We start from the raw sequence: 56,834 nt of genomic DNA, 5'->3' as shown, positions 1-56,834 counted from the left end.
ACGCGCGAGATCCATGCGCAGGCATCCGCGGACGGTGAAGGCTGGGACTGGCGCCTGTCGATCGCAGAGATCGAGCAGGATGCCGCGTTCTCCGCCTTTCCGGGCGTGGACCGCGAACTGGTGCTGCTCGCCGGCAACGGCCTGCGCCTGCGCTTCGACGAGGGCGAACTGCATGCGCTGTCGCCGCCGCACGGCCGGCTGCGCTTCGCCGGCGAGCGTGGCGTGGTCGGCGAACTCGTCGACGGGCCGACCCGGGACTTCAACCTGATGTGGCGACGCGCCGCCTGCGCGGCGGACCTGCACCACCGCCCGCTGGTCGGGCCGATGGTCTTCTTCGCCGAGCCGGAGACGACGTGGGCGCTGCACCTGCTCGCGGGCGAGGCCCGCTTCGAGTCCGCGCCGGCGCTGCCGCCGCTGCGCGCCGGCGACACTGCCCTGCTTGCCGAATCCTCGCGCACGCGATTCCTGCTCGAAGGCGGCGGCGAACTGCTGGCGATCCGGATCGTCCGGGGCGAGGCCTTGCCGTCCGCGTGAGGCGGCGCGGTCGATCCGCGACGTCCCGCGTCAGTACACGTCGCGGCGGTAGCGGCCGTCGATCAGCATCGCGTCGACCGTGGCCTCGCCCAGCGCCTCGCGCATGACCTCGTCCACGCCGGGCGCCATGCCTTCGAGGCTTCCGCAGACATAGACCGCGGCACCCTCGTCGATCCAGGCGCGCAGGCGTTCGCCGGCCTCGCGCAGATGGTGCTGCACGTAGCGCTTGTGCGGCGGCGCGTCCGCGTCCCGCGAGAAGGCCAGGTCGAGGGCGGCGAGGAATCCTCCGGCCTGCCAGGCGCGGATCTCCTCGCCGTAGAAGAAGTCGCGCCCGGCGTTGCGCTCGCCGAACAGCAGCCAGTTGCGCCGCGCCCCGGCGGCCACGCGCGCCTTCAGGTGCGCGCGCAGCCCGGCGATGCCGGTGCCGTTGCCGACCAGGATCAGCGGGCGTTCCGGGGCCGGCGGATGGAAGTTGCGGTTGGCGCGTATGCGCAGCGCGATCTCGCCGCCGAGCGGCGCGTGATCGCACAGCCAGCCGCTGCCGAGTCCCGGGCGCCCGTCCTCGCGCAGCATCCTGCGCACCAGCAGGTGCACGCCGCCGTCCTGCGGCAGGGAGGCGATCGAGTATTCGCGATGCGGCAGCGGAGCCAGGGTGTCGGCCAGCGCCTGCGCGTCCAGGGGCGGGGCCGGCGCAGCTGTCGGCGCCGGCAGGTGCGAGCGCGCCAGCAGTTCGCCGAGCGCGAGGCGTTCGCCCGCGTGCGTCACGACGTCGCCGGTCCGCAGTCCGAAGGCCGTCAGGCAGGCATCGACCGCAGCCGGCGCGTTGCGCGGACCGATCTCGGCGATGTCGCCGGCCTGCCAGTCCGCCGCCGCGTTGGCCGGCGGCTGGAGCACCAGGTGGTAGGCCGCGCCGCCGGCGCTCCCCGGATTGGCTTCCCGCCGTTCGCGCAGCCGCCAGCTCGCATAGCCGGCCGGCGACCAGTCCGGAAGCTCCGGCGCGCCGGCGAGCAGGCCCAGATGGTGCTGCCAATGGCGCAGGGCGCCAGGATCGCCGTTGTCGACCTCGATCAGGTCGAACAGCGGCGCGGCGCCGGCATGGCGCAGCCAGCGCTCGATGCGATGGCCGAAGCCGCAGAAGTGCGCGTATTCGCGGTCGCCCAGCGCGAGCACGGCATAGCGCAGCCCGGACAGGTCGGCGTCGCCGTCGAGCGTGTCGCGCACGAAGGCCAGCGCCGGATCGGGCGGATCGCCTTCGCCGGTCGTGCTGGCCACGAACAGGGCGCGGCCGTGCGCGCGCAGCATCGCCGCGTCGACCTCGGCCAGTTCGCGCAGCTGCACGGCGACGCCGGCCTCGGCCAGGGCGTCGGCGGTGCGCTGCGCGATCTGCTGCGCGAAGCCGGTCTGGCTGGCCCAGGCGACCAGAAGTTCCGCGCCGGAGGCGGTGGCGGCCCCGCGCGTGCGCGTGCGCCGCCACAGCCAGAGACAGAGGACGGCGTAGCCGGCGACGGCGAATGCCGCCGCCGTCCAGCGCGGCCCGCGCGGCGGGCCGGTCCACCAGGCATCGTCGTGCAGCGGCAGCAGCGCCAGCGCCGCGAGCACGAGCGCCAGCAGCACGGCCGCGTTCCCGAGCAGCGGCAGCGCGGCCGCCTTGTGCCGGCTTGCGGGTCTCATGCCGCGATCGATGCGGGGAAGGCCGGCGTGGCGCGGACGACGATCCCCTGCGCGTGGCGGGCAAGGAAGCGCGCCGCCAGCCCGCGCTCGGCCGCGAAGGCGTATCCGGCCTCGGCGCCCATCACCGTCAGCGCGGTCGCCCAGGCGTCGGCGCGCATCGCGCTGTCGGCGACGACGGTGACGGCGGCTGCGGCATGCTCGACGGCGCGCCCGCTGCGCGGGTCGATGGTGTGCGTGTAGCGGCGGCCGTCGCGTTCGAAGCGGTGCCAGCGGTCGCCGGAGGTCGCCACCGCGCGCCCGTCTTCCAGCGCGAGGATGCAGGGTTCGTCGTCGTCCTGGTCTTCCGCCGATTCCACCAGCACATGCCACGCGCTACCGTCCGGCTTGCGGCCGTAGCCGCGCAGTTCGCCGCCTACCTCCACCAGCGCCGCCTCGATGCCGCGCTCGCGCAGCCGCGCGCCCACCGCATCGACCGCGTAGCCCTTGGCGATCGCCGAAAGATCCAGCCAGGCATCGCCCGGCTGCAGCGCGCAGGCGTCCTGCTCGCGCAGCGCGATGCGCCGCCAGCCGGTGCGCGCGCGGGCATCGTCGATCTCATGCGCATGCGGAACGCGCTGGCCGGCGGCGTTCGCGCCGAACCCCCACAGCCCCACCAGCGGACCGATGGTCGGATCGTAGGCGCCGTCGCTGGCGGCGGCGATCTCCAGCGCGCAGCGCAGCACCGCGAAGAAGGCGGGCGGCAGCACCTGCCAGGTCCCGGCCGGCGCGCGGTTGAAGCGGCAGATGTCGGAACCGGCTTCCCAGGTGCTCATCTGCGCCACCAGCCGGTCCAGCTCGGCCTGGATCTCGCCGTGCAGCGCATGCAGGTCGCTGCGCGCCGGCGCCACCGCGTTCACGCGCCAGCGCGTGCCCATGGTTTCGCCGTAGAGCGCGTGCACGGCGGCCTGGTCGGGGGTTGCGGGAGCGTTCAATGCCGCCGTGCCGTTGCAGCGAACCGGAAACCGCGCCTTACTGCGGCAGCACTTCCAGCGTCGCGACATAGCCGAGGCGACGCTGCTTGGCCTGCGGCACGGTCACCTTGGCGTCCTCGCTGCTGGCGTTGAGCCAGTACATGCCGGGCTCGGGCCACTTCACGGTGAACTCGCCGTTGCCGTCGGTGACCAGCTTGATCTCGTCCTGCGCGTTGCGATAGCGCGTGCCGCCGCGGATCACCTCGACCTCCAGCCCGGCGGCGGGCTTGCCGTCGATCTGGAAGCGGAACTTCGCCTCTTCCCCGGCGAACAGGTCGTTGGGATGGGTGACCGGCACCAATTCCAGGCCGTCGCCGCTGGGCTTGAGCGCGGTCTCGCTCGGCGAGCCGTTGGTGACGAAGGTTTCCACACGGCTGAGCGACTGGCCGATCTCCAGCTGCTTGGCGTCCTTCGGCACTTCGGCGGCCAGCGCCTGTGGCGTGCCGCGCCAGCGCTTGCGCTGGCCGTTCTCGTCCCAGCTGGCGATGGCGTAGTCGTTGACCACGCCGATCTTGTAGGTACCGGCCTGGGTGAGCTGCACGTCGAACACGCTGCGGTACTTGCCGGTGGCGGGATTCTGCGCCTGGACGCGGCTGCCGTCCGGTGCGCTGATGACGATGCTGTCCAGGCGCAGCGGCACGTGGTTGAAATAGAACAGATCGTTGGATACCGCGGCATCGACCGTGATCCACGGATCCTGGCCGGCGATGACCGTCTGCGAGGGCATCAGCCAGGCCTTGTGGGCGAAGGCGGACAGCGGCAGGGCGGCAACCGCGACCGCGAGCATCGGGACGAGAAGGGAGGAACGTTTCATGTTGTGCTCCGCTGGATGGCGCGTGAGGCCGGAAAAGGATCGGATCGAATGGGGAATCAGGGCGAGATCGACAGCGCGACCGCGCCCAGTTCGCTCGTGCCCTGCGCCTTGCCGGACTGCGGCGCCGCGGCCGGCCAGCGGAACGGGATCTTCAGCAGCTCGCGGCCGCCGACCTCGCGCACCGCCTCCACCACCAGCGTGTACTCGCCGGCGGGCAGCCGCGCCAACTGCGGGCTCTTGCCGTCGAAACCCAGCGCATGCTTGCCGGCCGGGCGCGTCGGTCCGGTGACGCCGTCCACCGGCACCTTGAGCGTGCGCCCGCTCTTGCGCCACCACTGGCGCAGGTCGGGCAGCCACTTCGTGCCGTGGCCTTCCTTGCTGTCCTTGCTCATGTACCAGACCGCGAGGTTCGCGGCCGCCTTCTGGTCGGCGCCCTCGATCCAGACCGCGACGTAGGGGCGGTGGTATTCGGCCACCTTGAGCTGCGGGATCTCGATGTTGAGATCGAATTCGGCCGAGTAGGCCGGCATCGCCAGCAGGCCGCTCAGGGCAATGGTGAGTTGGACGCGCATGGAAACCTCTTTTATGGAAAGTCCGGCCACGGACGGCCGAGCTCTTGATCAGGGACGATCGTCTCTAATGGACAGTCCGGCCACGGACGGCCGAGCTCTTGTTCAGGGACGCTCGTCTCTAATGGAAAGTCCGGCCACGGCCGGCCGAGCTCTTGATCAGGGACGATCGTCTCTCATGGAAAGTCCGGCCACGGACGGCCGAGCTCTTGATCAGGGACGATCGTCTCTAATGGAAAGTCCGGCCACGGACGGCCGAGCTCTTGATCAGGGACGATCGTCTCTAAGGGAAAGTCCGGCCACGGACGGCCGAGCTCTGGATCAGGGACGATCGTCTCTAAGGGAAAGTCCGGCCACGGACGGCCGAGCTCTGGATCAGGGACGATCGTCTCTAAGGGAAAGTCCGGCCACGGACGGCCGAGCTCTTGATCAGGGACGATCATCTAATGAATGAAGATCAGCGCCAGCAGCACCGGCACCAGCAGGCCGAGGCCGACGTAGGGCCAGGTCATGCGGCGCTGGCGCGCGTGCAGCTGCAGCAGCCAGAGCCCGGTGACCGTGAACACCACGCAGGCGATGGCGAAGACGTCGATGAACCAGCCCCAGGCCGGCCCGGCATTGCGGCCCTTGTGCAGGTCGTTGAGATAGGAGATCCAGCCGCGGTCGGTGCGCTCGTATTCCACGGCACCGTCGCCGCGCTGGATGCTGAGCCAGGCGTCGGCGCCGGGGCCGGGCATCGACAGATAGACTTCGTCCTCCGACCACTCGGCTTCGCGCCCGCCGATGGACACGGCCAGGCGCTCGTCCAGCCAGTCGGCGACGGCCGCAGGCAGCGGCGCGTTGCCGGAAGCGCGCTGGCCCAGCCCCGCGCGCAGGGGCGCCGGCAGCACCAGCTTCTGGTTGCTGACGCGCGGACTGCCCTCGATCTTCGCGGCATGGTTGAGGGTGATGCCGGTGACGGCGAACAGCAGCATGCCGACCAGGCACACCGCCGAGCTGATCCAGTGCCACTGATGCAGCGTGCGCAGCCAGAAACCGCGGCGCTGCTGCGCGGCGATGTCTGCGGTCGCGTGCCGGCTCCCGCTCACGGCTCGGCCCAGCGCCGCAGCAGGTTGTGGTAGACGCCGGTCAGCTGCACCAGCGCCGGGTGCTCGGGCACCGACTGCGTGAGGCGCCGGATCGACACGTCCAGCTCGAACATCAGCCGTCGCTGCGCGTCCTCGCGCAGCATGCTCTGGATCCAGAAGAACGAGGCCAGGCGCGCGCCGCGCGTCACCGGCAGCACCTTGTGCAGGCTGGTGCCCGGATACAGCACCAGGTCGCCGGCCGCGAGCTTCACCTGCTGGGTGCCGAAGGTGTCCTCGATCACCAGCTCGCCGCCGTCGTAGTCCTGCGGCTCGCTGAGGAACAGCGTCGCCGACAGGTCGGTGCGCACCGCCTCGGCGCGGCCGCCGCTGCGGTCGTAGCGGATCGCGTTGTCGACGTGGTAGCCGAACGATTGGCCGCCGGCGTAGCGGTTGAACAGCGGCGGATAGATGCGCTTGGGCAGGGCCGCCGAAAAGAAGGTGCTGTTGCGCGAGAGCGCCTCCAGCACCAGCGCCCCGAGCTCGCGCGCCACCGGCGAATCCTCCGGCAGCTGCGCGTTGTCCTTGGCCCTGGCCGACTGGTGGCCGGCCGTGGCGCGGCCGTCGGCCCAGTCGGCCGCGTCCAGGCGGGCGCGGAAATGCGCCAGCTGTTCCTTGCTCAGGAGCTCGGGGATGGGCAGTAGCATGGTGTGTCCTCGGTGCGCTCGCCGCCACTATGGCCTATCCGGCGCCGCACCGCCGCATCAGAACCGGTACGTCGCCGTCAGCGTCGCCGAGCGGCCCTCGCCGGGCGTGGCCCAGCCGTTGCCGCTGGCGACCGCGCCGTTGGCGAGGGTGACGTTGTTGCGGATGCGCAGGTAGTACTCCTTGTCGAAGATGTTGTTCACGTTCAACTGCAGGGCGAAGTTGTCGTTGAACTGGTAGGCGACCATGGCGCGGTGCACCCAGTAGTCCGGGGTCTTGTACGGTTCCAGGCTGCCGAGCATGCCGTTGTTCTGGGTGTAGAAGCCGCCCTGGTAGTTGGCGCCGTAGCCGAAGGTCCAGTCGTTCAGCGCATAGGTGGTCCACAGGTTGGCCGAATGCTTGGGCGTATTGGTGAGCGGATTGCCCTTGAACGGATCCGGATGCGCCGCATCGTTGCTGGTGCAGCCGCCCTTGCCGGGGTTGCGCACGCAGTAGTCGGAAACGCCGTGCACGACCTCGCTGTCGAGGTAGGTGTAGTTGGCGAAGACCGACCACTGCTCGTTGATCCGCCCGGCCGCGCCGAGCGCGATGCCGTCCACGCGGGCGCGCCCGTCCAGGACCTGGTCCGGCAGGATGGGGTCGCCGCTGGCGACCTTGTAGTTCTTACGCTCGTTGCGGAACAGCGCGGCGGTGAGGGAGAGCTTGTTGTCCAGCACCTCCCACTTGGTGCCGAGCTCGATGCTGACCGCGGTCTCCGGGTCGACGTTGCAGTTGGGCGCGGCCGTGGCGCTGCCGGTGCCCGTCGGCGTGCAGGAGCCGTTGACCGAGGCCTTGGACGGCGTCTTGCTGTTGGCGTAGGCCAGGTAGACGCTGCCGTTCTCGGTGGGCTTGTAGGTCAGGCCCGCGCGATACGAGAACAGATCCTCTTCGTTCCTGGCCGGATAGCCCGCGGCCTTCCCGGTGACGCGGCCGCCGGCGACGGTGTAGTTGGTCGAATCGCCCTCGTTGTGTTCGTAGCGCGCACCGAGGTTCAGCAGCCAGCGTTCGCCGAACTTCATCGTGTCGAAGACGTAGACCGCCTGATTGCTCAAGCTGCCGGTGGTCCGGCCGGTGCGGAAGTAATTGATCGGGCCCGTCCAGATGTTGTACGGGTGGCGGAGGTCCTGCAGCGGATAGGCGGTGTTGTCGTTGGGCAACGCGCTGCCGTCGGCGTTGAGGAAGATGCTGCCGGTGTCGAGCTCGAAATCCTCCTTGCTGAACGCCACGCCGGCGACCAGGTGGTGTTCCACGGCGCCGGTCTGGAAGCTGGCGGTCAGGTCGGTCTGGCTGTAGGCGAGGAAGTTCTTGGTGTCGCGCACGTAGCCGCGCGGCCCGCCGGTCGGCGACCAGGTGCCGGCCGGCATGCGGTTGCCGGCGATCTGGGCGCAGGCGCCGCCGGTGAACGGGTCGGTGCCATCGAAGCGGCACCAGTTGCCCTGCAGCGCGCTGACGTTGGAATGCTGGTCCACCTTCTGCAGGCGGGCGAGGCTGCGCAGGCTCACGTTGTCGTTGAAATCGGTCTCGAACACGCCGGTCAGGACGTCGAGGTCGATCTCCTGGCGCGAGGTGTTGCGATAGCCGAAGTAGGTCTCCGGGTCGACGCCCGGCAACGGACCGTTGTTGAACTGGCCGAGCGCGTAGGGAACGCCGTACTGCGGCATGTTGCTCTCGCGCTGGTGCAGGTAGCTCAACGTGAAGCGCGTGTCGGAGCCCAGCCCGAAGGTGATCGACGGCGCGAAGCCCCAGCGATGATTGAATTCCTCGTCGCGGCCCGGAACGTCGGCGCTGTGGCCCATCGCGTTCAAGCGGATGGCCACGCCGTTGTCCAGGTCGAAGTTGCTGTCGGCGGTGACGCGGCCGTAGCCGTCGGTGCCCGCGCCGGCGGTGAAGCTGTGCTCGTCGCCTTGGTGCGGCGTCTTGCTGACCAGGTTGATCGTGCCGCCCACCGAGCCCGCGCCGGAATACACCGAGTTGGCGCCGTTGATCAGTTCCAGGGAGGTGACGTTGAAGGTGTCGCTGCGCGTGTACTGCGCGCTGTCGCGCACGCCGTCCAGGGTGATGTCGGTGTTGGCGCTGAAGCCGCGCAGGTTGATGCTGTCGCCGTAGCCGCCGCCGCCTTCGCCGGCGCCGAAGGTGATGCCGGGCAGGTTGCTGAGCACGTCGCGCAGCGACAGCAGGCCCTGCTGGTCCATGGTGTCCTTGGTGACCACGGTGACGGTCTGCGGTGTGTCGAGCAGCGGCTCGGTGTACTTGGGCGAGGCCGCCTTGCGCACCATGCGGCCCTCGACCTGGATGGTGTCGAGCTCGGTGGCGTCGCGCTGGTTCTGGTCGGCCTCGGCGGACGCGGCGGGGCCGGCGGCGGCTTCGGAGGCGTGGGCAGGGCAGGCGAGCGCGGTCGCCAGGGCCGCCGCGAGCGGCGCGGCGGCGAGGAGGGGGCGGTTCATTGCGGGCGGTTTCCCAAGGTCATGCCGGCGACGGCCGGCTCCCCGCCATTGTAATGATAATGATTCGCAGTTACAAAGGATTCGCAATCTCGGACGGTCCGCCGGGTGCCGCCGTCAGCGGTCGTCGCGCGTCCAGACCGCCCCGTCCTCGACCTTGACCGGGAATTTCGGCACCGGCGCGTAGGCCGGCGCGCACAGGGCGCGGCCGTCGCGCACGTCGAACCTGGCGCCGTGCAGCGTGCACTCGATGGTGGCCTCGTCGGCGTCGAAGCTGCCGGCCGACAGCTCGAAGTCCTCGTGGCTGCAGCGGTCCTCGAGGGCGTAGTAGTCGCCGTCGTAGTTGAAGACCAGGATCGGCGTGTCGCCGTCCCAGGCCACGGCGGTCTCGCCGGGGAGCAGTTCGTCGGTGGCGCAGACGCGGATCCAGTCGGACATGGCTTGCTTCCTCGGGCGTGCTCGTCCAGGCGGCGCGGGCGGCGGCCTGACAGCTAGAGCGCCTTCTCCAGCACCTCGAAGCGCAGGTCGTCGCGCTTGGGCATGCCGAAGCGCGCGTCGCCGTGCGGGAAGGGCTTGTAGACGCCGGTGCGGCGGTAGCCGCGCCGCTCGTAGAAGGCGATCAGCTCCTCGCGGATGTCGATCACCGTCATGTGCATGGCCGGCAGCGTCCATTCGTCGCGGGCGATGCGCTCGCACTCGGCCAGCACGGTCTTGCCGATGCCGCCGTTCTGCAGTCCGGGCACCACCGAGAACATGCCGAAATAGCCGTGGCCGTCCTCCTCGGCGACGTGCGCGCAGGCCAGCAGCGCCCCGTCGCGCTCGGCCAGCACGACGCGGCTGCGCGGGCGCTCCAGGTCGTGGCGCAGCACCGCTTCGTCGATGCGGTTGCCGTCGAGGAAGTCGGCCTCGGTGGTCCAGCCGACGCGGCTGGCATCGCCCCGGTAGGCGGAGGTGACGAGCGCGACGATGGCCGGGACGTCGGCGGCGGTGGCGGCGCGGAAGGCGAGCGTGGACATGGCGGAATTCTATACCGCTTCCCGGCGCGGCCGGACGGTACGTCAGCCCAGCAGCTTGCGTACCTTGCGCAGCGCCGCCACGAAACGCTCCACTTCCTCGTGCGTGTTGTAGAACGCCAGCGACGCGCGGCAGGTGGCGGCGACGCCGAGCCATTGCAGCAGCGGGTGCGCGCAATGCTGGCCCGAGCGGATGGCCACGCCTTCCAGGTCGAGCAGGGTGGCCAGGTCGTGCGCGTGCGCGCCCTCGACCAGGAACGACACCACCGCCGCCTTTTCCGGCGCGGTGCCGAAGATGCGCAGGCCCTCGACGCCGGACAGTTCCTCCGTCAGGTGCGCGAGCAGGGCCTGTTCGCGGGCCTCGATGTCGGCCATGCCCAGCGTTTCCAGGTAGTCCACGGCGGCCGCGAGCCCGGCGAAGCCGGCGATGTTGGGCGTGCCGGCCTCGAACTTGTAGGGGGCGTCGTTGTAGACGGTGCCCTGGAAGCTGACTTCCTTGATCATCTCGCCGCCGCCGATGAACGGCGGCATCGCCGCCAGCAGTTCCTTGCGCGCCCACAGCGCGCCGGTGCCGGTGGGGCCGCACATCTTGTGCCCGGTGAAGGCGTAGAAGTCGCAGCCGATCGCCTTGACGTCGACCGGGCGGTGCGGCACGGCCTGCGAGCCGTCGACCAGGGTGACGATGCCGCGGCGCCTCGCCTCGCGGCAGATCTCGCGGACCGGGTTGACCGTGCCGAGCACATTGCTGACATGGGCGAGGGCGAGCAGCCTGACCTCGGGCGTCATCAGCGCGTGCAGCATCTCCAGGTCGAGCGTGCCGTCGGGCTTCAGCTCGACCACCTTGATCGCCGCGCCCGTGCGCTCGGCCACCAGCTGCCACGGCACGATGTTGGCGTGGTGCTCCATGCGCGTGAGCAGGATGGCGTCGCCCGGCTTGAGCTGCGGCAGCGCCCAGGAATAGGCGACCAGGTTGATCGCGAAGGTGGTGCCGCTGCACAGCACCAGTTCGTCGGCGCGCACGTTGAGGAAGCGGGCCAGCTTGCGGCGCGCGTTCTCGTAGGCCTCGGTCGCCTCGCTGCCGAGCTGGTGCACGGCGCGGCTGACGTTGGCGTTGTGGCGGCGATAGAAGGCGTCGACCGTCTCGATCACCGCCGCCGGCTTCTGCCCGGTGTTGGCGGAGTCGAAGTAGATCAGCGGCTTGCCGTGGACGCGGCGGTCCAGCAGCGGGAAGTCGGCGCGCACGCGCGCCCAGTCGGTCCCGCGCGCGCCGTCTTCGCCGCGGACGGCGGTGGAGGGATCGGGGGCGTGCGGTGCGTTCATTCGCCCACCAGGCCCTGCAGGGCGGCGTCGAGCTGCGCCTGCGCCGCCTCGCGCAGTTCCGCCGGTGCGATGACCGCGGACAGCGGCTCGCGCGCGAACGCGGCGGTCAGCAGGCGCCGTGCGGCGTCGGCGGGAAGCCCGCGCGAGCGCAGGTAGAACATCGCGGTCGGGTCGAGCTGGCCGACCGTGGCGCCGTGCGCGGCCTTCACCTCGTCGGCGTGGATCACCAGCACCGGTTGGGTGTCGATCTCGGCGCTCTCGCTCAGCAGCAGGTTCTTGTTGGAAAGGCTGGCGTCGCTGCCGTCGGCCCCCTCGAGGATGGTGATGCCGCCGTGGAACACGGCATGGCCGCGTCCGGCGCCGATGCCGCGCCACAGCAGCGAGCAGGCGGTGTCGCGGGCGGCGTGCTCGATGGCCAGGCGCGTGTCGAGGTGGCGCCTGCCGGCGGCGAGCAGTACGCCGTTGGCGTGCAGGCGCGCGCCGGCGCCTTCGAGGCGGACGTGGAGCTCGTGGCGGGACAGCGCGGTGCCGAGCTCGAGATCGAGCCGGTGGTACGCCGCCTCGCGTGCGAGTGTCGCGTCGGTGCGCAGTACGGCGGTCGCGCCCTCGGCCTCGGCCTGGATGCGTACGTGCTGCACCCAGGCTTCGGTGCCGATGCGCAGGCGTACGCGGGCGTTGGCCAGGTGGCGGTGCGCTCCGCTGTGGAGGTGGTGCTCGACCAGCGCCAGCGCGGCGTTGTCGCCGATCTCGATGTCATGGCGCAGATGCCAGGCGAGGTCCTGCTGCGGGCCGTCCGCGGGCGCGGCGCCGACGAAGACCAGATGCAGGGGCGTCTCGACCACCGCGCCGTCGCCCACGCGCAGCCGTACGCCGGTTTCGGCCAGGGCGTCGTTGAGCCTGGCGAAGATCGCATCGCCGCCCGAAGCGTCCTGGGGAGCCTCGTCCTGGGCAGGCGCGGCGATGGCCTGCGCGCGCAGGTCGACGCCGGCCGGCAGGCCGGACGCGTCCGAACGCGCGGCGTCGAAGCGGCCGTTGACGAAGACCAGGCGCGGCGCGGGTATCGCGGCGAGCACGGCCTCGTCGTAGGCCGGCAGGTCTATGGACGGGGCGAACGCGCGGCGCTCCAGGGCGCGCAGCGGGGTGTACTTCCAGGCCTCACTGCGCGGGCCGGGCAAGCCGTCGCGCAGCACGGCTTCCACGGCGGCCTGGCGCGCGGCATCGCCCTCGGCCGCTCCGCTCGAGGCGCGGACGGCGGGGATCGACTCGCGCAGCGACTGCAGCAGCGCGCTCATCACGCGGCATCCCGGCCGGTCGGCGCGGCGGCCGACGGCGCGATGCGGTCCTTGACCCAGGCGTAGCCCTGGCGCTCCAGTTCCAGCGCCAGTTCCGGGCCGCCGCTCTCGACGATCCGGCCGTCGGCGAGCACGTGCACGACGTCGGGGCGGATGTAGTCGAGCAGCCGCTGGTAGTGGGTGATGACCAGGAAGGCGCGGTCGGGCGAGCGCAGCGCGTTGACGCCGTCGGCGACGTGCTTGAGCGCGTCGATGTCGAGGCCGGAGTCGGTCTCGTCGAGGATCGCCAGCTTCGGCTCGAGCACCGCGAGCTGGAAGATCTCGTTGCGCTTCTTCTCGCCGCCGGAGAAGCCCTCGTTGACGCCGCGGTGCAGCAGCTTGTCGTCCAGGTGCAGGATCGCGAGCTTCTCGCGCACCAGCTTGAGGAACTGCATCGAATCCAGTTCGGACTCGCCGCGCGCCTTGCGCTGGGCGTTGAGCGCGCTGCGCAGGAAATAGGTGTTGTTCACGCCGGGGATTTCCACCGGGTACTGGAAGGCGAGGAACACGCCGGCGGCGGCGCGCGCGTCCGGTTCCAGCTCCAGCAGGTCGCGGCCGTCGAACTCGACGGTGCCGGCGCCGATCTCGTAGCCGTCGCGGCCGGCGAGGATGTTGCCCAGCGTGGACTTGCCGGCGCCGTTGGGGCCCATGATGGCGTGCACCTGGCCCGGCTTCACTTCCAGGCTGAGGCCCTTGAGGATGTCCTTGCCGGCGACGCTGGCGTGGAGGTTGTCGATCTTGAGCATGATGTCGGAATGCGGAGGCGGTAGGGAGATCAGTCGGCGCGTGCTGGAGGTTGGCCGCGGAAACCGATCGAGATGCGGTTCATCGAGTTCATCTGGCTGATGACGACGGTCAGGTCGACGGCGGCGCGTTCGTCGAACTGCGCGCGCATCGCTTCATAGACGTCGTCCGGCGCCTGGGTCCGTTCGACGCGCGTGAGCGCCTCCGCCCAGGCCAGGGCGGTACGCTCGCGCTCGTCGTAGAAACCCACCTCGCGCCAGACCGTCAGGCAGTCGATGCGCTGCGCCTTCTCGCCGAGCTTGCGCAGCTCCCGGATGTGCAGGTCGACGCAGTAGGCGCAGCCATTGATCTGCGAGACGCGCAGTTCGATAAGCGCGCGCAGTTTCGGGTCGATCGACGCGGCGTTGAGCTGCGTCGAAACGCCGATGACTGCGTTCCAGGTGTCCGGGGAGGCTTTCTTGTAGTTCAGTCGTGGGGTCATGGTCTGGATTGGGGCGATGTGGCGAAAGGCCGGCGCGCACGCCTGGCACTCAGTCCTGCTTCCGGCGGACCGATCCCGCGGACAGGTCGCCTTCCGGCAGGCCGTCGAGCCAGAGATGCAGCTGACGCGTTCTTTGCCGGGTGAGTCCGGCCCGATATGCATCCACGCTCATCGGATAGGACGAACCCCAAACGTCGGTGCCTCGCTCGGATTTGCCGATGGGAAATCTCGCCTCGACCTCGGCATCGCGCAATCGCACCCAGAGTCGCTGGGCGGCCTTTAGCTTCTCCAGGAACAGCGGATTGTCCTTGTACTCCGAGAGGATCTGCTGGTAGACGCCGTTGAGCGCCTTGTCGGCTTTGGCGAAATCCTCCGATGCGCAGGAATTCAACTGCAGTTGATTGCCGTCGGGATTGCATTGAATGTTCTCTTTGTCCCCGGCAAAAGCGTTTTGTGACAGCGCGGTGAGCACGAGCAGGAGTACGGTTTTCATCCGACCGACCCTTCCAGGCTCACTTCCAGCAGCTTCTTCGCCTCGACCGCGAACTCCATCGGCAGCTCGCGGAACACCTGCTTGCAGAAACCGTCGACGATCAGGCTGACCGCGTCCTCCTGCGAGATGCCGCGGCTGCGGCAGTAGAATAGCTGGTCGTCGGAGATCTTCGAGGTGGTGGCCTCGTGCTCGACGGTCGCGCCGGGGTGCTTGACCTCGATGTAGGGGAAGGTATGGGCGCCGCACCGCTTGCCGATCAGCAGCGAGTCGCACTGGGTGTAGTTGCGCGCGCCCTCGGCGCTGCGCTCGACCTTGACCAGGCCGCGGTAGGTGTTCTGCCCGCGGCCGGCGCTGATGCCCTTGCTGACGATCTTCGACTTGGTGCGCTTGCCGATGTGGATCATCTTGGTGCCGGTGTCGGCCTGCTGGCGGTGGTGGGTGAGGGCGACGGAGTGGAACTCGCCGGTGGAGTCGTCGCCCAGCAGCACGCAGGACGGATACTTCCAGGTGATCGCCGAGCCGGTCTCGACCTGGGTCCAGGAGATCTTGCTGCGCGCGCCGCGGCATTCGCCGCGCTTGGTGACGAAATTGTAGATGCCGCCGCGGCCTTCCTCGTCGCCCGGGTACCAGTTCTGCACGGTGGAGTACTTGATCTCGGCGTCTTCCAGCGCCACCAGTTCGACCACGGCCGCATGCAGCTGGTTGTCGTCGCGCATCGGCGCGGTGCAGCCTTCCAGGTAGCTGACGTAGCTCTTGTCCTCGGCGACGATCAGGGTGCGCTCGAACTGTCCGGTGTTCATGGCATTGATGCGGAAGTAGGTCGACAGCTCCATCGGGCAGCGCACGCCCTTGGGGATGTAGACGAAGCTGCCGTCGGAGAACACCGCGGAGTTGAGCGCGGCGAAATAGTTGTCGCCGGTGGGCACCACGCTGCCCAGGTACCGGCGCACCAGCTCGGGGTGCTCGCGGATGGCCTCGGACATCGAGCAGAAGACGATGCCCTGCCTGGCCAGGTCGGCGCGGAAGGTGGTGCCGACGCTGACCGAGTCGAACACCGCGTCCACCGCCACGCCGGCCAGCTTGGCGCGCTCGTGCAGCGGCACGCCGAGCTTCTCGTAGGTGTCGAGCAGCTCCTGCGGCACCTCGTCGAGCGAGGCGTACTTGGCCTTGGGCGCGGAGTAGTAGCTCACGGCCTGGAAATCGATCGGCGCGATCTTCAGCTTGGCCCAGTGCGGCATCGGCATGGTCAGCCAATGGCGGTAGGCGGCCACGCGCCACTCGGTCATCCACTCCGGCTCCTGCTTCTTCGCCGACAGGGCGCGCACCACGTCCTCGTCCAGGCCGGGCGGGAAGCTGTCGGACTCGATCTCGGTGACGAAGCCGGCGCTGTAGCGGCGCCCGAGCTGTTCGAGGATTTCGGCGTTTTCTGCTTGCACGTTGGTTCTGTTCTCAGCTGGCGGCCAGGCGCGCGGGGATGCCGCGGGAGGCGGCGCGCGTGCCGGCTGGCTTGCGGGGTGAGGGGGCGCGTTTAGCCGATGCCCCATCGGCATCGGCTGCGGTCCCGAACGCCCGGTCAGGATGACCAGGCCGGTCCGTCTGGCGGCTGTCGGGTTTCGCCATGGATGGCGACGGGATCGCGTCGAATGAGATGTCGCTGAGCATCTGCGCCAGCGAGATGCCGCGCAGGGCGTCGGCGACCACGTCGTTGATGCGGCGCCAGTTGGCGCGCACGCCGCAGGAGCGTTCCAGGCCGCAGGCGCCGGCGTGCAGGCTGCATTCGGTCATGCCGAGCGGGCCTTCCATGGCTTCGACGACCTGGATCAGGCTGATCTCGGCCGGCGCGCGCGCCAGGCGGTAGCCGCCGTTGGCGCCGCGGAAGGCTTCGACCAGGCCGGCCTGGGCCAGGGGCTTGAGCACCTTGGCGACGGTCGGGACTTCCAGGCCGGCGCGCTCGGCCAGCCCGGCGGCGCTGGCGACGGCTTCGGGATCGCTCGCCAGCACGGTAAGCACCACGGTGGCGTAGTCGGTCAGCTTGGTGATTCTGAGCATGGCGGTTGGCTCGAAGCCGGCCGTGCGGCCCTCGGCTTCTGGCTGGGGGGGTAAATTCGTACCGAAATTGTACGCTTTTGGCCGGGCGGGCTCAATGGCCTCGGTCCGCGCGAACGTGGGGATTCGGCGGCTGGGCCCGCAACGCAGCGTTGCGTCAGCTTGGCAGGGGCGGGTTTCGTGAAGCCGGACGGCTCGGGACTCTTGCTGACATGATGCGGTCCGTGGCGCGACATTGTCGGCTGCGGATAGACCGGCCCGGCCATCCAGGGCCGGGCGTTCGGACCCGCAGCAGACGCCGAGCGGGCATTCGCGACTCTTGGTAACAGGATGCCGTCCGTGGCGCGACGGTGTCGGCTGCGGATAGACCGGCCCGGCCTTCCATGGCCGGGCGTTCGGAACCGCAGCAGACGCCGATAGGGCATTCGCGACTCTTGGTAACATGATGCCGTCCGTGGCGCGACGTTGTCGGCTGCGGATAGACCGGCCCGGCCATCCATGGCCGGGCGTTCGGACCCGCAGCAGACGCCGAGCGGGCATTCGCGACTCTTGGTAACAGGATGCCGTCCGTGGCGCGACGTTATCGGCTGCGGATAGACCGGCCCGGCCTTCCATGGCCGGGCGTTCGGAACCGCAGCAGACGCCTTGTGGGCGTCCGCTGATGCGCGGTTCCTCACCCCCCCGGACCTGCCATGCCCAAGAAGAAGATCGCTGCCCGCCTGTCCCCCATCCACGGCAATGGCGTGTTCGCCACCGAGGCCATCAAGAAGGGCGAGCGCATCGTCCGCTACAAGGGCAAGTTGCGCACGCACGAGGAAGTCGACGAGGTCTACGGCGACGAGGACGAGAACGGACACACCTTCCTGTTCACCCTCAACGACGACTACGTGATCGACGCCAACGTCGACGGCAACATCGCCCGCTGGATCAACCACAGCTGCAAGCCCAACTGCGAGTCGACCGTCGAGGAGAACGCCAAGGGCAAGCGCCACAAGGACAAGGTCTTCATCGAGGCGATGCGCAACATCAAGGCGGGCGAGGAGCTGACCTACAACTACGGGATCGTCCTCGACGAGCCGCACACCGCCAAGGTGAAGAAGGTCTGGGCCTGCAAGTGCGGCGCCAAGAACTGCACCGGGACCATGCTCCAGCCCAAGGACTGAGGGCGCCGGCGCCGCTTCGGGGGGGGCAGGCCGGGCCGCGCGATGCGCCAGCCCGGCAAAAGGTTGCCATGACTCATGCCAGTCGGTCGCCGCCGGCGCGGCGGCTACCTTGCGCGCCAGTGGGCCTCGGGCCCGATGGGAAGAGAATCGCCGGATGCGCACCGCACGCTTGGCCCTGGCCGTCCTGACGGCGCTGTCCGCGCCGGCCTTCGCCGTGGAGATCGATGGCCGCATCGATCCGGACGAGTGGCGCGAGGCGCGGCACGTCACCGATTTCCGCCAGGTGCAGCCGCTCAGCGGCGCGCCGGCCTCGTTGCCGACCGAAGCCTGGGTGCTGGCCACCCCGGACGGGCTGGCGATCGCCTTCCGCAACCTCCAGCCGGCGTCGGTGCCGCGCACCCGGCAGCGGGTGCAGCGCGACTTCGAGGACCAGGTCGACCGCGTCAACCTGATGATCGACTTCGACGGCGACGGCCGCACCGGCTACAACTTCACGGTCGCCTCCACCGGCGACGTCGCCGACGCGGTGATCACCAACGAGAACCAGTTCAACGACGACTGGGACGGCAACTGGCGGCGCGCGGTCGGCGAGGACGCCGACGGCTGGACGGTGGAGATGCTGATCCCCTGGTACATCGCGCCGATGCACAAGGCCGAAGGCGACCTGCGCACGGTGCGGCTCTACCTGGACCGGGTGATCGGCTCCACCGGCGAGCGCGCGGCCTGGCCGGGCGCCAGCTTCGAGCGGCCGCGCTTCCTCTCCGACTTCAGTCCGGTGCAGATGCCGCAGTACAGCCAGTCGCTGCTGGCGGTCACGCCCTACGTCTCCGGCCTGTACGACAACGTTCGCCGTGACAGCGACTTCGACGGCGGCGTCGACGTCTTCTGGAAGCCCAACGGCCAGTTCCAGGCCACGGCCACCATCAACCCGGATTTCGGGCAGGTGGAAAGCGACGACCTGGTGGTGAACTTCAGCGCCACCGAGACCTTCATCAGCGACAAGCGGCCGTTCTTCACCGAGAACCAGGGGCTGTTCGAGTACACCACGCCCTCGGACTTCAGCCAGCTGCTGTACACGCGCCGCATCGGCGGTCCGGCCGACGACGGCGACGGCTCCGGCGACATCACCGCCGCGCTCAAGGTCAACGGCAGCCTAGGCGCGACCAAGTACGGCGTGTTCGCCGCCGACGAGTCGGGCGAGGCGGGGCGCTCGTTCCGTGCCCTGCGCCTGGTGCGCGACTTCAGCACCCAGAACCTCGGCCTGATGCTGACCCGCGTCGAGCGGCCCTACCTCGACCGCGAAGCGACCGTGCTCGGCATCGACCACAACTGGCGCCCCACGCCGCGCTGGAACATCCGCACCCGCGTGTTCGGCAGCCGCATCGACGAGGCCGGCGGCCGCGTCGGCGACACCGGCGCCACGGTCTGGGCCGACTACGAGATGGACCATGGCTGGCGCCAGCAGTGGATCGCCATGCATTTCGGCAACGACCTGCAGATCAACGATGCCGGCTACCTCTCGCGCAACAGCACCAACTACCTGCACTGGGAGGTCAAGCGCCGCTTCGCCGACCTGCCGGCCGACTCCCGCTACGCCTCCAAGGACTGGCGCGCCCGCCTCACCACCAACCGCAACGACCGCGGCGACAAGCTCAACGACCAGTTCCGGCTCAGCCGCGAGAGCCGGCTGCGCAACGGCAGCTACGAATACGCGCAGATCAACCTCAACAGCGCCGGCTACGACGACCTGCTCACCCGCGGCCACGGCGCGCTGTGGCGGCCGAGCAATCTCAACGCCTACCTGGAGTACGAGCGCCCGCGCAAGGGATCGTGGTTGCACAAGCTCGAGGCCGAGCTGGTCACCGGCGGGCTGGCCGGCAATTCGGAGGTCGGCTGGAGCCTGGAGTACACGCCCACCTATTTCGTCAACGACGATTTCAGCGTCTATGCCGGCATCTACGCCGACGCCACGCCCGACTGGCTGGTCTGGAGCCGCGACAACCTGATCGGCAGCTTCCGCGGCCGCGAGTGGCATTTCAACGCCGGCCTGAACTGGAACATCGGCCAGCGCCAGGAGCTGCGCGTGAAGCTGCAGGCGCTGGCGGTCGACGCCCGGTTGCGCCAGGCCTATCGGGTCGACGCCGCCGGGCGGGCGATCGCGGTCGACGATCCGGTGGACGCGTTCAGCGTGCGCAACCTGGGGTTCCAGATCCGCTACCGCTACGAACTGGCGCCGCTGTCGTACCTGTACGTGGTCTATGGCCGCGGCGGATTCGAGCGCAACGACCGCTCGGACGACATCGGCGGCCTGCTCGGCGACAGCTTCTCGCTGCGCAACGACGAACAGCTGCTGGTGAAGTTCAGCTACCGCTTCGAGCTGTAGGGCGGCGTCACCGGGCGCGCGGCGCCCGGCTCAGGGCTTGAGTTCGCGCAGGTCGGCCGACTGGATGCGCCAAGCGCGCTGCTCGGCGCTGGCGCCGTCGACGACGGTGCGGTGCAGGGTGTAGGTGCCGTCGTAGCGGCGCACGCTGCCGTCGCTCTGCGTTGCGGTGATCGCCACCGGGACCTGGATGTAGCGCTGGCCGGCGCCCGCGTCCTCGTTGCCGGGCGTGCCGATCTCGACGCCGACCTTGGCGGTGCCGGCGAAACCGTCGGCGAACTGCTGCGGCGTCTGTCCGCTGGCCTGGCCGGCGTTGGCCCACAGCGCGTAGGCGCGGGCATAGCTGCGGCCGTCGATCGAAGCGTAGTAGTCGCGGATGACCGCGACCGCGTCCTGCGCCGAGGGTTCGGCCGCGGGCGCGCCGGGGCCGGCCGAAGCGTCGCCGGGCAGCATGCCGGATTCAGGATTGGGATTGAGCAGGTCCACCGGTGTTTCGGGAGCCGCCGCCGGCGGCGGTTTGCCCGACAGCGGAACCTCGCCCGGCCCGGGCTTGGCGGGCATGCCGGTGATCGAGCCGCCGTCCTGCTCCGGCTTCGGCAACCCGTCCTGCCGTCCGTCTTGCGATTGCGCATCCGAGCCCTGCCGGCCGCCGCAGGCGGCGAGCAAGGCAAAGGTACAGGCGAGAAGCAGGGGGCGGGTGTTGCGAGCGGCCATTGCCACGCGATCCGGTCGATGGGAGGAGTCTTTCCGCACCCTACGCATGGCGGGTGAACGCGGCATGAGGAGCCTGTGCGATGGAAGGCATGCGGCGCGGCATCAGTCGCGCTCGGCCAGCGCCGTGCGTTGCGGCTGCAGATAGGCCAGCAGCAGCCCGAGCAGCACGAAGCGCAGGCCGTCGAAGGCGATCTGCTTGACCGCGAGCGCGCCCGGCGTCGGCTGCACCGCGTAGTAGATCAGGTAGTTCGGAACGGCCACCAGCAGGGCGGCGGCGATGCCGAAGCGCAGACCCTGGCCGAGGACGTTGCGCTCGGCGGCCGAGCCCTTGGCGTAGATCCAGGTCATCGCGTAGCCGACCAGCAGGTGGGCGACGATCATCCACGGGAAGTAGTGCTGGGAATCCTGCGGCGTGCGCAGCAGGGTGCCGACCAGCGCCTGGTAGTCGCGGCCGAGCAGCAGGCCGTGCACGAGGTAGCCCAGCAGCAGCGAGGCCAGCGACATCACCAGTCCGCAAATCGCGATGCGCTTGTTCATGCAGCTTCTCCGGCCTCGGGCGACGGCGGCATCCTACTGCGCGCGCCGTCGCCGCGTCGATGGCGCAATCGCCCCGGGTGCGCGCAACGGGGGCCCTTGAAAGCAAGGCGCGCCCAAGAAAAAAGCCGGGCTTTCCCGAGGAAAAGCGCCGGCTTGTCGGCATCGGCGGGAGCGGATCGGCCGCGAACCCGCCGACGCGCGCGCACCAGGATCGTCCGGATGGATCAGGCGATCGCGGCGGCCTTGAGCTTGGCCAGCGTGCGCACCTTGACCTTGCGGGTCGCGGGCTTCGCGGCGAACCACTGCTCTTCCTTGGTGAACGGGTTGATGCCCTTGCGCTTCGGCTTGGCCGGAACGTCCTGGACATTGATCTTCAGCAGGCCCGGCAGCGTGAACGTACCCGCGCCCTTCTTGCCGACCGATGCGTGGACCGCACCTTCGAGCGACGCCAGTACGGCGCGGACGTCCTTCGGCGCGACAGAGGTGGCATCGGCGATGTAGGCCACCAGGCCTGCCTTGCCAAGCGCCTCTTTGATCGGCTTCGGCGCCGCGGGCTTCGCTGCTTTCTTCGGGGCAGCCTTCTTAGCCGCAGTTTTTGCTTTCTTCGCCATGTTGTTCCTGTTCCGTAATGGATGGTTGGAATTGTCTGGCCGATCATGTCGGCAGTGGAAATGTAGGGCAACTGTGCGTCGCCGCCAATAGGAAAACGCAAAAAAACCCTGTTTTTTTACTGCCGGGGCAGGGCGGTCGTGGCGAGCGAGCGCCGCGCCGGGGCGGCCAGCGCAGCCAGCAGAGCGCGGCCAGCGCGGCGAACGCGCTGTAGCCGGCGACGAAGAACCACCAGGGCGCGTCGAAAAAGATCAGCCGCGACAGCCAGTGCTGGATGAAGGATTCGCTGTAAGTGGCTTGTCCGGCACGGGTTCGCAGCGCCTGCTCCCAGACCGTCAGCGGGCATAGCGCCCCCAACCAGGCCTGCGCCGCGATCAGGAGCATCAGCGCCAGATGCGCGATCCGGAAGACCGGCCGGCGCACCCACGCCCAGCCGAGCGGGCCGCCGGCCAGGATCGCCAGCATGCCCAGCACGACGAAGGCGACCACGCCCACGTGCAGCGCCAGGATCGCATCGGCCAGCCCGCCGGCGGCGGCGGGCGAGAGCGCACCGGTCACGGCGGCCCCGGCTGCGTCAGTCTTCTTCCGCCCTGGGCTTGTAGGCATCCACCAGCCGCTGCTGGACCTGCGAGGGCACCGGCTCGTAGTGGCTGAAGTCCAGCGAGTAGCGGCCGCGTCCGGCGGTGATGGATTTCAGTTCCGCGGCATAGCCTTCCAGTTCCGAGAGCGGCACCTGCGCCTTGATCACGATCTCGCCGCCCTTGGCCGCGTCGGTGCCGTTGATGCGCGCGCGCTTGCCGGCCAGGCCGCCGCTGATGTCGCCCATGTTCTGCTCGGGCGCGGCGACGTCGAGGTCGACGATCGGCTCCAGCACCTGCGGCCTGGCCTTGGCGACGGCTTCCAGGAAGGCCTTCTTGCCGGCGGCGACGAAGGCGACCTCCTTGCTGTCGACCGGGTGATGCTTGCCATCGTAGACGATCACCCGCACGTCCTGCATCGGGTAGCCGGCGATGGCGCCGCCGTGCAGCACCTGGCGCACGCCCTTCTCCACGGCGGGCAGGAACTGTCCCGGGATGGTGCCGCCCTTGACCTCGTCCACGAACTCGAAGCCCTGGCCGCGCGGCAGCGGCTCGATGCGCAGGAACACCTCGCCGAACTGGCCGGCGCCGCCGGTCTGCTTCTTGTGGCGGTGATGGCCCTCGGCCTTGGCGCTGACCGTCTCGCGGTAGGCGATGCGCGGCGGGCGCGTGGCCACCTCGACGCCGTGGCGGTCCTTGAGGCGGTCGAGATTGATGCGCAGGTGCAGGTCGGACAGGCCGCGCACCACCACCTCGTTGGTCTCGGCCTCGTGCTCCACCCGGAAACACGGGTCTTCCTCGGCCAGCTTGTGCAGCGCGGTGGACAGCTTCTGCTCCTGGCCCTTGCTGGCGGCCTCCACGGCCAGGCCGAACATCGGCCTGGGGAAGTCCAGCGGCGCCAGGTGGATCTGGTCCTCGTCGTGGGAATCGTGCAGCACCGCGTCGAAGTGCAGGTCCTCGACCTTGGCCACCGCGGCGATGTCGCCGGGCACCGCCTGCGCGACCTCGACGTGCTCCTTGCCCTTGAGCTTGAACAGGTGCGCCACCTTGAACGGCTTGCGGCCGTCGTCGACGAACAGCTGCGAGTCCTTCCTCACCGTGCCCTGGTAGACGCGGAAGATGCCCAGCTTGCCGACGAAGGGGTCGTTGACGATGCGGAACACGTCGGCGATCACGTGCGCGTCGGGATCGGGGCGCGCCTCGACCGGCTGCGCCTGCGCGCCGGCTCCCCGGACGAAAGCGGGCGCATTGGCCTCTCCCGGATGCGGGAACAGCCGCTCGGCGATGCCCAGCAATTCCTTCACGCCGACGCCGCCGCGCGCGGACACGAAGCACACCGGCAGCAGGTGGCCCTCGCGCAGGCACTGCTCGAAGGCGTCGTGCAGCTCCTGGCCGGACAGACCGCCCTCGCCGAGGTCGAGGTAATGGTCCATCACGGTCTCGTTGATCTCCACCACCTGGTCGATGATCTTCTGGTGCCAGTCGGCGACCGGGCCCAGATCGCTCTCGCCCTGCGACTGGCCGAAGCAGTCGACCACGCGCTTGCCGCCGTCGGCGGGCAGGTTGAGCGGCAGCACCTCGGGGCCGAACTGCTCGCGCAGTTCCTCGAGCACGCGCGCGCAGTCCACGCCCTCGTGGTCGATCTTGTTGACCACGACCACGCGGCACAGATTGCGCTCGCGCGCCCGCTCCATCATGCGCCGGGTGCCGTACTCCACGCCCGACGCGGCGTCGACCACGATCGCGACGGTTTCCACCGCCGCCAGCGCCGACAGCGTGGGGCCGCGGAAATCGGGGTAGCCCGGGGTGTCGATCAGGTTGACGTGAACGAGCTGTTGGCCGGCCGCGGCGTGATCGATGCTGGCGATGGCGGCGTCGATGGAATGGCCGCGCTGCTTCTCGATCGGGTCGAAGTCGGAGACGGTGTTGCCGCGCTCGACGGTGCCCGCCGTCTGGATCGCGCCGCCGGCATGCAGCAGGGCTTCGAAGAGGGTGGTCTTGCCGGCGCCGGGGTGGCCGACGAGGGCCACGTTGCGGATTTGCGCTGTGCTGTAGGACATGAGTCCGTATCTCCCTGAGAGCTTTCTTGTGGAAAGTCCGGCCAGGGATGGCCGGGCTCTTGCGGAGGGACACGCATGACGCGCTTGGCGGGCGGCCATGGCGGACAGGCACCATACCGCGCCCGCAAACGCAGCGTCCCGTTGCGCCGCAGCAATCGGCGTCGGCGAGGATGGCGGACGCTTCCGTAACGCGCCCGGCGATATGCTGGGCGCTCCGTTCCCCCACACTCACGGAGCATCCACATGGGCATCTCGCGCAAGGCCGCCGCACACTGGGAAGGCGATCTCAAATCGGGCCAGGGCAGTCTCAGCACGCCGCAGAGCGGCCTGCTCGACAACACCCTTTACGGCTTCAACAGCCGCTTCGGCGACGCGAAGGGCACCAATCCCGAGGAATTGATCGCCGCCGCGCACGCGGGCTGTTTCACCATGGCGCTGTCGGCCAAGCTCACCGAGGCCGGCCATCCGCCGCAGGCGCTGGACACCCAGGCCGAGGTCGACCTGTCGATGGAAGGCGGTCCCACGCTGAGCGCGATCCGCCTCAAGACCCAGGCCAAGGTGCCGGGCATCGACGAGGCCAGGTTCCGCGCCATCGCCGACGACGCCAAGCAGAACTGTCCGGTCTCCAAGGCGCTGTCGGCGGTACCGATCACGCTGGAAGCCGAGCTGCTTGCCTGAGGGCGAGATTCCCGCTCCCGGCATGTCCGCGCTGTGCGTGCACGGCGCGGGCGGAGGGGGCTGGGAGTGGAACGTCTGGCGCGGGGCGCTGGAGGCAGCCGGCGTGTGCGCGCACGACTTCGACCTGCTGCCGCATCCGCGCGGCCTGGCCGCCACCGGCCTGGAGGACTACCTCGCGCAGGTGCGCGAGCGGCTGCTGGCGCTGCCGCGTCCGCGCGCGCTGATCGGCGCCAGCCTCGGCGGATTGCTGGCCTCGGCCTGCGCCGACCGGGCCGATGCGCTGGTCCTGATCAATGCGCTGCCGCCTGCGCCCTGGCATGCGCGCTTGCCGGTGCGCGACTGGCCGGAGGTGGTGCCGTGGCGGTGCGAAGCGCGGCTGGCCTCGACCCGGCGCGCGCTGCCGGACGCCGACGACACCTCGGCGCTCTACGCCTTTCGCCGCTGGCGCGACGAGAGCGGCGCTGTGCTGCGCGCCGCCTACGCCGGGATCGCGGTGGACGCGCCGTCCTGTCCGGTGCTGATCCTGGTGTCCGAGCGCGACGAGGACGTGCCGCCGGCGATCGGCGCGGCATGGGCGCAGGCCTGGGACGCGCAGTTGCGGCGCTGTCCGGTGGACGGCCACGTCGCGCCGCTGCTGGGGCGCGAGGCCGCCGCGATCGCGGCGCAGGCCGGGCGATGGCTGTCGGCGCGCTAAACGCCGTCGCCGCGCCGCGTTGGAAACGCTTTCGATTCAGCACGGCGTTACCGCCGCGCCCCTACGGTGGTCGCGCGCCGATCGGGCGTTTACCCACGCGGCTGGAGCCGACCGTCATGAAGCGTCTTGCGACCTCGTTCCTCGCCCTGGGCCTCGCCGCCGCGGTCGGGACCGCGTCCGCGCAATCCGGCGACGGCTATTACCGCGACGGCGACTACTACCCGCAGCCGACCGTGGACCGCTACGGCAACGCCGGCGACTCCCAATACGACTACGCGCGCGTGGTGCGCGTGGACCCGGTGATCGAGTCCGGCTATCCGGCCTCGCAGCGCCAGCGCTGCCGCACCCGCCAGGACGGCTACTACACCAGCAACGACGGCTACGACGACTATCGCAACGACGGTTACCGCAACGATGGCTACCGCGACGACGGCTATCGCGACGACCGCTACAGCCGCGGCTCCGAGACCGGGCGCAACGTCGCCACCGTGATCGGCGGCATCCTCGGCGCGGCGATCGGCAGCCAGGTCGGCGGCGGCTCGGCGCGCTACGCCACCGCGGCGGTCGGCTCGATGGTCGGCGGCATGGCCGGACGCGGCGTCTACGACAGCAACCAGCGCAATCGCCAGCCGCCGCGCCGCGCCGAGGTCACGGTCTGCGATCCGGTGCCCAGCGACGGCGACTACTACCGCGTCGACACCTCGCGCGTGGCCGCCTACGACGTCACCTACGAGTACGCCGGGCGCCGCTACACCACCCGCACCAACTACCACCCCGGCGACCGCATCCGCGTGCGCGTGGACGTGCGCGCCGAGTGACCGGCGCGACGTCGTCCCGGAACGAAGCAAGGGCCCGCGGGGCCCTTGCTTTTTTTGCGGCCGCGACGGCCGATCAGGTGATGCGTCGCACCAGGCCCAGCGGCAGCCGCTTGATCAGGAAGCCCAGCGGCGCCCAGGGCCACCACGGCACGTAGGCCTTCGCCGGCTCGCGTTCGATGGCCGCGGCCAGCAGGCGGCAGCCGGTGCCGGTGTCGACGATGAAGGGCGTGCGCTTGAGCTTCTCGTTGATTTCCGAACGGATATAGCCGGGGAACAGCGTGGTGACGCGGATCGGCGTGGCGTGCAGGTCGGAGCGAATGCCTTCGCTCAGCGCCGCCAGCCCGGCCTTGGTGGCCCCGTACACGGTCATCGCGCGCGGCATGCCGCGCAGGGCGCTGATCGAGGCGACGGTGACCAGATGCCCGGCGTTCTGCGCGCGGAAGATCTCCAGCGCCGCCTCGCACTGCGCCAGCGCGGCCACGAAGTTGGTTTCGGCGGTGGCGCGGTTGGCGTGGAAATAGCCGGTGCCGAGCGAGGCGCCCTTGCCCATGCCGGCGTTGACGATCACCCGGTCCAGCGCGCCGAACTCGGCGGCGAAGTCGCGGAACACGGTGAACACGTCCTCGTAGCGGCCGACGTCGAGCGCGCGCACCGAGACGCGGATATCCGGGTGCGCGGCTTCCAGTTCGGCCTTGAGCGCCTCCAGCCGCTCGACGCGGCGCGCGCACAGCGCCAGGTGGCGGCCGCGGCGGGCGAACTCGCGGGCCAGGCCGGCACCGAGGCCGGAGCTGGCGCCGGTGATCAGGATGGTCTTGCGCATCGTGGCTGCCTGCTGCGGAGGGAAGGGGATAGTACGGGGGGCGGGGCGTCGGGGGGGCGAGAACGCCGGGTGGCCTAGCGCCGCGCCGATCCGGGTTAGGATCGGCCTGGGTCGAGGGCGGCCTGGTCAAGAGCGGCGGCGTCGCCGCCACGCCGCCGGGGAGGGAGCGTGCAGGACAATCCGCTGATCAAGCTCGCGCTGCCGATCGCGATCGCCGTGATCATGTGCGGCATCGGCCTGACCTTGCGCGGCGGCGATTTCCGCCGCATCGCCGAACATCCCAAGCCGGTGTGGGTGGGCGTGCTGGGGCATTACCTGCTGCTGCCCGGGCTGGGCTTCGCCGTGGCCTCGCTGTTTCCGATGTCGCCCGAGCTGGCGGTGGGGCTGGTGCTGGTGGCCGCCTGTCCCAGCGGCAGCACCTCCAACGCGCTGACCTTCCTGGCGCGCGGCAACGTCGCGCTGGCGGTCACGCTCACGGTGATCAGCGCCCTGGTCACCTTCCTCAGTGTGCCGCTGCTGGTGAACCTGGCGCTGCAGGCGTTCGGCGGGCAGGCGCGCGAGATCCGCCTGCCGGTCGGCCAGACCGTCCTGCACCTGGCGGCGCTGGTGCTGGCGCCGGTCCTGCTGGGCATGGCGATCCGGCGTTTCGCGCCCGGCTTCGCGCAGCGCGTGGAGCCCTGGGTCAGCCGCTTCTCGCTGGGCTTCCTGCTGCTGCTGATCGTCGCCATCGCCGTTTCCGAGCGCGAGCGGCTGCCGGCCTGGCTGGCGCAGCTCGGCCCGGCCGCGCTGACGCTGTGCTGCGCCGCGGTCGGCCTCGGCTTCCTGCTCGGCCGCGCCTGCGGGCTCGCCCTGCGCGATGCGATCACCATCGGCATGGAGGTCGGCGTGCAGAACAGCACGCTGGCGATCGTGATCGCGCTGAGCCTGCTGCAATCGCCGCAGATCGCCATGCCCGGCGCCGTCTACGGACTGCTGATGTACCTGCCGGCGCTGGCGATGGTCGTGCTCGGCCGCCGCGCGGTGGCGCGCGAGGAGGCCAGGACGGCCACGGTGGCGGGCGCTTCCTGAGGTGGCGGCCGGCGCGGGCATTCGCATCTGCGTCTTCGGCGCCGGCAGCGTCGGCTGCTACGTCGGCGGGCGCCTGCTGGCCTCTGGCGCCGAGGTCGAGTTCGTGGGGCGGGCACGCCTGGCGCGCGAGATCGCCGCGCATGGCCTGCGCCTGAGCGACTACCGCGGTCTGGAGCTGCACGTTCCCGGCGCGTCGGTGGCTTTCCGCGAGACGCCGCAGGCCGCCGCGGCGGCCGATCTGGTGCTGGTCACGGTGAAGGCCGCGGCCACCGCCGAGGCCGGCCGCGCGCTGGCCGCGGCGCTGCGGCCCGGGACGACGGTGATCAGCCTGCAGAACGGCCTGGGCAACGACGAGATCCTGCGCGCGGCCCTGCCCGCGTGCACGGTGCTCACCGGCATGGTGCCGTTCAACGTGGTGCAGGGCGGAGGCGGCGCGTTCCACCAGGGCAGCGAGGGCGAACTCGCGGTGGCGCGCCATCCCGCGCTGGCGCCGGTCCTGCCGCTGTTCGCGGAAGCCGGGCTGCCGCTGCGGCAATACCGGGACATGCGCGCGGTGCAATGGGCCAAGCTGCTGCTCAATCTCAACAATGCGGTGAACGCGCTGTCGGGACGGCCGCTGCGCGAGGAGCTGTCGCAGCGCGCCTATCGGCGCTGCCTGGCGCTGGCGCAGCGCGAGGCGCTCGGTTTGCTGAGGAGGGCGGGGATTCGCCCGGCCAGGCTGACGCCGTTGCCGCCGCACTGGATTCCCGCGGTGCTCGAATGGCCGGACGCGCCGTTCCGGGTGCTGTTCGGCCGCATGCTGCGCATCGACCCGCTGGCCCGCTCGTCGATGTGGGAAGACCTGCAGGCAGGACGCGAGACCGAGGTGGCCTGGCTCAACGGCGAAGTAGTGCGCCTGGCCGATACGCTCGGCGCCGCCGCGCCGGTGAACGCGCGGCTGCTGGCGCTGGTGCGCGAAGCCGAGCGGGGCGGGGCGCGCGATTGGCGGGGAGAAGCGCTGCTGCAACGGCTGCGCGCGCCGTGAACGCAGTGCGGCGACGGGCGGGATCGAGCGCGTCGCGGACCGAATGCGCTAGTCGCGCTCGCCGCTCCAGTCCAGATGGCCGTCCACCACGGTGACCACCCGTCCCCCGGACCAGACCTCGCCCTGGCCGTCGACCAGCAGCTCGATGATGGCGTCGTGGCCGACCTCGCGGCCCTGGCTGATGCGGTAGTGGCCGCCGCTGCCGGGCAGCGCGCCCTGCGAGGCCAGCCAGGCCGCCAGCGTGGCGTTGGCGGCACCGGAGGCGGCGTCCTCGAACTGCGACGGCGCGCCGACCCAGGCGCGCACCGCCAGGTAGTAGACCGGATCGCGGCTGCGCGCGAACACGCACAGCCCCATGCTCTCGGTGTCGGCGGCGAGCCTGGCGATCGCGGCCCAGTCGGGGGCGGCGGCGCGCAGCGCGGCCTCGTCGGCCAGTTCCACCAGCCACCAGCGGCGCCCGCCGTTCATCAGCACCGGCGGCAGCGCGCCCAGCGGCAGTCCCTGCAGCGCCTGGCGCAGGCGCGGGTCGTCGGCGGAGGCGATCTCGCCCACTTGCGCGCGCGGCGTGCGCACGGCGATGGTGCGCCGTTGCCCGTCGCCGGCCACGCGCAGCGGCAGCTTGCCGGCGACCCCGTCCTGCACCAGCAGGCCCTCGCGCGGCCTCGCCAGTCCCGCCTCCAGCACCGCGTGCGCGGTGCCCACGCTCGGATGCCCGGCGAAGGGCACCTCGCGGCGCGGGCTGAAGATGCGCAGGCGGTAGTCGGCGTCGACCGAGACCGGCGGCAGCACGAAGGTGGTTTCCGGCAGCCGCGTCCAGCGCGCGATGGCCTGCATCTGCGCCTCGTCCAGGCCCTCGGCGTCGAGGACCACGGCCAGCGGATTGCCGGCGCCGGGACGGCTGGCGAAGACGTCGAGTTGAAGGTAGCGGCGGCGGGTCATCTCGGTCGTACCTTCGCTCGGAGCATCTGCTTTAGAATCGGACGATCGCGTCAGGCAAGCCGGGCGCGGGCGCGAAAGACCCGATCCTATCCAGCGCATTCTACTCAACTCCCTCCTGTCGATGCCCACCACCCCAACGCGAGCGCCTCGCACCGGTCCGCTCGCCTCCGAGCCGACGACCTCCTCCTTCGCGGACCCCGCTCCCATAGACCGCTGGGTCGTGCTGAAATTCGGCGGCACCTCGGTGTCGCGCCGCCATCGCTGGGACACCATCGGCCGCCTGGCGAAACAGCGCGCCGAGGACCACCAGGCCCGGGTGGTGGTGGTGGTGTCGGCGCTGTCGGGCGTGACCAACGAATTGACCGCGATCGCACAGGGAGCGTCCGCCGACGGCGCCGCCGACCGCGCCGCGCGCGTGGACGCGCTGATCGAGCGCCACAAGGCCTTCGCCGGCGAGCTCGGCCTCGACGCCGACGCCGCGCTGGGCGAACGGCTGGCGGGCCTGCGGGCATTGCTGCACGACCCGCGCGCGGCCGCGCGTTCGCTCGACTGGCAGGCCGAGGTGCTGGGGCAGGGCGAACTGCTGTCCTCCACGCTCGGCGCCGCCTACCTGTGCGCGCAGGGCCTGGATTTCGGCTGGTGCGACGCGCGCGACTGGCTCGACGCCGTGGCCCTGCCGAACCAGAGCGCCTGGGCCTCGCGGCTGTCGGTGAACTGCCGGCGCGAGTCCGACGCCGACTGGCGCGCGCGGTTCGGCGCGCAGCCGGCGCGATTGCTGCTCACCCAGGGCTTCATTGCCCGCCATAGTGACGGCGGCACCGCGATCCTCGGTCGCGGCGGCTCCGACACCTCGGCCGCGTACTTCGGCGCGCTGCTCGGCGCGCGGCGCGTGGAGATCTGGACCGACGTGCCCGGCATGTTCAGCGCCAACCCGCGCGAGGTGCCCGACGCGCGCCTGCTCACCCGCCTGGACTACGCCGAGGCGCAGGAAATCGCCACCACCGGCGCCAAGGTGCTGCATCCGCGCTCGATCAAGCCCTGCCGCGACGGCCAGGTGCCGATGGCGATCCTCGACACCGAGCGCCCCGACCTGCCGGGTACCAGCATCGACGGCGGCGCCGTCACGGTGCCCGGGGTGAAGGCGATCAGCCGCCGCAACGGCATCGTGCTGGTGTCGATGGAAACCGTCGGCATGTGGCAGCAGGTCGGCTTCCTCGCCGAGGTGTTCGAGCGCTTCAAGCGCCACGGGCTGTCGGTCGACCTGATCGGCTCCTCGGAAACCAACGTCACCGTCTCGCTCGATCCGAGCGAGAACCTGGTCAGCACCGACGTGCTGGCGCGCCTGTCCGACGACCTGGCCGAGATCTGCCGCGTCAAGGTGATCGCGCCGTGCGCGGCGATCACCCTGGTGGGGCGCGGCATGCGCTCGCTGCTGCACAAGCTCTCGGACATCTGGGCCACGTTCGGGCAGGAGCGCGTGCACCTGATCTCGCAGTCCTCCAACGACTTGAACCTGACCTTCGTCATCGACGAGGCCGACGCCGACGGCCTGCTGCCGGTGCTGCACGCCGAGCTGATCGAGAGCGGCGCGATGCCGGTGCAGGACGCCGGCGTGTTCGGCCCCAGCTGGCGCGAGATCGCCCACGGCAAGCCCGAACGCGCCGCGCAGTGGTGGCAGGGCGAGCGCGAGCGCCTGCTCGCCTGCGCCGAAGCCGGCACGCCGGGCTACGTCTACCACCTGCCGACCCTGCGCGCGCGCGCGGCGGCGCTCAACGGGGTGGAGGCCATCGACCGCCGCTTCTTCGCCATCAAGGCCAACGCGCGGCCGGAACTGCTGCGCGCCCTGGTCGCCGACGGCTTCGGCCTGGAATGCGTCTCGCGCGGCGAGGTCGAGCACGTGTTCTCCGTGCTGCCGGAACTGGATCCGGCGCGCGTGCTGTTCACGCCGAGCTTCGCCCCGCGCGGCGAGTACGAGGCCGCGTTCGCGCGCGGCATCACCGTCACCGTCGACAACCTCGAGGCGCTGCGCCACTGGCCGGAGCTGTTCCGCGGCCGCGACCTGTGGCTGCGCATCGACCTGGGGCGCGGCGACGGCCACCACGCCAAGGTGGTCACCGGCGGCGCCGCCTCCAAGTTCGGCCTGCCGCTGTCGGCCTTCGACGCCTTCGTCGAGGAGGCGCGCAAGCTCGATGCGCGCATCACCGGCATCCATGCCCACCTGGGCAGCGGCATCCTCGCGCCCTCGCACTGGCGCGAGGTCTATGCCGAGCTGGCCGGCTTCGCCGACGGCATCGGCACCGTCGACACCATCGACATCGGCGGCGGCCTGCCGATTCCGTACAAGCCCGACGCCGAGCCCTTCGACCTCGAGGCCTGGGCGGCGGGCCTGGCGGAGATCAAGGCGGCCTATCCGCGCTACCGCCTGGCGATCGAGCCGGGGCGCTACCTGGTGGCCGAATGCGGCGTGCTGCTGGCGCGTGTCACCCAGGTGGTCGAGAAGCAGGGCGTGCGCCGCGTCGGCCTCGACGCCGGCATGCACACCCTGATGCGCCCGGCGCTGTACGACGCCTATCACGGCGTGCACAACCTCAGCCGGCTCGGCGAACCGTCGCAGCCGCAGCAGCTGTTCGACGTGGTCGGCCCGATCTGCGAATCCAGCGACGTGCTCGGCGTGCAGCGGCCGCTGCCGGCCGACACCGGCGAGGGCGACGTGCTGCTGATCGCCGACGCCGGCGCCTACGGCTTCGTCATGGCCAACACCTACAACCTGCGCGCGCTGCCGGCAGAGGATGTTTTGGGATGATGCCGAAAGCGATTCTGGTTGGCGGCAGCGCCCTGGCCGCATTCGCGGTGTCCGGTCTCGGCATGTTGGCCTGCTTTGCATTTCTTGGGATCGAGATGCGGTTTCCTCGGGATATCGGAGTTCCCGGTGCCCTGGTGCTTGTCGCGACTGCATCTGTTTCGATCTGCGCCTGGCTGTTTTCCCGTACCGCGGCGTTCTGGCGGCAATCGCCTCTTGGGCAGTCTCTAATGATCGTTGCCGGTGCCTATCCCGTGTTTTTGATATTGATCGTTGTTGTTTTTCTGCTGAAAACTGCCCTGAGCAATGAGGCGGTCGACATAAATGCCGTTGCTGGCGCGTCCTTCGTCGGTATGCAGGTGGCGGAAGTCGGGGCAATCATCACGATCGTCCCGGCATGCCTTGCGGAATTTATCGTGATGAAAGCAGTTTCAAGGTCTATTCGTATCGGGCAGCCCCAGGGAGCGGCGTTGTGAATCAGGAATTCCAGCGGGACGCGATTCGCGCCTTCCGTTTCGTGCGCTGCGAGTTCGACGCGCACAGCGGCGTCGCGCGTCTGGTCTACGCGTTCGACGACGGCCCGGAACTGGTCGAGACCGTCACCGTCCCCGGCGCCCCGTTCGTTCTGGACGCGGCGCGCGCGCGCGCCGCGGAGCAGGCGCTGCGCCTGCTGCACCTGATCGCCGGCGTGAGCTACTACAAGGCGGCGATTCCCGGCGAGATCCGCATCGAGGGCTACGGCATCGATGCCGGTACCGCGGCGCTGATGGAGGAGATCTACGTCAACGGCCTGGGCGAGTTCGCCTACCGCAACGGGCTGAACCTGCATGGACGCATCAGGTTCCCGGCCGAGGCCGCGCTCGCGGCCGACGCGTTGGCGCCCGCGCTGGGGCTGCGCCGGCACGCCCTGGTGGCCATCGGCGGCGGCAAGGATTCGCTGGTCTCGATCGAGGCGCTGCGCGCGCTGGACATCGCGCAGACCGTCACCTGGGTCGGCGGTTCGCAGCTGATCCGGGCCTGCGCCGAGCGCACCGGGCTGCCGACGCTCAATCTCGGCCGCCAGCTGGCGCCGGAGCTGTTCGAGTACAACCGCCAGGGTGCCTGGAACGGCCATATCCCGGTGACGGCGATCAACTCGGCGATCATGGTGTTCGCCGCGGTGCTGCTCGGCCTGGACCAGGTGGTGTTCTCCAACGAACGCTCGGCCAGCTACGGCAGCCTGATCGAGGGGAGCGGCGAGGTGAACCACCAGTGGTCGAAGGGCTGGGCCTTCGAGCGCGATTTCGGCGCGCATGTGCAGCGCCGCGTCGCCGCCGACCTGCAGTACTACTCGCTGCTGCGGCCGCTGAGCGAGCTGGCGGTGGCGCGGCAGTTCGCCAGGAGCGACCGCTACGACGCGCACTTCTCCAGCTGCAACCGCAATTTCCACCTGCTCGGCGAGCGCCCGACCAGCCGCTGGTGCGGCGTATGCCCGAAATGCCATTTCGTGTTCCTGGCGCTGGCGCCGTTCATGCCCAAGCCGCGCCTGGTCGGCATCTTCGGCCGCAACCTGCTCGACGACCCGGCGCAGATCGGCGGCTACGACGCGCTGCTCGAATACCAGGACCACAAGCCCTTCGAATGCGTGGGCGAGGGACGCGAATCGCGCGCGGCGATGGCGGCGCTGGCCGAGCGCCCCGAGTGGCGGGAGGACGCCGTGATCGAGCGCTTCCGCCGCGAGATCCGCCCGCAGCTCGATGCCGCCGAACTGGCGATCGAGCCGCTGCTGGAGATCGACGCCGGGCCGCGCGACGGCGCACCCGCCGAGCATCGCATCCCGGCCGCCGCATGGAGCCAGCTGCGTGCACGATTCGCACCCTGACGGCGAGTCCCCGGCGGACGGGGACTTCGGCATCCGGCGCCTGGACGGCCGCCACGTCGCGCTCTGGGGCTGGGGGCGCGAGGGCCGCGCCGCCTACCGCGCGATCCGCGCGCGGCTGCCCGCGCTGCCGCTGACGCTGTTTTGTGGCGGCGACGAGGCGGCCGATGCGCACGCGCTCGGCGACGCGGCATTGTCGGTGGAGACCGAGGCCAGCGCCGGCCGCCTGGGCGCGTTCGACGTCGTGATCAAGTCGCCCGGCATCAGCCCGTACAGGCCGGAGGCGCTGGCCGCCGCGCACGAGGGCACGCGTTTCGTCGGCGGCACCGCGCTGTGGTTCGCCGAGCGGCCCGACGCCAACACCGTCTGCGTCACCGGCACCAAGGGCAAGAGCACCACGACGGCGCTGCTGGCGCACCTGCTGCGCGCTGGCGGCCACCGCACCGCGCTGTGCGGCAACATCGGCCTGCCGCTGCTGGAACTGCTCGACGCCGAGGCCGAGTTCTGGGCGGTGGAGCTGTCGAGCTACCAGACCCGCGACGTCGCCGCCTCGGGCGTGCGGCCGAAGGTCGCCGTGGTCACCAACATTTTCCCCGAGCACCTGGACTGGCACGGCAGCGAGGCGCGCTACGTCGAGGACAAGCTCGCGCTGGTCAGCGAAGCCAGGCCGCACGTGGCCGTGCTCAACGCCGCGGACCGCCGGCTGGCGGGGCTGGGCGCGCGCCTGCCGGGCGATTCGCAGGTGCGCTGGTTCGGGCGCGAGGACGGCTGGCACCTGCGCGGCGACCTGCTGTACCGGGGCGATGCGCGGGTGCTCGATACCGCGTCGATTCCGCTGCCGGGCCGGCACAATCGCGGCAACCTGTGCGCGGTGCTCACCGCCGTTGAGGCGCTCGGCCTGGACGCGGCGGCGCTGGCACCGCATGCGGCCTCGTTCGCGCCGCTGCCGCACCGGCTGCAGACGCTGGGCGTGCGCGAGGGCATCGTCTACGTCAACGATTCGATCAGCACCACGCCGCACGCCAGCTTGGCGGCGCTGGAGGTGTTCCGCGGCCGCCGCGTGGCGCTGCTGGTGGGCGGCCACGACCGCGGCCTGGACTGGACGGACTTCGCCGAGGCCTTGTCGAACAGGCCGCGCGAGGCGGGGCAGCCTCCCGGCCCCGCATGCGCCACGCCCGTGGCCATCGTCACCATGGGCCATGGAGTGCCGCATCAAAACGGCGGCCGCATCCATGCCTTGCTGGAGGCGCCGGCGCGCGAGGCGGGCTTCGCCCTGCATGCGGCCAGGGATCTCGAGGAGGCGCTCGCGCTCGCGCGGGGCGCCCTGGCGGGCGAGGGCGTGGTGCTGATGTCGCCGGGGGCGCCCAGCTACGGCGTGTATCGCGATTTCACCGAGCGCGGCCGCCACTTCGCGCAGCTGGCCGGGTTCTCGCCGGAGGCGATCACCGCGATCCCGGGGCTGGGCATCGCGCCCTGAGCGCGACGCCGCCTGCGTCACGACAAGCGCGCCGCCGTCGCCCTACAATCCAGGCCCGCCTTGCGGCGGCGCGGAACGCCGAGCGCTTCCGCCCCCATCCGATCACGGAGGTCCCCATGCGTCGCATCGTTACCGCTTTGCTCCTTTCCCTGCTGTCCGTCCCGGCCTTCGCCGCCATGCAGGCCAAGCCGGTGGCCTGGAAGGTCGGGAAACAGGCCTTCAGCGGCGTGCTGGTCTACGACGACGCGTCCAGGGACCCGCGCCCGGGCCTGGTGATGGTGCCCGACTGGTATGGCGTCACCCCGGCCGCGATCGACAAGGCCAAGCAGGTCGCCGACGACGACTACGTGATCCTGGTCGTGGACATGTACGGCAAGAAAGTGCGCCCGAAGGACGACAAGGCCGCGCTGGCGCAGGTGAAGAAGCTCTATGCCGACATTCCGACGCTGCGCGCGCGCATCGCCCAGGCGGTCGAAGTGCTGAAGTCGCAGGCCGGCAAGGCCCCGCTCGACGCGAACAGGATCGGCGCCTTCGGCTACTGCTTCGGCGGCGCCACGGTGCTGGAGCTGGCGCGCAGCGGCGCGCAGCTCGCCGGCATCGTCACCTTCCACGGCGGCCTGCAGGCCTACGGCCCGAAGACCGAATCGGTGAAGACGCCGCTGCTGGTCCTCAACGGCGCCGCCGACGAGAGCACCGCGCCCTACGTCGCCGATTTCGAGAAGGAGATGACCGCGGCCGGCGCCGACTGGCAGTTCGTCAACTTCAGCGGCGCCGTGCATTGCTTCGCCCTGGAAACGGCGAACAAGCCGGGCTGCATGTACGACGCGCGCGCCGCCAAGCGCGCCTACAGGATGATGGACGACTTCTTCGAGGAACGCTTCGGCGACTGAGCCGGGCGGCGGCGCGGGGGCTTCCCGCGCCGCGGTGGCCGGGCGCGGGGCTCAGTGCCCGCGTTCGACCGCGTAGCGCGCCAGCCCGCGCAGCGCGGCGGCGGCCTCGTTGCCGGGCCCTGCGCCCAGCGCGCGCTCGGCGGCCTGCGCGTACGCGCGGGCGCGCTCGAGGCTGTAGTCCAGGCTGCCCTGCGCGCGGATCGCCGCGACCACCTCCGGCAGCGCGTCGATCTCGCCGTTCTCCACGATTTCGCGCAGCCGCCCACGCGTGCCGGCGTCGGAATGCGCCATGGCGTGGATCAGCGGCAGGGTGGCCTTGCCTTCGGCCAGGTCGTCGCCCAGGTGCTTGCCCAGCGCGGACTCGTCGGCGCTGTAGTCGAGCACGTCGTCGGCGATCTGGAAGGCGTAGCCGAGGTTCAGGCCGTAGTCGTGCAGCCGCTGCTGGGCGTCGGCGTCGGCGCCGGCCAGCAGCGCTCCCAGGCGCGTGGCGGCGGCGAACAGCACGGCGGTCTTGCGCTCGATCACGCGCAGGTAGGCCGGCTCGTCGGTGTCGGGGTTGCGCACGTGCAGCAGCTGCAGCACCTCGCCCTCGGCGATGGCGTTGGTGGTGTCGGCGAGGATGCGCATCACCTCGACGCGGTCCAGTTCCACCATCAACTGGAAGCTGCGCGAATACAGGAAGTCGCCGACCAGCACGCTCGGCGCATTGCCCCACAGGGCGTTGGCGGTCTTGCGGCCACGGCGCAGGTCGGACTCGTCGACCACGTCGTCGTGCAGCAGCGTGGCGGTATGGATGAACTCGATCACCGCCGCCAGCTGGTGCGCGTCGGCGCCCTGGTGGCCGAGCGCGCGCGCGGCCAGCAACAGCAGCATCGGCCGCAGCCGTTTGCCGCCGGCGGCGACGATGTGCTCGCCGATCTGGTTGACCAGCACCACGTCCGAGGCGAGGCGGCGGCGGATCAGCGCGTCGACGGCGGCCATGTCGGCCCGGGCGAGGGCCTGGATGGCGGCGAAATCGAGCTGCTGCGGGCTGGCGGTGGCGTGCATGCGGGGTCCAGGAAGGCGAACGGCGATTATACGAAGCCCCGTCGCCGCCGGCCCATGCCGCCGGGCGCCCGGGCATGCCTTGGTGGGGGATTTCCCGACCCGCGGGCAGGGCGGGGGCCTATGCCCCGCGAGCGCTTATAATCGCAGACTGCTCGCCCGTTCAGGCGAAATCCAAGGAACTTCGATGGCCCGTGGCATCAACAAAGTCATTCTGGTCGGCAACCTCGGCAACGATCCCGACACCAAGTACACGCAGGGTGGCATGGCCGTCACCCGCATCAGCCTGGCGACCACCTCGGTCCGCAAGGATCGGGACGGGAACACCCAGGAGCGCACCGAATGGCACCGCGTGGTGTTCTTCGGCAAGCTCGGCGAGATCGCCGGCGAATACCTGCGCAAGGGCTCGCAGGTGTACGTGGAGGGCTCGATCCGCTACGACAAGTACACCGGCCAGGACGGCGTGGAGAAGTATTCCACCGACATCATCGCCGACGAGATGCAGATGCTGGGCGGCCGCGGCGAAGGCGGCGGTGGCGGCGGCGAGCGCATGTCGCGGCCGCAGCGCCAGGAGTCCGCGCCGCAGCAGCAGCGCCGTCCGGCGCCGTCGCAGCAGTCGGCGCCGCCGATGGACGATTTCTCCGACGACGACATTCCGTTCTGATCGTCGCTTCGAGCGGACATCCGCCGGCCTCGGCCGCGCGCGCATCCGCAAATGGCGGGGAGTTCGCTCCCCGCCGTTTCTTTTTGCGCCCGCGCGAGCCGTCCTAGCGTGCGCGGCCGCGCATCGCCCACATCAGCGCCGCCGACACCGCGGCCGGCACCGCCGCCGCCAGGAACAGCGAAGCCGAGGACCATTGCAGCCCGATCAGCAGGCCGCCGGCCACCGGGCCGAGGATCGAGCCGATGCGGCCGACGCCCAGGCTCCAGCCGATGCCGGTGGAGCGGATCGGCGTGGGGTAGTAGCTCGCCGCCAGGGCATTGACCGCCGGCTGGCCGCCGACGATGCAGAAGCCGGCGACGAAGATCGCCGCGAACGCCGCGCCCAGGGTGCCGGCGGCCTGGCCGATCAGCGCGATCGCCAGTGCGGCCAGCAGGAAGCAGGGCACCAGCACCGGCGCGAATCCCTTGCGGTCGATGACCCAGCCGAGGGTCAGCGTGCCGACGGCGCCGCCCACCTGCAGCATCGTGCCGGCGAGCACGGCGTAGGTCGGCGCATGGCCGGCCTCGTCGATCAGCGTCGGCAGCCAGTTGGAGAGGAAATACAGGTTGATCAGGTTCATGAAGTTGATCGCCCACAACAGCAGCGTGCCCCTGGCCCTGCCGTCCTGGAACAGCCGCAGCATCGGCGCGGCGAGATCCGATCCTTCGCCCGGCGCGAGGTAGCGCGTGCCGGGGCCGAGCGCGAGCGCCGGCGCGATGCGTCTCAGGCTGGCGGCGATGCGTTCGGGGCGCGTACCGCGCAGCGCCAGGAATTGCATCGACTCCGGCAGCAAGACCAGCATCGCCGCGGCGATCAGCAGCGGCACCGCGCCGCCGACATGGAACACCGACTGCCAGCCGAAAGCGGGAATCAGCGCCGCGGACAGCAGGCCGCCGAGGATCGCGCCGAGCGTGAAGCCGCAGGAGACGATCATCATCACCGAGGCCTTGACGCGCGCCGGACTGAATTCGCCGGCCAACGCCATGGCGTTGGGCATGATGCAGCCCAGCCCCAGCCCGGTGACGAAGCGCAGCGCCAGCAGCTGCTGCACGTTGCGGGCCAGCGGCGTGGCCAGCATGCAGATGCCGAAAAAGGCGGTGGCGCCGATCAGCACCGGGCGCCGCCCGATGCGGTCGGCCAGCATGCTGAAGGCCATCGAGCCGACCAGCATGCCGAACAGCCCAGCACCGAACACCGGGCCGAGGCTGGCCTTGTCGATGCCCCAGTCGCGAACGATCGCCGGCGCGACGTAGCCCATCGCCTGCACGTCGAAGCCGTCGACGATCAGGCACAGGCCGCAGAGCGCGAACAGGCCGAGCTGGAACGCGCCGATGCGATGGCCGTCGACCACCGCCGCGATGTCGACGGGGGCGTGCTGGGGCATCGGAGGCGTACGTTGCATGCGGGCGATCGGCGGGAAGAGGATGGGGCGAACGTGCACCGCGCCCCGACGGCGGCCAGGGAAGTGTCCGGCGCCGCGCGGCGGCCGGTCCGGACCAGGACGCGGCGGCGATTCAGCCTAGCATCGGCAGCAGGCGCCGCAGTTCCCGCAGCAGGTCGGGGATCGCCTGCGGATCGTTGGAGACATGCCGGAACAGGCACTGCTGGAACAGCCCGTCGAGCAGCGCGTACAGCGCGGCCGAACCGAGCGTCGGCTGCTGGCCGCCGAGCTCCGCATAGCGGCTGAACACGCGCCAGGTCATCGCCTCCAGGCGGCGGTCGATCTCCGCCACGTCGGCGCGGAAGGCGTTCTCGAACAGGGCCTGCGCGCGCAGGTCGTACCACAGGCAGTGCATGCGCGGTTCGGCGCGCAGGGTCTCGGCGAGCTTGTCGAGGAAGCCCTGCAGCAGTTCCTCCTGCGTCCGGGCGGTGGCGAGCAGGCCGTCGTAGCGGGTGATGCACTTGGACTTGTAGTGGCGGATACTGCAGTTGATCAGGTCGTGCTTGTCGGCGAAGTAGTAGTGGAGCACGCCGTGGGTGAATTCCGACTTCTGCGCGATCTCGCGCAGGCTGGTGCGGGCGTAGCCGAGCTCGCCCAGGGTTTCCAATGCCGCTTCCGCCAGCTCGATGCGGCGAGCCTGGAATTTGTCGACGGGCGGTCGATTCGCGCCTGGGTTGGTGTGCATCGGGATATGCGCCGCTGGCTGGTACGGGTGCGCCGTCCGGACCGTCGCGATGTCCGGATGTCTGCGCGAAAAAGGCGAAATTGTCGCCGAGCGGCGACTTGCGCATATTGCGCGTCATCCGGGCACCTGACAAGCGATGAATTTTCCTTGAAAATCAATTGGATACAGTTCGGCTGGGCGTCGAATTTCGGGGCGCGCCTGCCCGGGGCCGGGCGACGGCGGATCGGCCGGATCGGCCGGATCGGCCCGGCATCGCACGGCGGCGCAAGGCGGCACCGGCCCTTCGGGATGACCGCGGGCAGGCGCCGCCGGGCGCCATTGCGGACCGTTCGCGCGGGCGATGGCGCGACGCCCGCCGATCGCTTCGTGTCGCGATGCGAGCCGCACCGGCGAGGAGGCGGGCCTGGATGGAAACGGTTTCCGGACAGCGCGCCGTGCGCTTGCGCACACCGGGCATCCAGGTTGCGGCATGTACAATTCCGGCTTTGTCCTGGCCCGGCCTTCGTCACTGAAGCGGTTCAGGCTCTTGCGCCGGCCGCATCGGCTGGGTTCGCACCACTTCGAGGAGCTCTCCTACATGCCAACTTGGCTGGTCACCGGCGGCGCCGGGTTCATCGGCGGCAACTTCGTCCTGAAAGCGGTTGCCGAGGGCGTCGAGATCGTCAATCTCGACGCGCTCACCTATGCCGGCAATCGCGACACGCTTGCCTCGCTCGACGGCCACCCCGGCTACAGCTTCGTCCAGGGCGACATCGGCGACCGGGCCCTGGTCTCGCGGATCCTGGCCGAGCGCCGCCCGGACGCGGTGGTCAATTTCGCCGCCGAGAGCCACGTCGACCGCTCCATCGACGGCCCGGGCGCCTTCGTGCAGACCAATGTCGTCGGCACCCTGGCCCTGCTCGAGGCCGCGCGCGACTACTGGAAGTCGCTGCAGGGCGAGGCGGCCGCGGGCTTCCGCTTCCTGCACGTGTCCACCGACGAGGTGTACGGATCGCTCGGCGACGACGGCAAGTTCACCGAGACCACGGCCTATGCGCCGAACTCGCCGTATTCGGCGTCGAAGGCCGCATCCGACCACCTGGTCCGCGCCTTCCACCACACCTACGGGCTGCCCACGCTGACCACCAACTGCTCGAACAACTACGGTCCCTACCAGTTCCCGGAGAAGCTCATCCCGCTGGTCATCGCCAAGGCCATCGCCGGCGAGCCGCTGCCGATCTACGGCGACGGCAAGAACGTGCGCGACTGGCTGTACGTGGGCGACCACTGCTCGGCGATCCGCGCGGTGCTCGAGCGCGGCCGCGTCGGCGAGACCTACAACGTCGGCGGCGACGCCGAGCGGCAGAACATCGAAGTGGTGAACGCGATCTGCGCGCTGCTCGACGAGCGCCGGCCGCGCGAGGACGGCAAGCCGCGCAATTCCCAGATCACCTACGTGAAGGACCGTCCGGGCCACGACCGCCGCTACGCCATCGACGCCTCCAAGCTCAAGGGCGAGCTGGGCTGGACGCCGGCGCACAGCTTCGAGCAGGGCATCGCCGACACGGTCGACTGGTACCTGGGCAACCAGGCCTGGGTGCGCCGCGTGCTGGACGGCAGCTATCGCCTGGAGCGCATCGGCAACGCCGCGTGAGACCGCCGCGCCGCGGCGCGCGTCCGCGGCGAAAACCCACTGGACAACGTCCGATCTCAAGGGTCATCTATGACTGAACGCAAAGGCATCATTCTGGCGGGCGGCTCGGGTACGCGTCTGTATCCGATCACCCAGTCGATCAGCAAGCAGCTCTTGCCGGTCTACGACAAGCCGATGATCTACTACCCGCTGAGCGTGCTGATGCTGGCGGGCATTCGCGAAGTCCTGATCATCAACACCCCCCACGAGCAGCAGCTGTTCAAGGCGCTGCTCGGAGACGGTTCGCGCTGGGGAATGCGCATCGAGTACGCGGTGCAGCCGAGCCCGGACGGGCTGGCGCAGGCGTACCTGATCGGCCGCGAGTTCGTTGACGGCAAGCCCAGCTGCCTGGTGCTCGGCGACAACATCTTCCACGGCCCCGGACTGAGCGCGCTGCTCAAGCGCGCGGACGCGCGCGACCTGGGCGCGACCGTGTTCGGCTACTGGGTGAAGGATCCGGAGCGCTACGGCGTGGCCGAATTCGACGGCGGCGGCAAGGTCGTCGGCCTGGAGGAGAAGCCGGCCAAGCCGCGCTCCAACTACGCGGTCACCGGCCTGTACTTCTACGACGGACGCGCCAGCGATTTCGCCGCCGGCCTCAAGCCCTCGCCGCGCGGCGAGCTGGAGATCACCGACCTCAACCGCTGCTATCTCGACCAGGACCAGCTGCACCTGGAACAGCTGGGCCGCGGCTATGCCTGGCTCGATACCGGCACGCACCAGTCGCTGCTGGAAGCCTCCAACTACATCGAGACCATCGAGGCGCGGCAGGGCCTGCGCGTGTGCTGCCCGGAGGAGATCGCCTGGAACAACGGCTGGATCGACGCCGCGCAACTCGAAAAGCTGGGCGGCGCCCTGGCCAAGAACGGCTACGGCCAATACCTGCTCAGCTTGGCCGAGCGCGGGTTCGTGCCGTGAAGATCATCGAGACCGACCTGCCGGGCTGCGTGGTGATCGAACCGCAGGTGTTCGGCGACGACCGCGGCTACTTCTTCGAATCCTTCAACCGCGACAAGCTGGCCGCGCACGGCCTGACGCCCAGTTTCGTGCAGGGCAACGTCTCGCGTTCGGCGCGCGGCGTGCTGCGCGGCCTGCACTACCAATGGCCGAAGCCGCAGGGCAAGTACGTGTCGGTGCTGGAAGGCGAGGTCTGGGACGTGGCTGTCGACATCCGCCGCGGCTCGCCGCACTTCGGCAAGTGGACCGCGGTGCTGCTCAGCGGCGAGAACCGCCGCCACTTCTGGATTCCCGAGGGCTTCGCGCACGGTTTCGCCGTGCTCAGCGAGCACGCCACCTTCACCTACCTGTGCACCGAGACCTACGACCGCGAGGCCGACGCCGGCGTGCGCTGGAACGACGCACAGCTGGCGATCGATTGGCCGGTGGCCGAGCCGATCCTGTCGGAGAAGGACACGCGCGCGCCGCTGCTGGCGGACGTGCCCGAGGCGCGCCTGCCGCTCTACCAGCCCGCGCAGGCCGTGCCTTGAAGATCCTGCTGTTCGGCGCCAACGGGCAGGTCGGAACCGAGCTGCGCCGCAGCCTGGCGCCGCTCGGCGAGGTCGTGGCCACCACGCGCAGCGGCGAATTGCCCGGGGGCGGACGCTGCGAGGCGGCCGATTTCGACCGTCCCGCCGAACTTGCGGCCATCGTCGACCGCGTAGAGCCGGACGTGGTGGTCAACGCCGCCGCCTACACGGCCGTCGATCGCGCCGAGCAGGATGCCGAGGCGGCCTTCCGCGCCAACGCGCAGGCGCCCGGCGCGATCGCCGCGGCCTGCGCGCGGCGCGGCCTGCCGCTGGTGCATTACTCCACCGACTACGTTTTCGACGGCACCGCCACGCGTCCGTATCGCGAGGACGATCCGACCTCGCCGCTGGGCGTGTACGGCGCCAGCAAGCTCGCCGGCGAACAGGCGATCCAGACCAGCGGCGCGCGGCACCTGATCCTGCGCACGGCTTGGGTCTATGCCGCGCACGGCAAGAATTTCCTGCTGACCATGCTGCGCCTGGCCAAGGAGCGCGACGAGCTGCGCGTGGTCGCCGACCAGGTCGGCACGCCGACGTCCGCGGTGCTGATCGCCGACGTCACCGCCCGCGCGCTGGCGCGGCCGTCCTTCCAGGGCGTGCACCACCTCACCGCCGCCGGGGAAACGACCTGGCACGGTTTCGCCGAGGCCATCGTGGCCGGCGCGGCCGCGGCGGGCATGCTCGGCAAGGCCCCGACGGTCACGCCGATCGCCACGGCCGAGTATCCGACGCCGGCCCGGCGCCCGGCCTATTCGCGCCTGGAATGCGCGCCGCTGGAAAGCGCGCTCACCCTGCAATTGCCGCAGTGGCAGCAGGACCTGGCCCGGGTCATGGGTGACCTGGCCCCCCGCTGACATTAGAATCGCCCTGCCGGCCACGACGGCCGGTCAGGGACGTGTCAAGGGGGAAAAACGTGAAAATACGCACCAACGCGCTCGCAGCGCTCGTTTCCGTCGCCGCGCTGTCGGCGCCTGCCTTCGCTGCGGAACAGATTCCGATCAGCGATTTCGTCAAGCATCCGACCTACAGCACGGTCAAGATCTCGCCCAACGGCGAGTACCTGGCCATGACCGTCGACAAGGGCGAGCAGGACGTGCTCGCCGTGATGCGGACCAAGGACTTGAGCCTGGTCAAGATCAACCAGCTGCCCGACGAGAAGAGCGTCGGCCAGTTCTATTGGGTGAGCCCGGAGCGGCTGCTGTTCAATTCGGTGCGCAAGTTCGGCCGCTTCGCCGCGCCATTCAATACCGGCGAATGGTACGGCGTGAACGCCGACGGCTCGCAGCCGCGTCCGCTGGTGTTCTTCGGCACCCGCGACGCCACCCAGCGCGGCAAGCAGATCGGCAACGAGCGCTTCAGCCTGCTGGACACGCTCAAGGACGACGACACCAACGTGGTGATGAGCGTGACCTATCCGCGCTCCTCCGACGGCGCCGGCACCGAGGTCGTGCTCATGGATACGCTGAGCGGCCGGCGCAAGTCGCTGGCGCGGGCGCCGCGCGACAATTGCGAGATCGTGCTTGACGCGGCCAAGGCGCCGCGCTATGCGGTCTGCTACGACCAGGAGAACGCCGAGGGCGAATACGACTCGCACAACGAGCTGTACGTGCGCGAGGAAAGCGGCGCCTGGAAGAAGGTCAACAGCTCGAAGGACTCGGGCAAGATGCTGTCGGTGATCGGCGCCTCGCCCGACGGCGCGATCTACGCCACGCAGAGCGACGGCAACCGGCCCGAGGCCTTCGGCACCGTCGACAAGGCGAGCGGCGACTTCCACAGCCTGTTCCAGGACCCGGTGTCCGACCCGGCCGGCTACATCCAGGCCGCCGACGGCGGCACGATCATCGCGGCCTTCACCGAGGCCGGCGCGCCGCGCGTGACCATGATCGACGAGAAGCATCCGGACGCGGAGATCTACCAGTCCCTGGCCGCCGCGTTCCCCGGCCAGTTCGTCGATTTCGCCAGCGCGACCAAGGACGGCAAGCAGATCGTCGTCTCGGTCTACAGCGACACCAATCCCGGCGAGCTGTACCTGTACGACCGCGACACCGGCAAGGCGCGCTTCATGCTGCAGGGACGCAAATGGCTCGACCCGAAGAAGATGGCGAGCGTGAAGCCCTTCTCGCTGACCACGCGCGACGGGCTCAAGGTCTACGGCTACCTCACCATTCCCAACGGCTCCAGCGGCAAGAACCTGCCGATGATCGTCAACCCGCACGGCGGCCCGATGGGGCCGCGCGACGACTGGCGCTTCAACTGGGAGACGCAGCTGCTGGCCAGCCGCGGTTACCTCGTGCTGCAGGTCAACTACCGCGGCTCGGGCGGTTTCGGCAAGGGCTTCCAGGACAAGGCCTATGGCCAGTGGTCGCAGGGCATCATGAACGACGTCATCGACGCCACCAACTGGGCGGTGCAGCAAGGCTATGCGGACAAGGACCGCATCTGCATCTACGGCGGCAGCTTCGGCGGCTACACCTCGCTGATGGCCCCGGCGCGGGCGCCGGGCTTGTTCAAGTGCGCCTTCGGCTACGTCGGCATGTACGACGCGCAGATCCAGATGGACAAGAGCGACACCAGCAAGCGCGAGGACGGCCGGCGCTACCTGCTGCGCTCCTTCGGCAAGACCCGCGCCGAGCAGGACGCGATGTCGCCGGTGACCCATGCGGCGCAGATCAAGCTGCCGGTCTACCTGGCCGCCGGCGCCCGCGACCCGCGCTGTCCGCCCGAGCACACCGAGGCGATGAACAAGGCGCTGATCGCCGCGGGCAACCCGCCGGAAGGGATGATCATCCAGTCCGGGGAAATGCACGGCTACTACAAGGAAGAGAACAACCTCAACCTGTACACCAAGATGCTGGGGTTCTTCGACAAGCACATCGGTAAGGGCGCGCCGGAAACGGCGAGCAACTGAAACAGGCGTTCGGCCCGCCGTCGTCGCGACGGCGGCGGCAGGGGAAGGGGGCGCCACGGCCGACGGCCGCGGCGACCCGAATCGCAGGCGAGGGGGCATCATGAAACGAGCATCCAAGATGGCGACGGTCGCGTTGCTGCCGCTGGCCCTGGCATTCACTGCCGCGCCGGCGCAGGACAAGGCGCCGGTCCAGTTCGATATCGCGCCCTACATCAAGAAGGCCGAGTTCGAGGACATCAAGATTTCGCCGACCGGCGAGTACTACGCCGCCACGATTCCCCTCGAGGACCGGACCGGCCTGGTCATCCTGCGGCGGTCGGACAACAAGATCTCCGCCGGCTTCAGCATCGGCAAGAACACCGTCGTCTACGATTTCACCTGGGTCAACCCCAATCGCGTGCTGATCAGCACGGCGCGGAAGATCGGCGCCATGGACCAGCCCCGGCCCACGGGCGACATCTACGCCATCGACGCCAACGGCAAGAACGCGGAAATCCTGGTCGGCCAGAGCGTCGACGTGATGACCACCGGCACCAACATCGTCACCAAGAAGAACGAGCAGGTCGCGGCCTTCCTGATCGACAGTCTTCCGGCCGACGAGAACAACGTGGTGATCTCGGTCAGCACCTTCGGCAACGATCCGTCCTCGCGCGTGGAGATCATGGACGTGCGCAGCGGAAAGCGCCGGCAGATCGCCCGTGCGCCCATGCGCAACGCCGACTTCATGACCGACAACGCCGGTCAGGTGCGCTTCGTCTACGGCGGCGGCCTGGACAACGTGAACAAGCTCTACCATCGCCGCGGGACCAATGCCGACTGGGAGCTGGTGAACGACGAGAGCGCCAGCGGCCGCGTCGAAACGCCGATCGGATTCTCGGCAGACGACAAGGTCGCCTATCTGCAGGTCCAGCAGGCCAACGGGCCGGACAAGATCGTCTCGATGGACATGGAGTCCAAGGCGCGCAAGGACCTGCTGCAGGACGCCGACGCCAGTCCGGGCACGATCATCTACAGGCAGGGCACCTCGATCCCGGTCGGTGCGCGCTATTACGTCGGCAAGCTGCGCACCGGCTTCTTCGACACGGCCTCGCCGGAGGCGCGGCTGTACCGCTCGCTCGAAGCGGCCTTCGCCGGCCGTTCGCCGTTCGTCACCTCCTACACCGCCGACGGCAAGTTCGCGCTGGTGCAGGTGAGCGGGGACCGTGGGGCCGACGAGTTCTACATCTTCGATACGCAGGCCAAGACCGCCGCCTTCCTGCTCAGCACGCGCCCCTGGATCGATCCGGCCAAGCGCGGCGAGCGCCGCCCGATTTCCCTGCAGGCCCGCGACGGCCTGGAGCTGAAGGGCTACGTCACGCTTCCGGCGGGGCAGGAGGCGCACAACCTGCCCATGGTCGTGCTGCCGCATGGCGGCCCCTTCGGCATCTACGACGAGTGGCGGTACGACGACGAGGCCCAACTGCTCGCCAGCGCGGGCTACGCGGTGCTGCAGGTCAACTTCCGCGGTTCCGGCGGTCGCGGACGCGCATTCCGGAATGCGGGCGCGCGCGAGTGGGGCGGAAAGATGCAGGACGACCTGACCGACGCCACCAAGTGGACGATTCGCGAAGGCATCGCCGATGCCGGGCGCGTCTGCATCTACGGTGCGAGCTACGGCGGCTATGCCGCATTGATGGGCGCGGCCAAGGAGCCCGGTCTCTACAAGTGCGCGGCGGGCTATATCGGCGTGTACGACCTTCCCATGATGTACAAGCGCGGCGACACCCAGGAAAGCGAGGCTGGCGCGGCGTACATCCGCGAATGGATCGGCGAGAAGGACGCGCTGGCGTCGGTATCGCCGGTTTACCTGGCCGACCGCATCAAGGTGCCGGTGTTCCTGGCCGCGGGCGGCGAGGACAAGCGGGCGCCGATCGAGCACACGAAAGCCATGGAGAAGGCGCTGCGCACGGCCAACGTGCCGGTCGAGACCTTGTATTACCCGAGCGAAGGCCATGGCTTCTACACCCAGCCGCACAGGACCGAGTACTACACCAAACTGCTCGCGTTCCTGGGCCGCAACATCGGCGGGGCCACCGCCGGCGCGGCGCAGGCCAAGTAGGCCGCACGCGGGCCGGATCGGCCGGCCCGCTACTTGACCCCGTGCATCATGCGCCGCAGCAGCGGCGCGACCGCGAAGGCGAGGACGGCGCAGCCCAGGCCGACCCACAGCATCAGCGAGAACAGGTGCGCGTACTTGCCCGCGGCCTCGGCCAGATCCATCGCCGCGCCGTCCGGCACCTCGATCGAGGCCAGCTTGCCGAACTGCGCGGCCAGCAGTTCCGAGTAGGCGGTCGCCAGCCAGAACCCGCCCATCATCAGGCCGACCACGCGCGCCACCGACAGCTGGGTCACCGCCGAGAGCCCGATCGGCGACAGGCACATCTCGCCGATCTCCAGCAGCAGATAGGCCAGCACCAGCCACCACACGCTGGCCGGGACGCCGGTGCCGGCCGCCTTGGCGGCGACCAGCAGCGGCAGGAAGGCCAGTCCCGCGAACAGCAGGCCGATTCCGCTCTTGAACGGCTTGCTCGGGTTGCGCCCGCGCCGTTCCAGCCATGGCCACAGCCAGGCGAACAGCGGCGAGAGCAGCACGACGAAGAACGAGCCGAGGAAGGTCAGCGAGCCGGCGGTCTGCGGCACCAGCACCACGTCGCGGAAACAGGCCACCGTCAGACCCAGCACCAGCAATCCGATCATGGACAGGGACAGTGCGCGCGCGCCGCGGTCGCTGGCGCGCAGCGCGATCACCATCAGCACCGGGCTGGCCGCCATCATGAACAGCGACCAGGGCAGGGTGCCGCTGGCGTCGCTGACCAGGGAGGGAAACATGTCCTTGGTGAGCAGCCGGTCGGTGAAGGTCACCCAGGAGCCGAAGCTCTGCTCGTAAAGGGTGAAGAACACCAGCACGGCCAGGATCATCGCCAGCAGCGCGATCATCTGCTGGCGCTCGACCTTGCTGCAGTGGCGGATCAGGAACCACGCGAACCACAGCACGAACGCCAGCGCGACTAGGTGCATCGCGCCCTGCACCGTCCAGTTGCGCTGGATCAGCTGCCAGATCAGCGCGACGCCGAGGGCCGTGCCCGCATAGATCCAGTGTTCGCGGCGCAACGGGCCGACGCGCTGGCGCAGCTTCGCGGCATCGGGCGGTTCGGCATGGCCGTGCAGGTAGCGCTGCCCCCACAGGAACATCGCCAGCCCGGCGACCATGCCGACCCCGGCCGCGCCGAAACCGTATTTCCAGCCGTAGGTTTCGCCGAGGAAGGCGCACACCAGGCCGGCGAACAGGCCACCGACGTTGATGCCGGCGTAGAACACGGTGAAGCCCGAATCTCGGCGCGGATCGTCCTCGGCGTAGAGCCTGCCGACGATGGTGGAGATGTTCGGCTTGAGAAAGCCCACGCCCATGATGATCAGCGCCAGCGACAGGTAGAACGCCTGCAGCGCGCCTTCGTCGCGCACCATCACGCCATTGACCAGATGCGCCTGTTGGCCTTCCACGGCCATGCCGAGGTGGCCGAGGCACAGCAGCACGCCGCCCAGCAGCACCGACTTGCGCATGCCCAGCCAGCGGTCGGCGATCATGCCGCCGATCACCGGCACCGCATAGACCAGACCGCCGTAGGCGCCGATCAGGTCGTAGCCGGCGTCGTCGCCGAAGCCGTGGTGCTTGAGCAGGTACAACAGCAGCAGCGCCTTCATCCCGTAGAAGGAGAAGCGCTCCCACATCTCGGTGAAGAAACAGACGTAGACGCCCTTGGGATGTCCGAGAAAATCCTCCCGCGCGCGAATCTCGCTGAAGCCGGTCGCGGACATGCCTGGGTCCCGTACGAAAGCGGCCGATTGTAAATCGGTTTGCCCCTGCACCCCTTGGATGCAAGGGCGTGGGCGCAGCCGCCAGTTCTCGACACCCGTCCTGGGGAGCAGCCCCCTTTGGTAAAGGGGGCGCCGCGAAGCGGCGGGGATTCGGAGGTAAAAGAAGCCCCGGGGCCCAAAGTTTGCCGGGCAAACTTTGGGGGCTTGTCCGGCATCGCCGGACAAGCCGGGCACTGGACTTGCCCGCCCCCAGCGATTAGCTTGGCGGGCTAATTTGGTGCTGGGGCCAGAATGATGAACAAGCCGGCGATGCCGCAATTGACCTTCCGGGCCGTACTGCTGGCAATGGTGCTGGCGATGGTCCTCTCGGCCGCCAATGCCTATCTGGGCCTGTTCGCCGGCCTGACCATCGCCACCGCGATCCCGGCGGCGGTGGTGTCGATGGGCGTGCTGCGGCTGCTCGGCGGCGGTACCATCCTCGAGAACAACATCGTGCAGACCGGCGCCTCGGCCGGCTCGTCGATCGCCGCGGGCGTGATCTTCACCATCCCGGCCCTGATCATCCTCGGCTACTGGCAGGACTTCCGCTATTCCTGGGTGCTGGCGATCGCCGGCCTGGGCGGCCTGCTCGGCGTACTGTTTTCGGTGCCGCTGCGCCGCTCGATGATCGTCGAGGATCCGCTGCCCTTCCCGGAAGGCAAGGCCGCGGCCGAAGTGCTCAAGGCCGGCGAGAACCCGGGGCCCGGGCTGAAGATCCTCGGCATCTCCGCCGGCATCGGCGCGCTGGTCAAGCTGATGGCCGAGAGCGGGCTGCGCCTGATTCCCGACAACGCGGCCGGAGCCGGCTTCTTCGGCAAGTACCTGGCGTACATGGGCACGAACCTGTCGCCGGCCCTGCTGGGCGTGGGCTACATCGTCGGCCTCAACATCGGCATCGTGGTGGTCTCCGGCAGCATCCTGTCGGACAACATCGCCACGCCGTTCTATCACGCCTTCCTGCTCAACTCGGATCCGGAACTGGCGGCCAAGCTGGTCGGCAAGACCGCCGCCGAGATCTCCTCGATCATCCGCGGCGAGAAGATCCGCTTCCTGGGCGTGGGCGCCATGCTGATCGGCGGCATGTGGACGCTGTTCTCGCTGCGCAAGTCGCTGCTCTCGGGAATCAAGAGCGGCATCGCCGCGGCGCGCAAGGGCGCGGGCGAAGTGGTCGCGGAGACCGAGCGCGACCTGCCGATGAAGTGGATGCTGGTCGCGCTGCTGGTGTTCACGCTGCCGCTGCTGGGGCTGTACCAGCTGATCGTCGGCAACTTCGCGGTCAGCATCCCGATGACGATCATCATGATCGTCGCCGGCTTCCTGTTCGTCTCGGTCTCGGCCTATCTCGCCGGCCTGGTGGGGTCCTCCAACAATCCCGTCTCGGGCATCACCATCGCGACGATCCTGTTCGCCTCGGTCGTGCTGATGCTGCTGCTGGGCCGCGACTCGGAGATCGGCGCGGTGGCGGCGATCATGATCGGCGCCGTGGTCTGCTGCGCCGCCGCGGTGGGCGGCGACAACCTGCAGGACCTGAAGGCCGGCTACATCGTCGGCGCCACGCCGTGGAAGCAGCAGCTGATGCTCGGCATCGGCGCCTTCTCCTGCGCACTGATCATGGCGCCGGTGCTGAACCTGCTCGCCACCGCATACGGCATCGGCCCGCCGACGCCGGAACATCCGCAATCCCTCAACGCGCCGCAGGCGATGCTGATGGCATCGGTCGCCAGGGGCATGTTCGGCGGCCATCTTCCCTGGGACATGATCGCCGCCGGCGGCGTGATCGGCGCCATCGTCATCGTGATCGACGAGATCCTGAAAAAGCGCGGCTCGCACTTCCGCGTTCCGGTGCTGGCGGCCGCGATCGGCATCTACCTGCCGTTGACGCTGATGGTGCCGATCTTCCTCGGCGGCCTGCTGTCGTATTTCGTCGAGCGCCGGCGCGGGCTCGTGGGGGGCACCGAAGAACAGCGGGATCGCCTGCATCGCCCGGGCGTGCTGTTCTCCGCCGGGCTGATCACCGGCGAGGCGCTGATGGGCATCGGCATCGCGATCCCGATCGTGGTCTCCGAGCGCGGCGACGTGCTGGCGCTGCCGGAGAACCTGCACCTGGGCCAGTTCGCCGGCCTGGCCGTGCTGGTCGTGGTGGCCTGGCTGCTGTATCGCACCAGCGTCAAGGCCAAGCCGGAAGAGATCGAGCAGAGCCGGATCTGAGCCGCCGCGATCACGCCGCGCGGCAGCTTGGCCGCGCGGTCGCCATTGAATTCGACCAGAGGAAGTCCATGAAACTTCGCCACGCCGTCCTTCCCGCCGCGCTGCTGCTCGCGCTGCCCGCAATCGCCTTCGCCCAGCGCGGCTTCGAGGTACGCGATCTGGTCAAGCTCGACCGCTATTCCTCGCCGACGCTCTCGGCCGACGGCCGCAAGCTGGTGTTCGCCAAGGCGACGATCGACGACAAGCTCGCCAAGCGCTCCACCTCGCTGTGGATCGAGGATCTGGCCGCGCGCGATGCCGCGCCGCCGAAGCGGCTCACGCCCGACGGCTGGAACGTCAACTCGCCGGCGTTCTCGCCCGACGGCGCCACCGTCTACTTCCTGAGCGCGAAGTCCGGTTCCTCGCAGCTCTACGCGATTCCCGCCGCCGGCGGCACGCCGCGCCAGCTGACCGATCTGGCCGCCGACGTGGAGAGCTACAAGCTCTCGCCCGACGGCACGCGCGTGGCTTTCGGCGCCGGCGCGTTCGCCGACTGCAAGGCCGACTTCAAGTGCTCCAAGGACAAGGCCGAGGCCGCCGACAAGGCCAAGGCCAGCGGCAAGCTGTTCGACCGCATGTTCATCCGCCACTGGGATACGTGGAACGACGGCCGCCTGAACCGCGTCTTCGTCGCCACGCTGCCGGGCGCCAAGGCCAAGGTCGCCAGCGCGGCGCTGGTCGGTGCCGACGTGCCCGGCGACGTGCCCTCCAAGCCGTTCGGCGACAGCGGCGAGTACGCCTGGTCTCCCGACGGCAAGTCGCTGGTGCTCAGCGCGCGCAAGGCCGACCGCGCCGAGCCGTGGTCGACCAACTTCGACCTGTACCTGGTCAGCGCCGACGGCACCGGCGCGACGCGCAACCTCACCGCCGCCAATCCCGCCTGGGATACCGGCCCGGCCTTCTCCGCCGACGGCAAGACGCTGTACTACCGCGCCATGAAGCGCCCGGGCTTCGAGGCCGACCGCTTCGCGCTGATGGCGATGGACCTGGGCAGCGGCGCCACGCGCGAGATCGCCGCGGACTGGGACCGTTCCGCCGACGGCATCACCCTGTCGGACGACGGCAAGACGATCTACACCACCGCGCAGGACCTGGGTGAGCATCCGCTGTTCGCGGTCGACATCGCCAGCGGCAAGGCCAGCAAGCTGATGGGCGAGGGCACCATTTCCGCCTTCGAGATTGCGGGCCAGACGCTGGCCTTCGCGCGCAACACGCTCAAGAGCGGCGACCAGCTGTTCGCGGCTGCGCTCGACGGGCAGTCGCCGCGCGCGATCACCCCGGACGCCTCGGCGATGGCCTCGGGCGTGTCCTTCGGCGACTTCGAGCAGTTCAGCTTCAAGGGCTGGGACGGCGACACCGTCTACGGCTACGTGGTCAAGCCCTGGAACTACACGGCCGGCAAGAAGTACCCGGTCGCCTTCCTGATCCACGGCGGCCCGCAGGGCAGCTTCGGCAACGGCTGGAGCTACCGCTGGAATCCGCAGACCTATGCCGGCCAGGGCTACGCCGTGGTGATGATCGACTTCCACGGCTCCACCGGCTACGGCCAGAAGTTCACCGATGCGATCAGCCAGCACTGGGGCGACCGCCCGCTGGAGGACCTGCAGAAGGGCTGGAAGGCCGCGCAGGAGAAATACGCCTTCCTCGACGGCGGCAAGGCCTGCGCGCTGGGCGCCAGCTACGGCGGCTTCATGGTCAACTGGATCGCCGGCAACTGGCACACGCCTGCTTCCGGGGCGTGGAAGTGCCTGGTGAACCATGATGGCGTGTTCGACCAGCGCATGATGGGGTACTCCACCGAGGAACTGTGGTTCACCGAGTGGGAGCAGGGCGGCACGCCCTACGAGAAGCCGGCCGCCTACGAGAAGTTCAACCCGGTCAACCACGTCAAGGACTGGCGCGTGCCGATGCTGGTCATCCACGGCCAGCAGGACTTCCGCATCCCGGTCGAGCAGGGCATCGGCGCGTTCACCGCGCTGCAGCGCCAGGGCATCGAATCGAAGTTCCTGTACTTTCCCGACGAGAACCACTGGGTGCTCAAGCCGCAGAACAGCATCCTCTGGCACGACACGGTCAACGCCTGGCTGAAGCAGCACATCGGCAACTGACGCCTTGCGTCCCTCTCCCGCATGGCGGGGGAGGGGATGGCGCAGCGAGCGGGGGGAGCGGCCGCTCGCGAAAGGCAAAAGCGCCCATCCGCCCCGCCTCGGCCGCGTGACGCGCGGCCCCGATCTCCTCCCGCCAGCGGGGGAGGGAAAGCGAAAGCGACGGACGACCCATGCCAGCCACCGAAACCAGCACCGCGCTCATCACCAACGACATCGTCGTGCTCGGCCTGATCGCCGCGACGCTCGGCCTGGTGTTCTGGACCGAGTCGCGCGGCGCCGGCTTCTGGAAGCGCTTCTACACCTACGTGCCGGCCCTGCTGCTGTGCTACTTCATCCCGGGCATCTACAACAGCTTCGGGCTGATCGACGGCAACGCCAGCAAGCTCTACAACCCGGTCGCCAGCCGCGTGCTGCTACCGGCGGCGCTGGTGCTGCTGACCCTCACCATCGACCTGAAGGGCGTGCTGCGGCTCGGCCCGAAGCTGCTGCTCATGTACGCGGCGGCCTCGATCAGCGTGATGCTGGGCGCGTTCGCCGCGTTCTGGATCATGGGCCTGGTGCATCCGGAAACCGTGGCCGGCGACACCTGGGGCGGCATGGCGGCGCTGGCCGGCAGCTGGATCGGCGGCGGCGCCAACATGGTCGCGATGAAGGAAGTGTTCAAGGTCGACGAAACCACCTTCGGCCAGTTCGTGGTGGTCGACGTCGGCGTCGGCTACGTGTGGATGTCGGTGCTGATCTTCCTCGCCAACCGTGCGCAGGCGATCGACGCGCGCAGCGGCGCGGACACGGGCGCGATCGAGGACCTGAAGCAGCGCCTGATCAGTTACCAGAAGCAGCACCAGCGCGTGGCCAGCCTGTCGGACCTGATGATCATCGTCGGCATCGCGCTGGGCGCGGTCGGGCTGTCGCATGCCATCGCCGCGCCGGTCGCGGCCTGGTTCCTGGACAACGTGTCCTGGGCGAAGACCTTCAGCCTGCACGAGCCCTTCGTCTGGGTCGTGGTGCTGTCCACCTTCATCGGCCTGGGGCTGAGCTTCACGCGCCTGCGCGAATTCGACGGCGCCGGGGCCTCCAAGATTGGCACGCTGTTCCTGTATTTCCTGATCGCCTGCATCGGCATGCAGATGGACATCCTGGCGCTGGCCGACAAGCCCTGGCTGTTCGCGCTGGGCCTGATCTGGATCCTGGTGCACATCCTGCTGCTGTACCTGACCGCGCGCC

The 56,834-nt window shown here is 69.8% G+C and carries 49 protein-coding genes and 1 pseudogene (2 of these 50 running past the window's edge); 23 read left to right on the top strand and 27 right to left on the bottom strand.

The features are described from left to right. Nucleotides 1-534 carry the 3' portion of a HutD/Ves family protein gene (locus MD221_RS09305; RefSeq protein WP_242110846.1) on the top strand. It extends 90 nt beyond the left edge of the window, so 534 of the gene's 624 nt are visible here — the last part of the coding sequence; its start codon lies off the left edge, out of view; it ends in the stop codon at nt 532-534. A gap of 30 nt (nt 535-564) precedes the next feature. Here MD221_RS09305 and MD221_RS09300 read toward each other — a convergent pair whose 3' ends face one another. The 16 genes and pseudogenes from MD221_RS09300 to MD221_RS09225 form a co-directional block, all read right to left on the bottom strand. Next, on the bottom strand, nt 565-2,205 hold the full coding sequence (locus MD221_RS09300) for a sulfite reductase subunit alpha (RefSeq protein ID WP_242110844.1): 1,641 nt from the start codon (nt 2,203-2,205) through the stop codon (nt 565-567). Beyond that, entirely contained in the window at nt 2,202-3,176 is a 975-nt protein-coding gene (locus tag MD221_RS09295) for an FAD:protein FMN transferase (RefSeq protein WP_242110842.1), read from the bottom strand. The genes MD221_RS09300 and MD221_RS09295 overlap by 4 nt, the downstream gene beginning before the upstream one ends. Nucleotides 3,177-3,213: 37 nt before the next feature. Next, a complete protein-coding gene (locus MD221_RS09290; protein WP_242110833.1) occupies nt 3,214-4,029 on the bottom strand; it encodes a DUF4198 domain-containing protein in 816 nt (271 codons plus the stop codon). Between the two features lie 56 nt (nt 4,030-4,085). Continuing rightward, nucleotides 4,086-4,601 (bottom strand): DUF2271 domain-containing protein, encoded by a 516-nt coding sequence (locus tag MD221_RS09285; RefSeq protein ID WP_242110831.1) that lies wholly within the window; start codon nt 4,599-4,601, stop codon nt 4,086-4,088. 440 nt (nt 4,602-5,041) lie between these two features. Beyond that, entirely contained in the window at nt 5,042-5,686 is a 645-nt protein-coding gene (locus MD221_RS09280) for a PepSY-associated TM helix domain-containing protein (RefSeq protein WP_425602241.1), read from the bottom strand. Beyond that, entirely contained in the window at nt 5,683-6,369 is a 687-nt protein-coding gene (locus MD221_RS09275; protein WP_242110822.1) for a Fe2+-dependent dioxygenase, read from the bottom strand. The genes MD221_RS09280 and MD221_RS09275 overlap by 4 nt, the downstream gene beginning before the upstream one ends. Nucleotides 6,370-6,426: 57 nt before the next feature. Then, nucleotides 6,427-8,850: a TonB-dependent receptor gene (locus MD221_RS09270; RefSeq protein ID WP_242110820.1), complete on the bottom strand. Its 2,424-nt coding sequence runs from the start codon at nt 8,848-8,850 to the stop codon at nt 6,427-6,429. Between the two features lie 114 nt (nt 8,851-8,964). Then, nucleotides 8,965-9,285, bottom strand: coding sequence for a non-heme iron oxygenase ferredoxin subunit (locus tag MD221_RS09265; protein ID WP_242110810.1), 321 nt, complete (start codon nt 9,283-9,285; stop codon nt 8,965-8,967). 53 nt (nt 9,286-9,338) lie between these two features. Beyond that, complete coding sequence (locus MD221_RS09260; RefSeq protein ID WP_242110808.1) at nt 9,339-9,863, bottom strand: GNAT family N-acetyltransferase; 525 nt, start codon at nt 9,861-9,863, stop codon at nt 9,339-9,341. 42 nt (nt 9,864-9,905) lie between these two features. After that, entirely contained in the window at nt 9,906-11,180 is a 1,275-nt protein-coding gene (locus MD221_RS09255) for a cysteine desulfurase (protein ID WP_242110800.1), read from the bottom strand. Beyond that, nucleotides 11,177-12,472, bottom strand: a complete 1,296-nt coding sequence (gene sufD, locus MD221_RS09250) for a Fe-S cluster assembly protein SufD (RefSeq protein ID WP_242110798.1) — start codon at nt 12,470-12,472, stop codon at nt 11,177-11,179. The genes MD221_RS09255 and sufD overlap by 4 nt, the downstream gene beginning before the upstream one ends. Next, nucleotides 12,472-13,257 carry a Fe-S cluster assembly ATPase SufC gene (sufC, locus tag MD221_RS09245; RefSeq protein ID WP_242110796.1) on the bottom strand — a complete coding sequence of 262 codons (786 nt, stop codon included), beginning with the start codon at nt 13,255-13,257 and terminating at the stop codon, nt 12,472-12,474. The genes sufD and sufC overlap by 1 nt, the downstream gene beginning before the upstream one ends. Before the next feature lie 29 nt (nt 13,258-13,286). Next, a complete protein-coding gene (locus MD221_RS09240) occupies nt 13,287-13,736 on the bottom strand; it encodes a carboxymuconolactone decarboxylase family protein (protein ID WP_242110793.1) in 450 nt (149 codons plus the stop codon). 49 nt (nt 13,737-13,785) lie between these two features. After that, nucleotides 13,786-14,229 (bottom strand): lysozyme inhibitor LprI family protein, encoded by a 444-nt coding sequence (locus tag MD221_RS09235; RefSeq protein WP_242110791.1) that lies wholly within the window; start codon nt 14,227-14,229, stop codon nt 13,786-13,788. Beyond that, nucleotides 14,226-15,665 (bottom strand): Fe-S cluster assembly protein SufB, encoded by a 1,440-nt coding sequence (gene sufB, locus MD221_RS09230; protein WP_242110789.1) that lies wholly within the window; start codon nt 15,663-15,665, stop codon nt 14,226-14,228. Before sufB ends, MD221_RS09235 begins: the two co-directional genes overlap by 4 nt. A 208-nt stretch (nt 15,666-15,873) precedes the next feature. Then, nucleotides 15,874-16,278: pseudogene (locus MD221_RS09225) on the bottom strand (SUF system Fe-S cluster assembly regulator); the annotation flags it as partial. Nucleotides 16,279-16,967: 689 nt separating this feature from the next. Here MD221_RS09225 and MD221_RS09220 point away from each other — a divergent pair. Next, nucleotides 16,968-17,438, top strand: a complete 471-nt coding sequence (locus MD221_RS09220; RefSeq protein ID WP_242110787.1) for an SET domain-containing protein — start codon at nt 16,968-16,970, stop codon at nt 17,436-17,438. A 154-nt stretch (nt 17,439-17,592) separates the two neighbouring features. Then, nucleotides 17,593-19,821, top strand: a complete 2,229-nt coding sequence (locus MD221_RS09215) for a DUF5916 domain-containing protein (RefSeq protein WP_242110784.1) — start codon at nt 17,593-17,595, stop codon at nt 19,819-19,821. Nucleotides 19,822-19,851: 30 nt separating this feature from the next. On the opposite strand, the gene MD221_RS09210 is transcribed toward MD221_RS09215, so the two are convergent. The 5 genes from MD221_RS09210 to fusA all read right to left on the bottom strand — a co-directional run bounded on the left by MD221_RS09210 (nt 19,852) and on the right by fusA (nt 24,316). Next, the gene (locus tag MD221_RS09210; protein ID WP_242110782.1) at nt 19,852-20,532 is read right to left on the bottom strand and encodes a hypothetical protein; all 681 of its coding nucleotides are present in this window, start codon (nt 20,530-20,532) and stop codon (nt 19,852-19,854) included. A gap of 102 nt (nt 20,533-20,634) precedes the next feature. Further along, nucleotides 20,635-21,069 carry a hypothetical protein gene (locus MD221_RS09205; protein WP_242110780.1) on the bottom strand — a complete coding sequence of 145 codons (435 nt, stop codon included), beginning with the start codon at nt 21,067-21,069 and terminating at the stop codon, nt 20,635-20,637. 224 nt (nt 21,070-21,293) lie between these two features. After that, nucleotides 21,294-21,680 (bottom strand): HU family DNA-binding protein, encoded by a 387-nt coding sequence (locus tag MD221_RS09200; protein ID WP_242110777.1) that lies wholly within the window; start codon nt 21,678-21,680, stop codon nt 21,294-21,296. 43 nt (nt 21,681-21,723) lie between these two features. Then, the gene (locus tag MD221_RS09195) at nt 21,724-22,236 is read right to left on the bottom strand and encodes a DUF2784 domain-containing protein (RefSeq protein WP_242110760.1); all 513 of its coding nucleotides are present in this window, start codon (nt 22,234-22,236) and stop codon (nt 21,724-21,726) included. Between the two features lie 16 nt (nt 22,237-22,252). Continuing rightward, a complete protein-coding gene (gene fusA, locus MD221_RS09190; protein WP_242110758.1) occupies nt 22,253-24,316 on the bottom strand; it encodes an elongation factor G in 2,064 nt (687 codons plus the stop codon). A 243-nt stretch (nt 24,317-24,559) separates the two neighbouring features. Here fusA and MD221_RS09185 point away from each other — a divergent pair, with 243 nt between their 5' ends. The 3 genes from MD221_RS09185 to MD221_RS09175 all read left to right on the top strand — a co-directional run bounded on the left by MD221_RS09185 (nt 24,560) and on the right by MD221_RS09175 (nt 26,506). Then, nucleotides 24,560-24,994, top strand: a complete 435-nt coding sequence (locus MD221_RS09185) for an OsmC family protein (RefSeq protein ID WP_242110756.1) — start codon at nt 24,560-24,562, stop codon at nt 24,992-24,994. 22 nt (nt 24,995-25,016) lie between these two features. Then, the gene (locus MD221_RS09180; protein ID WP_242110753.1) at nt 25,017-25,688 is read left to right on the top strand and encodes an alpha/beta hydrolase; all 672 of its coding nucleotides are present in this window, start codon (nt 25,017-25,019) and stop codon (nt 25,686-25,688) included. A 116-nt stretch (nt 25,689-25,804) separates the two neighbouring features. Then, nucleotides 25,805-26,506 (top strand): glycine zipper 2TM domain-containing protein, encoded by a 702-nt coding sequence (locus MD221_RS09175; protein ID WP_242110739.1) that lies wholly within the window; start codon nt 25,805-25,807, stop codon nt 26,504-26,506. Nucleotides 26,507-26,579: 73 nt separating this feature from the next. Here the strand turns inward: MD221_RS09175 and MD221_RS09170 are convergent, their stop codons facing one another. Next, nucleotides 26,580-27,326: an SDR family oxidoreductase gene (locus tag MD221_RS09170; protein WP_242110738.1), complete on the bottom strand. Its 747-nt coding sequence runs from the start codon at nt 27,324-27,326 to the stop codon at nt 26,580-26,582. 168 nt (nt 27,327-27,494) lie between these two features. On the opposite strand from MD221_RS09170, the gene MD221_RS09165 reads away from it, so the two are divergent. Beyond that, entirely contained in the window at nt 27,495-28,394 is a 900-nt protein-coding gene (locus MD221_RS09165; RefSeq protein WP_242110737.1) for a bile acid:sodium symporter family protein, read from the top strand. Between the two features lies 1 nt (nt 28,395). Continuing rightward, nucleotides 28,396-29,418: a 2-dehydropantoate 2-reductase gene (locus tag MD221_RS09160; protein WP_242110736.1), complete on the top strand. Its 1,023-nt coding sequence runs from the start codon at nt 28,396-28,398 to the stop codon at nt 29,416-29,418. Between the two features lie 48 nt (nt 29,419-29,466). Here the strand turns inward: MD221_RS09160 and MD221_RS09155 are convergent, their stop codons facing one another. Beyond that, on the bottom strand, nt 29,467-30,357 hold the full coding sequence (locus tag MD221_RS09155; protein ID WP_242110735.1) for a PhzF family phenazine biosynthesis protein: 891 nt from the start codon (nt 30,355-30,357) through the stop codon (nt 29,467-29,469). Between the two features lie 121 nt (nt 30,358-30,478). Between MD221_RS09155 and MD221_RS09150 the strand changes: the two genes are divergently transcribed. From MD221_RS09150 to MD221_RS09130, 5 genes are all read left to right on the top strand, one after another. Next, nucleotides 30,479-33,160 (top strand): bifunctional aspartate kinase/diaminopimelate decarboxylase, encoded by a 2,682-nt coding sequence (locus MD221_RS09150; protein WP_242110734.1) that lies wholly within the window; start codon nt 30,479-30,481, stop codon nt 33,158-33,160. After that, a complete protein-coding gene (locus tag MD221_RS09145) occupies nt 33,157-33,633 on the top strand; it encodes a hypothetical protein (RefSeq protein ID WP_242110733.1) in 477 nt (158 codons plus the stop codon). Before MD221_RS09150 ends, MD221_RS09145 begins: the two co-directional genes overlap by 4 nt. Next, on the top strand, nt 33,630-35,018 hold the full coding sequence (gene murL, locus MD221_RS09140) for a UDP-N-acetyl-alpha-D-muramoyl-L-alanyl-L-glutamate epimerase (protein ID WP_242110732.1): 1,389 nt from the start codon (nt 33,630-33,632) through the stop codon (nt 35,016-35,018). The genes MD221_RS09145 and murL overlap by 4 nt, the downstream gene beginning before the upstream one ends. After that, nucleotides 34,999-36,492 carry a UDP-N-acetylmuramoyl-L-alanine--D-glutamate ligase gene (murD, locus tag MD221_RS09135; RefSeq protein WP_425602240.1) on the top strand — a complete coding sequence of 498 codons (1,494 nt, stop codon included), beginning with the start codon at nt 34,999-35,001 and terminating at the stop codon, nt 36,490-36,492. Before murL ends, murD begins: the two co-directional genes overlap by 20 nt. 116 nt (nt 36,493-36,608) lie before the next feature. Then, nucleotides 36,609-37,382 (top strand): dienelactone hydrolase family protein, encoded by a 774-nt coding sequence (locus MD221_RS09130; protein ID WP_242110731.1) that lies wholly within the window; start codon nt 36,609-36,611, stop codon nt 37,380-37,382. A gap of 51 nt (nt 37,383-37,433) precedes the next feature. On the opposite strand, the gene MD221_RS09125 is transcribed toward MD221_RS09130, so the two are convergent. Continuing rightward, nucleotides 37,434-38,429, bottom strand: coding sequence for a polyprenyl synthetase family protein (locus MD221_RS09125; RefSeq protein ID WP_242110730.1), 996 nt, complete (start codon nt 38,427-38,429; stop codon nt 37,434-37,436). A gap of 184 nt (nt 38,430-38,613) precedes the next feature. Here MD221_RS09125 and MD221_RS09120 point away from each other — a divergent pair, with 184 nt between their 5' ends. Next, nucleotides 38,614-39,090 carry a single-stranded DNA-binding protein gene (locus MD221_RS09120; protein WP_242110729.1) on the top strand — a complete coding sequence of 159 codons (477 nt, stop codon included), beginning with the start codon at nt 38,614-38,616 and terminating at the stop codon, nt 39,088-39,090. 103 nt (nt 39,091-39,193) lie between these two features. On the opposite strand, the gene MD221_RS09115 is transcribed toward MD221_RS09120, so the two are convergent. Then, nucleotides 39,194-40,513 (bottom strand): MFS transporter, encoded by a 1,320-nt coding sequence (locus tag MD221_RS09115; RefSeq protein WP_242110728.1) that lies wholly within the window; start codon nt 40,511-40,513, stop codon nt 39,194-39,196. 130 nt (nt 40,514-40,643) lie between these two features. Further along, nucleotides 40,644-41,255, bottom strand: a complete 612-nt coding sequence (locus tag MD221_RS09110; RefSeq protein WP_242110727.1) for a TetR/AcrR family transcriptional regulator — start codon at nt 41,253-41,255, stop codon at nt 40,644-40,646. A gap of 577 nt (nt 41,256-41,832) precedes the next feature. Between MD221_RS09110 and rfbB the strand changes: the two genes are divergently transcribed. The 6 genes from rfbB (at nt 41,833) to MD221_RS09080 (ending at nt 49,459) form a co-directional block, all read left to right on the top strand. After that, a complete protein-coding gene (rfbB, locus tag MD221_RS09105) occupies nt 41,833-42,888 on the top strand; it encodes a dTDP-glucose 4,6-dehydratase (RefSeq protein ID WP_242110726.1) in 1,056 nt (351 codons plus the stop codon). A gap of 69 nt (nt 42,889-42,957) precedes the next feature. Continuing rightward, complete coding sequence (gene rfbA / locus MD221_RS09100) at nt 42,958-43,845, top strand: glucose-1-phosphate thymidylyltransferase RfbA (protein WP_242110725.1); 888 nt, start codon at nt 42,958-42,960, stop codon at nt 43,843-43,845. Continuing rightward, a complete protein-coding gene (gene rfbC, locus MD221_RS09095; RefSeq protein WP_242110724.1) occupies nt 43,842-44,414 on the top strand; it encodes a dTDP-4-dehydrorhamnose 3,5-epimerase in 573 nt (190 codons plus the stop codon). Before rfbA ends, rfbC begins: the two co-directional genes overlap by 4 nt. Then, nucleotides 44,411-45,307, top strand: coding sequence for a dTDP-4-dehydrorhamnose reductase (rfbD, locus tag MD221_RS09090; RefSeq protein ID WP_242110723.1), 897 nt, complete (start codon nt 44,411-44,413; stop codon nt 45,305-45,307). Before rfbC ends, rfbD begins: the two co-directional genes overlap by 4 nt. A 59-nt stretch (nt 45,308-45,366) precedes the next feature. Then, nucleotides 45,367-47,361, top strand: coding sequence for an alpha/beta hydrolase family protein (locus MD221_RS09085; RefSeq protein ID WP_242110722.1), 1,995 nt, complete (start codon nt 45,367-45,369; stop codon nt 47,359-47,361). A 100-nt stretch (nt 47,362-47,461) separates the two neighbouring features. Further along, nucleotides 47,462-49,459: an alpha/beta hydrolase family protein gene (locus tag MD221_RS09080; protein ID WP_242110721.1), complete on the top strand. Its 1,998-nt coding sequence runs from the start codon at nt 47,462-47,464 to the stop codon at nt 49,457-49,459. 29 nt (nt 49,460-49,488) lie between these two features. On the opposite strand, the gene MD221_RS09075 is transcribed toward MD221_RS09080, so the two are convergent. After that, entirely contained in the window at nt 49,489-51,216 is a 1,728-nt protein-coding gene (locus MD221_RS09075; protein ID WP_242110720.1) for a peptide MFS transporter, read from the bottom strand. A gap of 294 nt (nt 51,217-51,510) precedes the next feature. Here MD221_RS09075 and MD221_RS09070 point away from each other — a divergent pair, with 294 nt between their 5' ends. The 3 genes from MD221_RS09070 to MD221_RS09060 all read left to right on the top strand — a co-directional run. Continuing rightward, on the top strand, nt 51,511-53,463 hold the full coding sequence (locus MD221_RS09070) for an OPT family oligopeptide transporter (RefSeq protein WP_242111629.1): 1,953 nt from the start codon (nt 51,511-51,513) through the stop codon (nt 53,461-53,463). Nucleotides 53,464-53,531: 68 nt separating this feature from the next. After that, nucleotides 53,532-55,610 carry a S9 family peptidase gene (locus tag MD221_RS09065; RefSeq protein ID WP_242110719.1) on the top strand — a complete coding sequence of 693 codons (2,079 nt, stop codon included), beginning with the start codon at nt 53,532-53,534 and terminating at the stop codon, nt 55,608-55,610. A gap of 170 nt (nt 55,611-55,780) precedes the next feature. After that, nucleotides 55,781-56,834: the 5' portion of a DUF819 family protein gene (locus MD221_RS09060; RefSeq protein ID WP_242110718.1), read on the top strand. Its footprint extends 203 nt past the window's final position; only the first 1,054 of its 1,257 coding nucleotides appear in the window; it begins with the start codon at nt 55,781-55,783; its stop codon lies beyond the right edge, outside the window.

Source organism: Luteimonas aquatica (assembly GCF_022662575.1).
GTDB classification, from domain to species: domain Bacteria; phylum Pseudomonadota; class Gammaproteobacteria; order Xanthomonadales; family Xanthomonadaceae; genus Luteimonas; species Luteimonas aquatica.
Note: the sequence above shows the minus strand (reverse complement) of the source record. Positions and strands in the feature narration are given on the sequence as shown.

What these genes read in the sequence shown, in the direction of transcription:
- MD221_RS09300 (WP_242110844.1), bottom strand. Translation starts at nt 2,205, where the DNA reads ATGAGACCCGCAAGCCGGCACAAGGCGGCCGCGCTGCCGCTGCTCGGG.
- MD221_RS09290 (WP_242110833.1), bottom strand. Translation starts at nt 4,029, where the DNA reads ATGAAACGTTCCTCCCTTCTCGTCCCGATGCTCGCGGTCGCGGTTGCC.
- MD221_RS09285 (WP_242110831.1), bottom strand. Translation starts at nt 4,601, where the DNA reads ATGCGCGTCCAACTCACCATTGCCCTGAGCGGCCTGCTGGCGATGCCG.
- MD221_RS09275 (WP_242110822.1), bottom strand. Translation starts at nt 6,369, where the DNA reads ATGCTACTGCCCATCCCCGAGCTCCTGAGCAAGGAACAGCTGGCGCAT.
- MD221_RS09270 (WP_242110820.1), bottom strand. Translation starts at nt 8,850, where the DNA reads ATGAACCGCCCCCTCCTCGCCGCCGCGCCGCTCGCGGCGGCCCTGGCG.
- MD221_RS09265 (WP_242110810.1), bottom strand. Translation starts at nt 9,285, where the DNA reads ATGTCCGACTGGATCCGCGTCTGCGCCACCGACGAACTGCTCCCCGGC.
- MD221_RS09260 (WP_242110808.1), bottom strand. Translation starts at nt 9,863, where the DNA reads ATGTCCACGCTCGCCTTCCGCGCCGCCACCGCCGCCGACGTCCCGGCC.
- MD221_RS09255 (WP_242110800.1), bottom strand. Translation starts at nt 11,180, where the DNA reads ATGAACGCACCGCACGCCCCCGATCCCTCCACCGCCGTCCGCGGCGAA.
- sufD (WP_242110798.1), bottom strand. Translation starts at nt 12,472, where the DNA reads ATGAGCGCGCTGCTGCAGTCGCTGCGCGAGTCGATCCCCGCCGTCCGC.
- sufC (WP_242110796.1), bottom strand. Translation starts at nt 13,257, where the DNA reads ATGCTCAAGATCGACAACCTCCACGCCAGCGTCGCCGGCAAGGACATC.
- MD221_RS09240 (WP_242110793.1), bottom strand. Translation starts at nt 13,736, where the DNA reads ATGACCCCACGACTGAACTACAAGAAAGCCTCCCCGGACACCTGGAAC.
- MD221_RS09235 (WP_242110791.1), bottom strand. Translation starts at nt 14,229, where the DNA reads ATGAAAACCGTACTCCTGCTCGTGCTCACCGCGCTGTCACAAAACGCT.
- MD221_RS09220 (WP_242110787.1), top strand. Translation starts at nt 16,968, where the DNA reads ATGCCCAAGAAGAAGATCGCTGCCCGCCTGTCCCCCATCCACGGCAAT.
- MD221_RS09215 (WP_242110784.1), top strand. Translation starts at nt 17,593, where the DNA reads ATGCGCACCGCACGCTTGGCCCTGGCCGTCCTGACGGCGCTGTCCGCG.
- MD221_RS09210 (WP_242110782.1), bottom strand. Translation starts at nt 20,532, where the DNA reads ATGGCCGCTCGCAACACCCGCCCCCTGCTTCTCGCCTGTACCTTTGCC.
- MD221_RS09205 (WP_242110780.1), bottom strand. Translation starts at nt 21,069, where the DNA reads ATGAACAAGCGCATCGCGATTTGCGGACTGGTGATGTCGCTGGCCTCG.
- MD221_RS09200 (WP_242110777.1), bottom strand. Translation starts at nt 21,680, where the DNA reads ATGGCGAAGAAAGCAAAAACTGCGGCTAAGAAGGCTGCCCCGAAGAAA.
- fusA (WP_242110758.1), bottom strand. Translation starts at nt 24,316, where the DNA reads ATGTCCTACAGCACAGCGCAAATCCGCAACGTGGCCCTCGTCGGCCAC.
- MD221_RS09185 (WP_242110756.1), top strand. Translation starts at nt 24,560, where the DNA reads ATGGGCATCTCGCGCAAGGCCGCCGCACACTGGGAAGGCGATCTCAAA.
- MD221_RS09180 (WP_242110753.1), top strand. Translation starts at nt 25,017, where the DNA reads ATGTCCGCGCTGTGCGTGCACGGCGCGGGCGGAGGGGGCTGGGAGTGG.
- MD221_RS09175 (WP_242110739.1), top strand. Translation starts at nt 25,805, where the DNA reads ATGAAGCGTCTTGCGACCTCGTTCCTCGCCCTGGGCCTCGCCGCCGCG.
- MD221_RS09170 (WP_242110738.1), bottom strand. Translation starts at nt 27,326, where the DNA reads ATGCGCAAGACCATCCTGATCACCGGCGCCAGCTCCGGCCTCGGTGCC.
- MD221_RS09155 (WP_242110735.1), bottom strand. Translation starts at nt 30,357, where the DNA reads ATGACCCGCCGCCGCTACCTTCAACTCGACGTCTTCGCCAGCCGTCCC.
- MD221_RS09150 (WP_242110734.1), top strand. Translation starts at nt 30,479, where the DNA reads ATGCCCACCACCCCAACGCGAGCGCCTCGCACCGGTCCGCTCGCCTCC.
- MD221_RS09145 (WP_242110733.1), top strand. Translation starts at nt 33,157, where the DNA reads ATGATGCCGAAAGCGATTCTGGTTGGCGGCAGCGCCCTGGCCGCATTC.
- MD221_RS09130 (WP_242110731.1), top strand. Translation starts at nt 36,609, where the DNA reads ATGCGTCGCATCGTTACCGCTTTGCTCCTTTCCCTGCTGTCCGTCCCG.
- MD221_RS09125 (WP_242110730.1), bottom strand. Translation starts at nt 38,429, where the DNA reads ATGCACGCCACCGCCAGCCCGCAGCAGCTCGATTTCGCCGCCATCCAG.
- MD221_RS09120 (WP_242110729.1), top strand. Translation starts at nt 38,614, where the DNA reads ATGGCCCGTGGCATCAACAAAGTCATTCTGGTCGGCAACCTCGGCAAC.
- MD221_RS09115 (WP_242110728.1), bottom strand. Translation starts at nt 40,513, where the DNA reads ATGCCCCAGCACGCCCCCGTCGACATCGCGGCGGTGGTCGACGGCCAT.
- MD221_RS09110 (WP_242110727.1), bottom strand. Translation starts at nt 41,255, where the DNA reads ATGCACACCAACCCAGGCGCGAATCGACCGCCCGTCGACAAATTCCAG.
- rfbB (WP_242110726.1), top strand. Translation starts at nt 41,833, where the DNA reads ATGCCAACTTGGCTGGTCACCGGCGGCGCCGGGTTCATCGGCGGCAAC.
- rfbA (WP_242110725.1), top strand. Translation starts at nt 42,958, where the DNA reads ATGACTGAACGCAAAGGCATCATTCTGGCGGGCGGCTCGGGTACGCGT.
- MD221_RS09080 (WP_242110721.1), top strand. Translation starts at nt 47,462, where the DNA reads ATGAAACGAGCATCCAAGATGGCGACGGTCGCGTTGCTGCCGCTGGCC.
- MD221_RS09075 (WP_242110720.1), bottom strand. Translation starts at nt 51,216, where the DNA reads ATGTCCGCGACCGGCTTCAGCGAGATTCGCGCGCGGGAGGATTTTCTC.
- MD221_RS09070 (WP_242111629.1), top strand. Translation starts at nt 51,511, where the DNA reads ATGAACAAGCCGGCGATGCCGCAATTGACCTTCCGGGCCGTACTGCTG.
- MD221_RS09065 (WP_242110719.1), top strand. Translation starts at nt 53,532, where the DNA reads ATGAAACTTCGCCACGCCGTCCTTCCCGCCGCGCTGCTGCTCGCGCTG.